At 62.7% G+C, this 57,671-nt stretch carries 47 protein-coding genes and 1 tRNA gene (1 of these 48 cut by a window edge); 27 read left to right on the forward strand and 21 right to left on the reverse strand.

The window, feature by feature from the left end; genetic code table 11:
- Positions 1–12: 12 nt before the first annotated feature.
- From V474_RS22595 to V474_RS22610, 4 genes are all read right to left on the reverse strand, one after another.
- A complete protein-coding gene (locus V474_RS22595; protein WP_059153483.1) occupies positions 13–1,068 on the reverse strand; it encodes a cell wall hydrolase in 1,056 nt (351 codons plus the stop codon).
- Between the two features lie 275 nt (positions 1,069–1,343).
- On the reverse strand, positions 1,344–2,681 hold the full coding sequence (locus tag V474_RS22600; protein ID WP_059153484.1) for an outer membrane beta-barrel protein: 1,338 nt from the start codon (positions 2,679–2,681) through the stop codon (positions 1,344–1,346).
- A 3-nt stretch (positions 2,682–2,684) separates the two neighbouring features.
- Positions 2,685–3,158: a polysaccharide biosynthesis/export family protein gene (locus tag V474_RS22605; protein ID WP_236711405.1), complete on the reverse strand. Its 474-nt coding sequence runs from the start codon at positions 3,156–3,158 to the stop codon at positions 2,685–2,687.
- Positions 3,159–3,704: 546 nt separating this feature from the next.
- Positions 3,705–4,145, reverse strand: coding sequence for a hypothetical protein (locus V474_RS22610; RefSeq protein ID WP_148649523.1), 441 nt, complete (start codon positions 4,143–4,145; stop codon positions 3,705–3,707).
- A gap of 531 nt (positions 4,146–4,676) precedes the next feature.
- Here V474_RS22610 and V474_RS22620 point away from each other — a divergent pair.
- From V474_RS22620 to V474_RS22635, 4 genes are all read left to right on the forward strand, one after another.
- Positions 4,677–5,714, forward strand: coding sequence for a polysaccharide pyruvyl transferase family protein (locus V474_RS22620; RefSeq protein ID WP_148649524.1), 1,038 nt, complete (start codon positions 4,677–4,679; stop codon positions 5,712–5,714).
- A 563-nt stretch (positions 5,715–6,277) separates the two neighbouring features.
- Positions 6,278–7,384: an acyltransferase family protein gene (locus V474_RS22625; protein WP_059153489.1), complete on the forward strand. Its 1,107-nt coding sequence runs from the start codon at positions 6,278–6,280 to the stop codon at positions 7,382–7,384.
- A 113-nt stretch (positions 7,385–7,497) separates the two neighbouring features.
- On the forward strand, positions 7,498–10,173 hold the full coding sequence (locus V474_RS22630; protein WP_236711406.1) for a family 16 glycosylhydrolase: 2,676 nt from the start codon (positions 7,498–7,500) through the stop codon (positions 10,171–10,173).
- 233 nt (positions 10,174–10,406) lie between these two features.
- The gene (locus V474_RS22635) at positions 10,407–11,681 is read left to right on the forward strand and encodes an O-antigen ligase family protein (protein WP_169795127.1); all 1,275 of its coding nucleotides are present in this window, start codon (positions 10,407–10,409) and stop codon (positions 11,679–11,681) included.
- Here V474_RS22635 and V474_RS22640 read toward each other — a convergent pair.
- A complete protein-coding gene (locus V474_RS22640; protein WP_059153492.1) occupies positions 11,673–13,016 on the reverse strand; it encodes an MFS transporter in 1,344 nt (447 codons plus the stop codon). The two genes, V474_RS22635 and V474_RS22640, sit on opposite strands and share 9 nt — an antisense overlap.
- A gap of 154 nt (positions 13,017–13,170) precedes the next feature.
- Positions 13,171–14,133, reverse strand: a complete 963-nt coding sequence (locus V474_RS22645) for a glycoside hydrolase family 16 protein (protein WP_059153493.1) — start codon at positions 14,131–14,133, stop codon at positions 13,171–13,173.
- Positions 14,134–14,236: 103 nt separating this feature from the next.
- On the opposite strand from V474_RS22645, the gene V474_RS22650 reads away from it, so the two are divergent.
- Positions 14,237–15,478 (forward strand): glycosyltransferase family 2 protein, encoded by a 1,242-nt coding sequence (locus V474_RS22650; protein WP_236711407.1) that lies wholly within the window; start codon positions 14,237–14,239, stop codon positions 15,476–15,478.
- Positions 15,479–15,488: 10 nt separating this feature from the next.
- A complete protein-coding gene (locus V474_RS22655) occupies positions 15,489–16,481 on the forward strand; it encodes a glycosyltransferase family 4 protein (RefSeq protein WP_059153495.1) in 993 nt (330 codons plus the stop codon).
- A 42-nt stretch (positions 16,482–16,523) separates the two neighbouring features.
- Here V474_RS22655 and V474_RS22660 read toward each other — a convergent pair whose 3' ends face one another.
- From V474_RS22660 to V474_RS22675, 4 genes are all read right to left on the reverse strand, one after another.
- Complete coding sequence (locus V474_RS22660; protein WP_059153496.1) at positions 16,524–17,987, reverse strand: lipopolysaccharide biosynthesis protein; 1,464 nt, start codon at positions 17,985–17,987, stop codon at positions 16,524–16,526.
- Entirely contained in the window at positions 17,984–19,279 is a 1,296-nt protein-coding gene (locus V474_RS22665; RefSeq protein ID WP_059153497.1) for a glycosyltransferase family 4 protein, read from the reverse strand. The genes V474_RS22660 and V474_RS22665 overlap by 4 nt, the downstream gene beginning before the upstream one ends.
- Positions 19,280–19,400: 121 nt before the next feature.
- On the reverse strand, positions 19,401–20,600 hold the full coding sequence (locus V474_RS22670) for an acyltransferase family protein (protein ID WP_059153498.1): 1,200 nt from the start codon (positions 20,598–20,600) through the stop codon (positions 19,401–19,403).
- Positions 20,590–22,824, reverse strand: coding sequence for a GumC family protein (locus V474_RS22675; RefSeq protein ID WP_082699983.1), 2,235 nt, complete (start codon positions 22,822–22,824; stop codon positions 20,590–20,592). The genes V474_RS22670 and V474_RS22675 overlap by 11 nt, the downstream gene beginning before the upstream one ends.
- Positions 22,825–22,988: 164 nt before the next feature.
- On the opposite strand from V474_RS22675, the gene V474_RS22680 reads away from it, so the two are divergent.
- Together V474_RS22680 and V474_RS22685 are read left to right on the forward strand one after the other, a co-directional pair.
- Positions 22,989–24,188: a glycosyltransferase gene (locus tag V474_RS22680; RefSeq protein ID WP_082699984.1), complete on the forward strand. Its 1,200-nt coding sequence runs from the start codon at positions 22,989–22,991 to the stop codon at positions 24,186–24,188.
- A 37-nt stretch (positions 24,189–24,225) separates the two neighbouring features.
- Positions 24,226–25,323: a glycosyltransferase family 2 protein gene (locus tag V474_RS22685; RefSeq protein ID WP_059153501.1), complete on the forward strand. Its 1,098-nt coding sequence runs from the start codon at positions 24,226–24,228 to the stop codon at positions 25,321–25,323.
- 97 nt (positions 25,324–25,420) lie between these two features.
- On the opposite strand, the gene V474_RS22690 is transcribed toward V474_RS22685, so the two are convergent.
- Together V474_RS22690 and V474_RS22695 are read right to left on the reverse strand one after the other, a co-directional pair.
- On the reverse strand, positions 25,421–26,233 hold the full coding sequence (locus V474_RS22690) for a hypothetical protein (protein ID WP_059153502.1): 813 nt from the start codon (positions 26,231–26,233) through the stop codon (positions 25,421–25,423).
- Entirely contained in the window at positions 26,230–26,727 is a 498-nt protein-coding gene (locus V474_RS22695; RefSeq protein WP_059153503.1) for an RNA polymerase sigma factor, read from the reverse strand. Before V474_RS22695 ends, V474_RS22690 begins: the two co-directional genes overlap by 4 nt.
- Before the next feature lie 83 nt (positions 26,728–26,810).
- Between V474_RS22695 and V474_RS22700 the strand changes: the two genes are divergently transcribed.
- Both V474_RS22700 and V474_RS22705 read left to right on the forward strand, forming a co-directional pair.
- The gene (locus V474_RS22700; protein WP_059153504.1) at positions 26,811–28,052 is read left to right on the forward strand and encodes a S8 family serine peptidase; all 1,242 of its coding nucleotides are present in this window, start codon (positions 26,811–26,813) and stop codon (positions 28,050–28,052) included.
- A 115-nt stretch (positions 28,053–28,167) separates the two neighbouring features.
- On the forward strand, positions 28,168–28,980 hold the full coding sequence (locus V474_RS22705) for a hypothetical protein (protein WP_059153505.1): 813 nt from the start codon (positions 28,168–28,170) through the stop codon (positions 28,978–28,980).
- A 131-nt stretch (positions 28,981–29,111) separates the two neighbouring features.
- Here the strand turns inward: V474_RS22705 and V474_RS22710 are convergent, their stop codons facing one another.
- Together V474_RS22710 and V474_RS22715 are read right to left on the reverse strand one after the other, a co-directional pair.
- On the reverse strand, positions 29,112–29,621 hold the full coding sequence (locus V474_RS22710) for a DNA-deoxyinosine glycosylase (protein ID WP_059153506.1): 510 nt from the start codon (positions 29,619–29,621) through the stop codon (positions 29,112–29,114).
- A 178-nt stretch (positions 29,622–29,799) separates the two neighbouring features.
- Positions 29,800–29,891 (reverse strand) — tRNA-Ser (locus V474_RS22715).
- A 274-nt stretch (positions 29,892–30,165) separates the two neighbouring features.
- Here V474_RS22715 and V474_RS22720 point away from each other — a divergent pair.
- The 3 genes from V474_RS22720 to V474_RS22730 all read left to right on the forward strand — a co-directional run bounded on the left by V474_RS22720 (position 30,166) and on the right by V474_RS22730 (position 32,816).
- Positions 30,166–30,978: a DUF1134 domain-containing protein gene (locus V474_RS22720; RefSeq protein WP_059153507.1), complete on the forward strand. Its 813-nt coding sequence runs from the start codon at positions 30,166–30,168 to the stop codon at positions 30,976–30,978.
- 112 nt (positions 30,979–31,090) lie between these two features.
- Positions 31,091–32,269 carry an amino acid aminotransferase gene (locus tag V474_RS22725; protein WP_059153508.1) on the forward strand — a complete coding sequence of 393 codons (1,179 nt, stop codon included), beginning with the start codon at positions 31,091–31,093 and terminating at the stop codon, positions 32,267–32,269.
- Between the two features lies 1 nt (position 32,270).
- Positions 32,271–32,816 carry a GNAT family N-acetyltransferase gene (locus V474_RS22730; protein WP_059153509.1) on the forward strand — a complete coding sequence of 182 codons (546 nt, stop codon included), beginning with the start codon at positions 32,271–32,273 and terminating at the stop codon, positions 32,814–32,816.
- A gap of 58 nt (positions 32,817–32,874) precedes the next feature.
- Here V474_RS22730 and V474_RS22735 read toward each other — a convergent pair whose 3' ends face one another.
- Positions 32,875–34,635: an acyl-CoA dehydrogenase gene (locus V474_RS22735; RefSeq protein ID WP_059153510.1), complete on the reverse strand. Its 1,761-nt coding sequence runs from the start codon at positions 34,633–34,635 to the stop codon at positions 32,875–32,877.
- An 86-nt stretch (positions 34,636–34,721) separates the two neighbouring features.
- Between V474_RS22735 and V474_RS22740 the strand changes: the two genes are divergently transcribed.
- Positions 34,722–35,285, forward strand: coding sequence for a TetR/AcrR family transcriptional regulator (locus V474_RS22740; protein WP_059153511.1), 564 nt, complete (start codon positions 34,722–34,724; stop codon positions 35,283–35,285).
- A 15-nt stretch (positions 35,286–35,300) separates the two neighbouring features.
- Here the strand turns inward: V474_RS22740 and V474_RS22745 are convergent, their stop codons facing one another.
- The 5 genes from V474_RS22745 to V474_RS22765 form a co-directional block, all read right to left on the reverse strand.
- Positions 35,301–36,155, reverse strand: coding sequence for an acyl-CoA thioesterase (locus tag V474_RS22745; RefSeq protein WP_059153512.1), 855 nt, complete (start codon positions 36,153–36,155; stop codon positions 35,301–35,303).
- Position 36,156: 1 nt separating this feature from the next.
- On the reverse strand, positions 36,157–36,546 hold the full coding sequence (locus V474_RS22750) for a MerR family transcriptional regulator (RefSeq protein ID WP_059153553.1): 390 nt from the start codon (positions 36,544–36,546) through the stop codon (positions 36,157–36,159).
- Between the two features lie 35 nt (positions 36,547–36,581).
- Positions 36,582–38,276 (reverse strand): long-chain-fatty-acid--CoA ligase, encoded by a 1,695-nt coding sequence (locus V474_RS22755; protein ID WP_059153513.1) that lies wholly within the window; start codon positions 38,274–38,276, stop codon positions 36,582–36,584.
- The gene (locus V474_RS22760) at positions 38,276–39,574 is read right to left on the reverse strand and encodes an OmpP1/FadL family transporter (protein ID WP_059153514.1); all 1,299 of its coding nucleotides are present in this window, start codon (positions 39,572–39,574) and stop codon (positions 38,276–38,278) included. The genes V474_RS22755 and V474_RS22760 overlap by 1 nt, the downstream gene beginning before the upstream one ends.
- 68 nt (positions 39,575–39,642) lie before the next feature.
- Entirely contained in the window at positions 39,643–40,092 is a 450-nt protein-coding gene (locus V474_RS22765; RefSeq protein WP_059153515.1) for a DUF2147 domain-containing protein, read from the reverse strand.
- A gap of 224 nt (positions 40,093–40,316) precedes the next feature.
- Here V474_RS22765 and V474_RS22770 point away from each other — a divergent pair, with 224 nt between their 5' ends.
- The 3 genes from V474_RS22770 (at position 40,317) to V474_RS22780 (ending at position 45,676) form a co-directional block, all read left to right on the forward strand.
- A complete protein-coding gene (locus V474_RS22770) occupies positions 40,317–41,453 on the forward strand; it encodes a thiolase family protein (protein ID WP_059153516.1) in 1,137 nt (378 codons plus the stop codon).
- Positions 41,450–43,774: a 3-hydroxyacyl-CoA dehydrogenase/enoyl-CoA hydratase family protein gene (locus tag V474_RS22775; RefSeq protein ID WP_059153517.1), complete on the forward strand. Its 2,325-nt coding sequence runs from the start codon at positions 41,450–41,452 to the stop codon at positions 43,772–43,774. Before V474_RS22770 ends, V474_RS22775 begins: the two co-directional genes overlap by 4 nt.
- A gap of 111 nt (positions 43,775–43,885) precedes the next feature.
- The gene (locus V474_RS22780; RefSeq protein ID WP_059153518.1) at positions 43,886–45,676 is read left to right on the forward strand and encodes an acyl-CoA dehydrogenase C-terminal domain-containing protein; all 1,791 of its coding nucleotides are present in this window, start codon (positions 43,886–43,888) and stop codon (positions 45,674–45,676) included.
- 90 nt (positions 45,677–45,766) lie between these two features.
- On the opposite strand, the gene V474_RS22785 is transcribed toward V474_RS22780, so the two are convergent.
- Positions 45,767–46,819 (reverse strand): Leu/Phe/Val dehydrogenase, encoded by a 1,053-nt coding sequence (locus V474_RS22785; protein WP_059153519.1) that lies wholly within the window; start codon positions 46,817–46,819, stop codon positions 45,767–45,769.
- A gap of 133 nt (positions 46,820–46,952) precedes the next feature.
- Between V474_RS22785 and V474_RS22790 the strand changes: the two genes are divergently transcribed.
- The 10 genes from V474_RS22790 to V474_RS22830 all read left to right on the forward strand — a co-directional run.
- A complete protein-coding gene (locus tag V474_RS22790; protein WP_059153520.1) occupies positions 46,953–47,414 on the forward strand; it encodes an Lrp/AsnC family transcriptional regulator in 462 nt (153 codons plus the stop codon).
- Between the two features lie 77 nt (positions 47,415–47,491).
- Positions 47,492–48,805, forward strand: coding sequence for an MFS transporter (locus tag V474_RS22795; protein ID WP_082699985.1), 1,314 nt, complete (start codon positions 47,492–47,494; stop codon positions 48,803–48,805).
- Positions 48,806–49,003: 198 nt separating this feature from the next.
- The gene (paoA, locus tag V474_RS22800) at positions 49,004–49,642 is read left to right on the forward strand and encodes an aldehyde dehydrogenase iron-sulfur subunit PaoA (RefSeq protein WP_059153522.1); all 639 of its coding nucleotides are present in this window, start codon (positions 49,004–49,006) and stop codon (positions 49,640–49,642) included.
- Complete coding sequence (locus tag V474_RS22805) at positions 49,639–50,589, forward strand: FAD binding domain-containing protein (RefSeq protein WP_059153523.1); 951 nt, start codon at positions 49,639–49,641, stop codon at positions 50,587–50,589. Before paoA ends, V474_RS22805 begins: the two co-directional genes overlap by 4 nt.
- Positions 50,590–50,601: 12 nt before the next feature.
- Positions 50,602–52,797, forward strand: coding sequence for an aldehyde oxidoreductase molybdenum-binding subunit PaoC (paoC, locus tag V474_RS22810; protein WP_059153524.1), 2,196 nt, complete (start codon positions 50,602–50,604; stop codon positions 52,795–52,797).
- Between the two features lie 73 nt (positions 52,798–52,870).
- Complete coding sequence (locus V474_RS22815; RefSeq protein ID WP_059153525.1) at positions 52,871–53,779, forward strand: LysR family transcriptional regulator; 909 nt, start codon at positions 52,871–52,873, stop codon at positions 53,777–53,779.
- A gap of 120 nt (positions 53,780–53,899) precedes the next feature.
- On the forward strand, positions 53,900–55,282 hold the full coding sequence (fumC, locus tag V474_RS22820; RefSeq protein WP_059153526.1) for a class II fumarate hydratase: 1,383 nt from the start codon (positions 53,900–53,902) through the stop codon (positions 55,280–55,282).
- Positions 55,283–55,428: 146 nt separating this feature from the next.
- Complete coding sequence (locus V474_RS25880; RefSeq protein WP_148649527.1) at positions 55,429–55,605, forward strand: AtzG-like protein; 177 nt, start codon at positions 55,429–55,431, stop codon at positions 55,603–55,605.
- Positions 55,602–56,981 carry an AtzE family amidohydrolase gene (locus V474_RS22825; RefSeq protein WP_059153527.1) on the forward strand — a complete coding sequence of 460 codons (1,380 nt, stop codon included), beginning with the start codon at positions 55,602–55,604 and terminating at the stop codon, positions 56,979–56,981. The genes V474_RS25880 and V474_RS22825 overlap by 4 nt, the downstream gene beginning before the upstream one ends.
- A 141-nt stretch (positions 56,982–57,122) precedes the next feature.
- Positions 57,123–57,671 carry the 5' end (the start) of an NCS2 family permease gene (locus tag V474_RS22830; protein ID WP_407938360.1) on the forward strand. Its footprint extends 798 nt past the window's final position, so 549 of the gene's 1,347 nt are visible here — the first part of the coding sequence; the start codon lies at positions 57,123–57,125; its stop codon lies off the right edge, out of view.

Genomic DNA, 57,671 nt, shown 5'->3' on the forward strand with positions numbered 1-57,671 from the left:
TGCCGTCGGACTTCAGGAGGCATGGGAAAAGTCTCCCTTGAAGGTGATCCAGCGGCGGTTTGCGTCCGACAGGCACTGTGCGTCCGACGGGCGATTGAAGCGGGCGCAGTCCCAAAGGACGATCTCGACGCCAGTGCGCTTGTCGGTCACGTAGAGGAAGGCGACAGTGCGGATGACGGGGTTTTGGGGAGAGCCGAAGCCTTGCGAAGTCCGGTCCCACCCGACGACTTTGCAATAGACTTGTCCCGCGCACTTCCCCAGGCCCAGCATCGCCAGCCTGGCGCCGTCACCGCCGGCATCGACGAGAATGAAATGATCGCCTTCGCGCGTGCTGATCGTGTCGATAACGCTGGTGGTCGCCGCAGAGCCCAGCGCGCCTGACGTGCCGTTGACGGTCGCCAATTGCGACGTAACCGGACCGCGATGTGCGGGAGACAGGAAGGCCAGTTTGGGTTCGAAAGGCTCTGTATCGTCAAGCGGAGAGGTGAAAGCGTGCTGGCGCCCCCAACCACCACGCCAGCGAAAGAACAGGTGCGTGTCTACCCGGGCTATCTTGTCGAGCGTGGCGCTCCAGTAGGGATGCACCCAATCGGTGTGATAATGCGTGGCCATGCCGACAGCCGGGTCGGTCTCTCCCGTAAGGAAGGCCAATGCCGTGGCGCGGGCACGCTGCCAAGCGGAGGGCGAGGGTATCCGCGCCAGTGCGCCGTCGCAGGTGAATGTGAACTGGCATCCGGTCGCGCGTTCGGATCCCTGATAGACGACGGCGCAGACTGAGTGGGGATAGGCCGGGTGACGCACCCGGTTCAGGACTACCTGGGCGACGGCCGCCTGCCCTGCGCGGTCACTTCCCGCTTCGTAGAGTACGGCGCTGGCGAGGCAATCCAGAGCGCGGGGAAATTTGGCGCTGTCACGGTTCATGCGAAATGGCAAGGAGCGGTCGGTACCGAGGGCGGCGAAAGGGATCGCCGCGTTAAGCCGGCGGGCGGTCTTGGGATCGACGTCGGCAAAAAACAGCGGTTCGATTTTCGGGGCATCGCCGCCGGTCGGCGCATGGTTGCCGGACAACGCGTGGCTTCGGCGGTCCGGGACCAGCCGCGATGCTGCATTCGGTTGTGCTGGAGATAGAACCCTGGCGAGCAAAAGAGCGGCAAGAAGCACGAGGACCGATGCCAGTATGACCGCAAAAATGAGGCAGCGTGGGCTCACCGAAGCTAACAGCGAAAGCGCGGTCGTCCTGCGCTTTCGCCAGTCCATCATGTTATTGGGAGCCTGCGGAAGTCCGCCTGGAAGGAGGCGGGGCGCCATTGCCGGCCGGCAAAAGTTGAAGGTGGCCTCACCCATCATCGTGCCAACGTGACCGAGAGCAGGCCGTAGAACTGGGAGAAGGGTTCGAACGGCGCGGGGCCGTTTACGAACCGCCTCGCGTAACCCACGTTCACATTTGCCGAAAGCCAGCGGGTGAAGCGTAGGCGCGGCCCGGCCGAGATGTCGAAGCGCCGTGACGAATAGGGTTGCTTGCCATAGTCTTCCAGCGTGAACTTGGTCGCGCCAAGCCAGGACAGGCTGCGCCGCATCTCATATTCCGCTTCGACTTTCACGGTCGTCAGCGTGACGGCGCTCACGAGGTCGTAGGGACTAGTTGTGTTACTCTGTTCGATGCTGCCGCGCACGGCGAGCAGGCGCGAGGGAAAGTACCGCAAGTGTCCCCATATGGCCGGGCCCGCAATGGCGCCGAACGCAGCGTTTTTGAAATCATAGCGGCGGTATCCGAAGCCCACCTGCGCATAGATAAGCTGTGAAATCTCGTAGCGGACGCCCACGGTCCCGCTCCAGTTTTCGGCGTCGCGGTTCACTAGCTGACGTGACGGCGCGTAATTGAAATGGTCGTATTCCACGCCTGCGAAGATCGCAGTGCGGCCGCTGATTTCGTAAGATACGATGCCTTGGGCGCTATACCGCGTGACGTTGCGGAAACGCTGATCGGCGGAAGTTCCCGTACTTCCCGCGAGGTCTTCGTAACGCTGATGCATGCCGAGAACCTGGGCGTCGATCGCGAGCCGGTTGAACTGCTTGCGCCCGGTAAACGAGCCGCCGAGGACTCGGCGCATCAGCGGTTCACCACCGACGAGGTCGTTCTCCACCGTTCCGCGCATGATTGCTTCGCGGCGGTAGCCCAAATTCACCGAAATCGAATTGGGGCCGGTAGTACCGTGGGTGTAAGTGCTTTCCAGGCTATATTCGGTCGAATCCTGGCTGGCCAGCTTCAGGTAGGAGCTTGTGCGCGCCATGGCTTCGACGGAAATATTCTGGAACCGATTTTCCTTGCGCAGCCGCAGACGAGGTTCTGCCTGAAGAACAATGTCCGATTCCTTCACGCTGGTGCGGGTGAACACGTTGTTGTTACCGCGCATGCCGAAAGTAACGGTCGGGAGCACCTGGAAGCCGGCGATATCGTAGCCGATCTGCCTATACTCCGGGATGATCCTGGAGCCGGGCACATCGTTCGGCTCACGGATCAGAGGGCCGATGTTCTGGGCCTCTGCTGCGTGAGACCATGCAGTTGAAAGAGCAATGACCGCGAAGCTGGCGCGCAAGCGCGCGACGCGCAGAGGTGGAAGGCCTGCGATATGGCTAAAGAGCTGGCTAGAGCCAGCGTTATAGAAGGCTATCTTGGGCACAGCCTAGAACTTCCGCTCGAGTACGCGGACGGTGTCGCCAGGCTGAACGGGCGTATTTCCGTCTAGGCGGTAAAGGACTTCTCCGGCGCCTTCCTTGTGGCGGATATAGACGCGCTTTTCATCCGCGCGGTAAGTGAAGCCCGCCGCCTTGGCGACAGCGCTGAACACGGTCAGTCCTTCGACAAAGGGGTATTCTCCCGGAGTGTTGACTTCGCCAAGGATATAGTAAGGGCGGAAGTTCAGCACATCGATCGCGACGCTGGGATTGTCGATGTAGCCCTTACCGAGCGCGGTTGTAAGCCGGTTAGCCAAGTTAGGGGCAGTGATGCCTTTGGCTTGGACTGCGCCGATCAGTGGGAACGCTATGGCGCCGGAACCATCGACGAGATATTCGCCGGTAAGCTTTTCCTCACCGTAGACGGTGATGCGCAGTTTGTCGCCGGCACCCAGTGCGTAGCTGGTATCAGTGCTCGACAAGGCCAGTTCAGGTAGCGATCCACTACTTGCGCAGCCGGATGTTAGGCATCCGGCAATGAACAGAACGGTCAGAAATATCCGCATTTGTCGCCTGTTTTCTGTTCGAACCTGGTGAATGTCTGGTTCGTTAAATGGCTGATGTCTTGCGGCCTAGTTGATATAAGTCAGGGCCTTTTTACAAATAAAGATCCGTTCAATTGCGACCTTAATGCGCGAGGTACGTCCGATAGCGACCGATCTTACGATAATTTTTATGGATATCGGATTTTTATCGCCATAACGTATGGCAAAAGGTCTTTATGACTTTGTTGTTATCGGTTCCGGGCTCAATATTTAGTCATGGTGTGATAGTATCGCATATTTTTTGGAGGCAAATTCTGCGCGCCCGGCAATTTCCGTGCTTTGTAATGGCGATGGTGCCCCTTTTGCGGCACGCGACGCCCTGGATGTTGACGATAAGCCGGAAAGCATCGAAAGAGGGGGCGCTTGAACGCCTCCTCTTTCGTTCGCGGAAGGGCTTAGCCAGCAGGCAGGCCCTTATAAATATCAGTTGTAGAAATTGTAGTCGCCCAGCTTGAGCTGGTTGCCGTTCACCGAACCAACGGCGACGACATAGTCCAGCCCCGTAGTGGTGCTGTGGATGGTATAGTATTGCGCATGAATGTCGCCGCCGGGGCTCGCGCCGTTGTAGCCGTATCCAGTGAACGTGATTGTCGATCCGGCGCCAAATCCGGAGAGATAAAGAAAGTCGTTGTTGCCCGCTTCGTAGACACCAGCGCCGTGGAAATCATAAATGAAGTCCTGTGCCTTTGCCCCGATCGAGGTATTGTTGTTCAGCGCTGGATCGAAGTCCGACAGCTTGAGCACGAATGCGTCGTTGCCTGCGCCACCATAGTAATAGTCGATACCCTTGCCGCCTGCGAGCGCGTCCTTGCCGCCGCTTCCGGCAATTTTGTCGCTACCATCGGTTCCATAGTAAGTTGGCATGTCCATCCTCCTGAGTAAAAACGCAAATACCCCTTTGGGTGCCGAAAATCCTTGGGCCATAAGGTGCTTAAACTACGTAAAAATGCCCAAATATGACGCAAAATAGTTCACGGCACATTCACTATAATTCGAAGTGATTTTCGAACTCAAGTAGTTATGTGAAGGGTAGTTGTTATCCTGGCCGGGTTATTGTCCAATTTGGATGTTTAAGTGATTTATTGCATTTTCCATTATGGTACGTTCATCGGAAGAAGTGCGGCTGGAAGCAGGCGTATTCCCAGCGGTCCGCAATCGCGCGGAAGTCTGGTGCCAGAGGAACGGTTCATAGTGGATGCGAATAGCCTCAATGGCGGCCGTTCAAATGGCTGGCTAATGCCGAATTTTCACGGATCGAGTGGTTGTGGCGTGCCCTATGGTGGCTGAAGTGTTGCACGTGCGCACCACGATGGTGTTCAACTCGCCAATGGTTGAATCTATTTCGGCCCCCCCCCAACATAGCGTGCTTCATCGTTCCCGTTTGGCGGGCGGTAAGTGAAGTTGCTGCATTACGAGCCCGCTGTCCCGAACTTCGGAGATGACCTCAATGGCACCCTCTGGTCTGCTCTGGCGCCTTCGCTGTTCGAGGGAGAGGGCGTAGTCGATGATCGGGGCGAAGCCTTTGTAGGCATTGGAACCATCGTCGGGATTGATCCCGGTCGGCGACGGTGTCTGCATGTATTCTCCAGCGGTGCGGGCTACACAGCCGCCGATGGATGGGCTGGACTGGATGTGCATTATCACTGCGTGCGCGGACCGGTGACGGCGCAGGTGCTGGGATTGTCGGCGGACAGGGCCTTGACTGACGGAGCGATCCTGGCCCCGTTGGTCGACAGGTTTCGGTTTTCGGCGGCGGTTGAGGGTGCCGGAGCCCGTAACATTACGGCTGGTGGGCGCACCGTCGTCGTACCTCATTATGAGACGATCGCCTTTCCCGGCTGGGACCATGCCGTGCGGATGGCCGGCTTCGATCTCGTTGACCCCAGGGGAGCGCCTGAGGTCGTGATTGCCGCATTGGCAAGTGCACGCTTGGTACTTACCGAATCGCTGCACGGCGCGATTTTGGCCGATGCTTACGGCGTGCCGTGGCGGGGGTTTGCAGTTTCGCGCAATTTCTCGACAGCCAAGTGGGCAGACTGGACCGGGTCGTTGGAACTGAATGTAGAGATCGCGTTGGTGCCTCCGCCCGATCCGATGCCTTTGCTGCGTTTCGGTAAACGGGGAGAAGCGTTCGGTACCATGCTCCAACTGGAGCCTGAGGCATCTTTTCGCGAATTTCGCAGTCGTATTGCTCCGCCTGCCCGGATACCTTTCCTGAAAGCGCAAGCCAAACGGGTGCTGGAGGACCTGCCCGCAGCGCGACGGCTGCTTGGGTTCAGTCCCCAGCGCACTGCAAAAGCACTGGCCGAACTGGCGACGTATGAGCCTTACCTGAGTTTGGCGGGCAGGCGCGATAGCTTGCGTGATGCCATGTTGCAGAGACTGGAGGCGTTGGTCCGGCTGCACCAGGGGGCGTTGGCGAGGGTGACCTGATCTACGGCGGTCCCGGTATCGCCCCAAGACCGCAGTTAACCGATTAAACGCAGTTAGGGGTGTATGGGGCCTTTATGCAAAGGCCTCGACATCCCTTCCGACCTACCGCTTCGGTTGCATCACCTCCCGCACGCGTTGGCGCAAAGCCTATTCTGTGGCGAGGGTGGCTTGCCGGCGCAGCCATCAGCGTCTGCCTGTGGGGTGGGATTGCAATGGTCGTCGCAATCTTGTGACGACACCCGTGCTGGTTCGGACCACGCGCGACTGGGCGGATCGGCCGATAGTGTCCTGACCGCCTAATAATCCTGCCTCTCGCTGATCTTGGCGGTGCTGTCTGCGTTGCGCTGTCTTATCCGAATGGAAGGGTGGTTGCATTTCGTGCCATCAGCCGGCCCGACCGAGATGCGATTATCTGTATTTCGGATGTTCTTTTCGTTGTGAGCGCTGCGCGCCTCCCTAGCTTGGGGCCGAACACAGCTTTTGGTCGAAGATGCCGACACCTCGCGCCTTGCCGCATATGTGCAAGCGGGGTCGGATAGCCAAGGTGAGCGCGGGGCTACGTCTTGAGCAGAAATCTGTCCGTCTTTCTCGACCTGCTGCGCCTTTTTGCAGCCTTGTTAGTCTTCGTTGCGCACACCGGTGCGGTTTACAGTCTCGATATGCCTGTTATCGTCGCCCACAGTGCGAAGGAAGGGGTGGCAATCTTCTTCGTGCTTTCTGGCTTTGTCATCGCATTTGTTGCGGAATGCAAAGAGCATGGCTGGCGGTCCTTCGCTCGTGCGCGTGCGATCCGGATGTATTCGGTAGTCCCTGTCGCCATCGTGGTGCTGGTGGCGTGCCATGCGGTTGGCGTGACTGTGAACGCCGCTCTTTACGACGTTGGCGATGTCAGCGATCAGACGCTCCGCAAGACCCTGGGCGGCGCTCTCGTCGGTGAAGCGCCCGGGTGGCAGTCCATCTTCCGTTACCTGACTTTTACCAACGAATTCTGGTTCGATCGTATCGTTGTATCTACGGGTACGCCGTTCTGGTCGCTTGGGTTCGAGATAGCCTATTATGTTACTTTCGCTATCCTGTTCTACGTGCGTGGGGCCCGGCGCTGGCTATTGGCCGCCGTGTGGCTGGTAGCCTGTGGCCCTCGCATCGCAGTGGCATTCGTCTTGTGGCTGGTAGGAGTCGCTGCGTGGAGAGTTGTGCGGCGGTGTCCGCGGATTAGCGTGTTCGCGGGTTGGACTTTGCTATCAGCGTTAGCGCTTGCCATGCTTGTATGGCGTAGATGGGGCGGCGCATTGGCAATTCCGTTATTCGAATGGCCCGCCCCTGCACTGCTGTGTGCGAGCATGGCCTATTACCTGGTGCTGGGGCTGCTGCTGGGGGCGATCATTGTCGTTTTCGCTGCGTGCACATCGGAACGGGCGATCTGGCCGGTCGGAGTGGAACGCTTCGTTCGTTACTGCGCAGGTGCCAGCTTCACTCTCTACATCGCCCATCTCCCGATTCTGGTGCTGATTGCAGCGATCCGGACTGATGGCCTCGGGACGAACTCGGGCGGGTTACTTGCGGGCAGCATTACTATCGGTGCGACGTTCATCCTGGCGGAACTGGGGGAGCGACGTAAATATATTTATGGGCGCGTATTCGCGAAAATGCTCAATTATTGGAAAGGCTAAAGAAGAAATTCATCGATGCAATCGATTAAAGTGCGTTTACCAGAGTCCTTATGTCAGTGTTGTGAATGACAAAGCTATCAATAGCCACGACACAGCGGAGCAATAGCGCTTCGATGGCGGGGTTATTGGTTATGACTTTTTCGTATAAAAACACTTTCGGAAAAATACTTAACAGTTCTTCTTCATCTGTTAAAACATTTCTCGGGACATCTGCTTCTGATGCCATTTGGGGGACGGATAAGGCTGACATCATGCGCGGCTACGGCGGCGGTGACAGCTACTATGGTGGGCAGGGTGACGACACTTACATAATCTCTTCCGAAAAGGACAAGCTGTTCGAGGCGACAGGAGAGGGCATCGATACCGTGCGCTCTTCGGTCTATCATACCTTGGGCGCCAATTTCGAAAACTTGATCCTCGAAGGCAATGGCTCCTGGTATGGCGGCGGCAACGACCTCGACAACGTCATCATTGGCAACGAGTATGCGCAGCAGATCAACGGCGGGGCCGGCAACGACGTACTGGTTGGCGGCGGTGGGGCGGATACCTTTATCATCGTAAAAGGCAACGGCAGCGATGTCATCGTCGACTTCACGACCGGCGTCGATAAGATCCAGCTCAGCGGTTACGGTGTCACCAACTTTTCGCAGCTGCAGTCCGCTGCGAAGCAAGTGGGGGCGGATACTGTACTGCACTTCACCAACGGCGAAGACCTGATCTTGCGCGGCGTGACGGCTACCAGCCTGGTTGCCAAAGACTTTACTTACGAGATCAACCGCGGTGCGTTGACGCTCAACTTCGGCGATGATTTCAACGCCCTTAGCCTTTACTCCAAGGGCGGCACCTGGCGTACCGAATATGGCCATGGCGGGCCGGGTACCATCGCTAGCCACACGCTGAAAACCGAGTCCGAGGTTTATATGGATCCCGATTGGGGAGGCACCGGCGCGAAACCGTTGGGTGTGAACCCCTTCTCCATCAACGACGGTGTGCTGACGATCACAGCTGCCCCGGCGACGGCGGATGTGCTCCCCTTCATCGACGGGCACACGTATACTTCTGGCCTGCTGACGACCAAGTTCACGTTTGCGCAGCAGTATGGCTATTTCGAGATTCGCGCTGCGCTGCCGGCAGGGCAAGGCTTCTGGCCCGCGTTCTGGCTGCTGCCGGCAGACAGCAGCTGGCCGCCCGAACTCGACGTGTTCGAGATGCTCGGCAAGGATCCGAACGTCGTTTACTTGACCACGCATGGCATAGAAAACGGCAAGAACACCATGGATCAGGACCGCGCCGTGCTCGATACCACGAAGTTCCACACATACGGCGTCGACTGGAACGGTGAACGGGTGATCTACTATATCGACGGTGTGGAAGTGGCGCAGCAGGCTACGCCGCCGGCCATGAATAAGGAAATGTACATGCTGGTCAACCTTGCGGTAGGCGGGAATGGCAGCTGGGGTGGCGCCGCCGACGCGACGACAGGCACGGGCGAAATGAAGGTGGACTATGTGCGTGCCTATCGCACGGCCGACACCGTTTCGGCGACGATCAAAGGTACGCATACCGTCTATTCAGCGAATGGGTCCACCTCGGCGCCTGTCGTCACAACGCCGGGAACCTCGAACCCTACTATGCCCGTTGATTCGAATGAAAGTGCATCGGGCGGCGTCGCAACCGGCAAGACTTATGTGGGCACCAGCGGGGACGATACATTCCGTGTCAGCTCGGCGCTCGACAAGATCGTCGAGCAGGTCAATGGCGGTTCAGATTCGGTCGTCTCCAGTGCGAGCTTCACGTTGCCGGACAATGTCGAGAACCTGAGCCTTTCCACCGACGCCGCGCTCAACGGCACCGGCAATGAGCTTGCCAACAGAATGATCGGTACCCAGACGGCGAACGTCCTCAAGGGGCTGGCCGGCAATGACTATCTCGATGGGAACGGGGGTGCGGACACACTTTACGGCGGAATGGGCGACGACACTTACCGGGTCGACAGCACTGCGGTGAAGGTCATCGAAGTGGCGAATGAAGGCACCGATACTGCTATCAGCACGGTTACCTACACCCTCACCGCGAATGTCGAAAATCTGCGCTTGAGCGGCACGGCCAATATCAACGGCACGGGCAATGCCGAAGACAATCGGATTATCGGCAATGCCGGGGTCAACGTCCTGACCGGGCTTGCGGGCAACGACTACCTAGACGGTGCCGGCGGTCTCGACACTCTGGTTGGCGGTAAAGGAGATGATATCTACATCGTCGATCAAGCCGGTGTGCGTGCGATCGAGCAAGCCAACGAGGGCAACGACACGGTCCGCTCATCTGTCAGCTATACGCTGCCCGCCAATGTCGAGATACTACGCCTGTCTGGCAGCGCCGGGCTCAACGGCGCCGGCAATACGCTCGCCAACAAGATCTATGGTAACGACGGCGACAACAAGCTGTTCGGCTGGGCTGGCAACGACTTGATCGACGGCGGAGCTGGCAACGATGTACTGAGCGGTGGCGCGGGCGACGATGCGCTTACCGGTGGAGCAGGCGCGGATACATTCGTTTTCGCTGCGGGCTATGGCAAGGATACGGCGACCGACTTCCAGCACGGCGTCGACAAGCTGGTGCTGGTTGGCGTGAAGACGAGCGCGGTTTCGATCAGCCACACGGCGACATCGACCGTGGTATCGATCGGTACCGAGAAGATCACCCTCACGGGTGATGCGCAGTTCGCCATGTCCGACATCAGCTTCCTCAGCACGGCGGACTACGGCAACACAATCGGACTGATGGCCTGAAACATACTCCAGAATGAAACAATCTTCCTGGCGGTGTGGTCGACCGTGCTGCCGGGGCCTTGTATCGAAGCTGCAACGCCATGTGTGTTGCAGCTTCGGGGGCTTTCAGGGCAGATGCTTTCTAACAGTGAGGCAATTCACGACATTCGGCCGATGGGTCCGAGCGGATTACTGATCTTGGCCGTCGGTTTCGCGATCACCAACCCCTCTGCGCCGCGATGGGCTTTATCGCAATGACAACCGCGCTCGCTGTGCCGCAGGCTCCTCGCAGCAGCCTTGTCGCCCTTCTTACCAACCGGAGCTTGCAGGATGGGGCCTTCGCCGCATTGATGGTGATCGCCCGTATTCCGTCCAGTGTCGGTATGCCAGGAGCCTTCGTTTTCCTGCTCCTGACCGGTATTTATGTTGCGATCCGGCTTGAACAGACCTGTGATGCCTTGCGGCGGTGTTGGTTTTTACTGGTGTTTCCGGCGTTTGCACTGTTGTCGGCGGTATGGGCGATCTACCCGGAAGTGACCTTACGTTATGCCTTGCAGATGACCCTTACGGCCTTGGCCGGGCTGCTGCTATCGCAAGCCGCTCAGCCAAGAGCGGTGCTGACAGGACTGTTCGTTGCCTATGCCGGGTATACCGTCGCTTCCCTAACGGCCGGCAACATCCACCCGGATGGCATGGGAGGCGCCCTTGCTCTCTACGGCCTGGGGGGGGAAGCCAAGAACTATTTCGCGGACACTGCCGGTACGGCTGTCTTGTTGTCGCTGATAATGCTTGTGACCGGCATTGAGCGGGACTCACCGGTGCTTGCCGTGTTTAGCGGCGGTATGTCTGCGATCTGCGTTTTGACGACGGTGCGTGCGCATTCTGCCGGGGCAGTGGCATCCCTGGCGCTTGCCGCCGCGCTGTTGACGGCGTTGCTGGTGCTGCGAACGCGTTCACCGGCCCTCAAGCTGGCCTTTGCCGCCACGGTCGTGGGCACCTTTGCGCTTTGCCTTCTATTCTTCCAGCCTCTTATGGCGATGGTACAGGAACTGTCTGCCAAGGATTCTGGGCTGACCGGCCGCGGCTACCTCTGGTATCGGGCGGAGTTCATCATCGCCCAAAGGCCTTGGCTGGGAATGGGCTATTTCGGCTTCTGGCATCCAGCGAATCCTGACGCGATCGGTTTGTGGCGGTATTTCGACGTGCATCAGGAAGGCACCGGCTTTTCGTTTCATAACAGCTATATACAGACTATGGTGGAGACCGGTTACATCGGCCTCGCCATCATGCTTGGGGGCTGGATCGCTGGCATTATCGCGTTGCTGCGCCGTTTTGTCCTGACGCCTTCGCTCGCCACCTGTTTCTGGCTGAGCTACATGGCGATGGAACTGAGCAAGTCGCCGGTGGAACCGATCCGCCCGGCTGCCCTGGTCGCGCCAACCATCATGCTGTTCGCGGCCTTGGGGTTCGGCTGGTTTCCTGTGGGCAAAGCAGGGACCGCGCGAACCCCGCAACCCGGGTCAGGCTGAACCTTTGACCAGCCGCCGTTCGTCCTCGCGGTCGATGGCGAGCAGCGACACGCCCTTGCTCTCGGTCATGATGATGGCGGAGATCAGGCTGATCGCCCCGGCGCCGAGGATGTAGAACGCAATCGGCAGCCAGTCGTCGTATTGCCGCAGCAGAGCGGTGCCGATCAGCGGTGCCCACGACCCGGCGAAGATCGCGGTGACTTGATAGCCGAGCGAGACACCTGAATAGCGCATACGGGTTGGGAACATCTCGGCCATGATTGCTGGTTGCGCAGCATACATCAGGGCATGTACGATCATGCCAAGGAAGATCGCGCCAAGGATAGTCAGCAGACTACCGGTGCCGAACATCGGGAAGGCAACGAAGGGCCAAACCATGGTCAGCGCCGCGCCGAGAATATAAATCGGCTTGCGTCCGATCCGGTCGGCTGCTGCGCCGAACACCGGGATGACCATCACATGCACGATATGCGCGCAGAACAAAAGCGTCAGGATACTGGTGGTGTTGACGCCGATATGCGCCAGGTACGTGATCGAGAACGTGACAACCATGTAGTAGAGGATGTTCTCGCCCACGCGCAGACCCATCGCGGTGAAGACGCCGCGCGGGTAGCGGCGGAACACTTCAACAAGACCATAACCGCCATCTGCGCGCTCTTCCGCTTCGGCCTTGGCGGCTTCGAAGATCGGCGAATCAGTCACCTGCGTACGGATGTAATAGCCGATGCCCACGATCACTGCGGAGAGCCAGAAGCCGATCCGCCAGCCCCAGGCAAGAAACTGCGCGTCGGATAAAGTAGCGGAAAGCACCAATAGCACGATCGTCGCCAGCAGGTTGCCCAAAGGTACGCCAGCTTGCGGGAAACTGCCCCAGAACGCGCGGCTGCGGTTCGGGCTGTGCTCTGCAACGAGCAGGACGGCACCGCCCCACTCACCGCCCAGCGCAAACCCTTGCACGAATCGCAGCGTCACCAGGAGCACCGGCGCCCAGTAGCCGATACCGCCGAAGGTCGGCAGGCAGCCCATGAGGAAGGTGGACAGGCCGATCAGCATGAGGCTGAACTGGAGCAGCGATTTGCGCCCAACCTTGTCACCGACGTGTCCGAACACGATGCCGCCAAGCGGGCGGGCGATGAAACCCACCGCGTAAGTTGCGAAAGCCGCGATCACGCCATCGAGGTCATTTCCGGTCGCCGGAAAAAACAGTTTGCCGAAGATCAGGGTGGCGGCGGTCCCGTAGAGGAAGAATTCGTACCACTCTACGATGGTGCCGGCCATTGATGCGCCTACCACCTTGCGTAGGTAGGGCAGGTCGGCCGTGTGCTCGTGATTCATTGCTTTCCCATCCGGTTCCCTTGCCGCGCTGCTTCGGCCCCTGTGACGGTTCCGATTTAGCTGCTGGCGCGTAGGATATGTTGCAGCGCATTCGGGCGGACTCAAGTCGCTAGAATGATAGGATCGCATTCGAACCGGTCCGATGCCGCTTTGCCTACATGTCAGGATGCGGCCAGGCTGTGATCCGGCGCACTTCGTAGCGCCCGGGAAAGCGCGTCGATTTGTCCGGGTATCCGCCCCAAGCGCCACCAATAGCAAGATTGGCAATCATATAAGCCTTCTGCGTAGTGAGCACGCGCGGCGTCGGCACCTTGGCCACAGGCTTGCGATCCACGAACCAGATCAGTTCCGATGGCCCCCACAGCAACCCGTACCGGTGGAAAGCTGCGGAAGCATCGAAATTCAACCGCACACGTGTGGTCTTCTTACCTTTGCCGGCGATCACGGTACAGTAGATAGTGCGCGGATCGCCCAGGCCCTCCATGATGTCGATCTCGCCGGTATCGGGCCAAGTGCCTTTCAATGGCATGAGCCAGAACGCTGGCCACATCCCTTTGCCGGCGGGTAGTCTGGCCTCGATCTCGAAGTACCCATACTTCTGTGCGAAGCTGAACTTGGTGGTGATCGCGCCGCCGTAATACGGTTTGTTCCAAGTCATTGCGCGCAGGTGCTGCGGCGTTCGCTGCGCGAGGATCGTAAGCTGGCCGCGTTCGAAGAGGAAAGGATCGAGCCCAAGCGGCACCCTGCCCAAAGGCGAAGGCGTCATTCCCATGAAGCTGGCATCGGAGGCGAAGCTACCCGACGACATCTGGCGGTTGGAAACCGAATGCGGCCCGCCGTACCCATAGACTGTGCGCCAGCGATGGGGCCTTTTGGGACGTTGTTGATCGGTGCCGCTATCAAACATGTTGAATTGCTCGTCGAAGGAAGGCGTACCTAGCCGGGCTTGCGTGAGATTATTGACGAAGGTGCTGGGCGGTAGGCGGCCAGCCTGATCTGCTCTCGCCGCTGGCTTGCCCGCAACCCGCGGCGGGCTGAACCACAGTAGCGTAAATAGCGAACAGGCAGCCAGTGCCATCTGGCTTCGCATTTTTACGGCTTCGGATTTGCGGGGCATGGCCTTCCTGTAGGGTGCTGGCCCTCCATGATCTGAACGGCGATCTATGACCTGGATGCGGGCAAGGTGGCGAACTTTAGTGCGGTGCGCCCGTCTTGATTGGGTGCAGTATGATCTTACTGCAATGCAGCATTGTCGGCCGGGCTTTTGGCTCCGGAATGGATGTCGTTGCCGTTCGTTGCAGGTATGGCTTCGTCTACTGTCGGGCAGGTCGTTCTTCAGCAGCGAACGCCTGTTTCCATTCCATTGCCCCGTTCGTGGAGGCCGCAATGACTGTCCCGGCGATGATCAAGTTTGGCTCGTGATGACGGCTGCCCCTCTGGTGTCGATACTAATGGTTGCGCGCAATGCTGCGCTGTTCATTGATGCGGCGATTGTTTCCGCCCGCGAACAGTCGCTGACCGATATAGAGATCGTTGTCGTCGATGACGGGTCCAGCGATTGCACTGCCCAACACGTTCGTGCCCATGTGGCCACAGACAGCCGTGTGCGCCTGCTGGAAGGCCCGCGAAGAGGGCTAAGCGCGGTGCGAAACACTAGCCTGAAGGCAGCCCGGGGGCACTTCGCGGCGATCCTCGACAGTGACGATATCCTGCATCCACGCCACCTCGAATGGCTGATGGCCGGCAGGGTTCGGGGCGGCGCTGAAATATTGGCCACCAACATGGTTGAGTTTCAGGAGGAAGGCAGCCGGCTGACGACCCGGATTTTCGCGGAAGGTCCGCTGTGGAACGATGCGCGGCCGATCGAGGCGGAAGAATACGTCGAGCGCGGGATGATCGGCGGCAAGGGTGCGTTGCCTGGCTATCTCAAACCCTTGTTCGACCTGTCGTTTCTGCGGGCTAACGGAGTGGGCTATGATGAACGGCTGCGCATCGGCGAAGATTTCGACCTAGTATTGCGTGCGATGTTGGCGGGAGCTCGGTATCTCTATTTGCCGGAGCCGACCTATTACTATCGCAGGCATGTGGCCTCTACATCGCACCGCCTGTCGCGCGCCGATCTGGAAGGGCTGCTGCGCGCGGCACAGGCCTATCCATGCGAGACAGATGGCACTCTCGCCGCGAAGGTGCAGGCTCGCCGCGAAAACCTCGAAGGGGCATTGCTCCATCTCGACACCATTGCCGCAATCAAGGACGGGAAGTTGATCCGAGCCTTGCGGCTGACGGCTGGGCACCCCGACGCCCGGCGCCTGACGCTGTCCAGCCTTTACGAGGCTACGGCCAAGCGCATCGGCCTTTTTCGGCCCGTGCGGCAGGCTGTCCCGCCGGCTCATGGCGAACCGCTGGCGGAGCGCCTGCGCTCAATTACGCAGGGTCTCCAGTCCGCCGTTCTCAATCCTTGATGGAGCTGCCATGCGCCCGCTGATCTTCCTGTTTCCGCATGACCGCATGAATGTCGGCGGCAATTCTGCGCAAGTCCGTTTCGTGGAGGCATGTTGCCGGTTCACCGCTGCCAGCGTGGCTTTTTACGGCGGCCGGATAGCCGATCGCCCCCATCTGGATGATTATTTGGCGCATCATACGAAGGGAGAATCGTCACCGATCTTCGTCATCCACTGGGGCCCGGATATCGCGATGCTGCTTAAAAGGCTGAAGGGCCGCGACGTGGTTTACATCGCGCATAGCACCGGGTGGGGGATGGCGCTTTCATCCGAAGTCCCCATCCTCTGCGTTAGCCGTCATACGATGGCCTATTGGGGGCGCTATGCGCCTAACTCCTATATCGCCCATGTACCTAATGTGGTTGAGATCAATGATTCCGACACAGCTCAACCACGCGATATCGATGTCTTGGTGCAGGTGCGGAAATCCTCGCGCTATCTGCTGGACCGGTTAGTCCCGGCGCTGCAGGAGCAGTGCCGCGTTACCGTGCTGGATGGTTGGGTAGACGATTTGTCCGCGTGGTTTCGCCGTTCGAGTGTCTACCTTTACGATTCGCTCGAACACTGGGCTGACGTCGGCGCCACCGAGGGGTTCGGATTACCGCCCCTGGAGGCGATGGGGCAGGGATGCGTGGTCTTTTCAAGCGTGAACGATGCGCTGGCCGATTACCTCGATCCAGGTTTCAATTGCCGTAAGATTCGCGTTCATTCGCTGCAATGGGATGTCGCGGAAGTCCTGCGCGCAGTGGAGGAGCGGGCACCTGCCCCGCCGCATGCGCCGTGGTTCGCGGGTTACTCCCCGGATATGGTGGCATCCCGGCTGGAAACGGTATTTGGTGACCTTGAACGCTTTTTTGATCTCACGGCGGATATTGATCCCAACATAGACGACTTGTGGGCGCCACGCCGGCCCACGCCATTGCAGAGAGCTAAGCGCGCTGTTCGGGTGCTGACGGGAAGTTGACTCGCAGCTTGGGAGAACGGCCTAAGCGCAAGGCGCTGTTGGTTATCCTGCGGGTGCGGATCGTACTTTCCGCGTCGCCATCATGTCGCGCAATTGCCGAATGATTGTGCGGTCTTGCCAGAAGTAGCTCGCGAAATATACGAAGGCACCCAGCGGCAGCCATATCATGACGATAGCTATAGGCGGAAGCCCGCCATGGCAGGCTTTGACACCAAGAATGACCACCAGCGCCATTAGTACGGAACTGGTCATAGCCGGTCGCAAGCTCGCCAGCACATCAACAAATCGGATGTGGGCATATTTACGTAACAGGTGGCAGCCGTAAGGCAGGATCAGGTATCCCCGTGCCACGCCCGTTACCAGCATCGCCTGCCAGCCCCAGCGATGGACGGCGACCGCAGCAGCTAAGCCCAGCACGATCTGCGTGGAGGTCCACGATAGTACCGTGCGTGACTGTCCCATTGCGATCATGGCCGCGATAATCAGGTTGTTCATCTGCGATGCGACGACGGCACAGGCGAAGATGCGAATGGCATCCGCGACCGGTTCCCACCCGTCTCCGAACACGATTGCGACGATCTCTCCCGCCATTGCAAGGGTGCCCAGGAATGCGGGAAACATGATGAAAGCGGAAAGGCGGCTGAGCCGCAGATACGTGTCCTTCAATGTGTCCAGATCATGTGCGCTGCGCGTAAGGATCGGCATCGCGATCTGCTGAAAGGGCATATAGGTGATCTGGTTGAGTACTTCCACGATGCGGGATCCCGCACGAATGAAAGCCACCGCGACGGGCCCCACCAATGCCCCGGAGATTACTTCCGCGCTGCGGATATTGATCTGGTTAAGGGTGCCAGAAATGCCGATGTAGGCCCCGAACCGGAGCATTTCCGCGCAGGATCGCCGCTGAAAACGCAGGCGTGGCAGCCAAGGCAGACTGGCCCAGGCAGTTAGTGCGATTGCCAGCGCTGCCGCGATGCGTTGTCCAACTAGCGCCCATACGCCGTAGCCGGCAAAAGCCAGCGGAAGCCCCACAGCGGCTCCCGCCAGCGACGCGGCGATGTTGCGCATGGCGATTGACCGGAATTTGAGATCGCGCGTAAGCCGGGCGGTGTGGATGGCGCCAAGCGGGGTGATGGCGAAGATCGCGGCCAGGGCCGTGACTATCGGTGTCAGGTCGGGTAGGCCCAACAGGTACGCGACCAACGGCGCAGCCGCGATGGCGGCGCCGCAGAATAGTAGCCCGCAGATCAGGTTGGTCCAGAACGCGGTGTCGGCGTCTTCCTCGGTCAAGGTGGGGCGCTGCACGACCGCCTCGTTGATGCCAGCGTTGCTTACTACCAGCAGCAGGTCGATCACAAGCGCCGCCAAGGCGACGAGCCCGAAAGCTGAAGCACCAAGCAACCGTGCCAGAATGGCGAAAGTGAGAAGCGACAGCGCCTGCGTACCAAGGCTGGAGGCGGTGGACCATATAAGGGGCGATGCGATGGCCGGGGGCGTTGTGGTCACCCGCGCTGCACCGCTTTGAGCAGATGCGCGGCGTGAGGACGGTTTTCCTCAAGCCAGGCGGTGAATTCCGCGTGACATGCCTGGGGCGAGAAATGCGCCCGCGCGGCGCCGAGTGCGGCCGTCGCCAGCGCTAGCCGGCGACCGTCATCGGCCAGAGCGATGATCGCCGCGGCGAAGTCTCCTGCCGAATCGGCATGGACCACCGCGCCGCTACATTCGCGCTCCACCCCTTGCAGAGTGACGCTGGTGGCGACGATGGCCTTGCCCTGCGCCAGTGCCTCTACCAGCTTGATTTTTAGCCCGGACCCGAACGTCAGCGGCGACACGACTACGCCCGCGCGGGTATAGAAAGATCCGAGATCTTCGACCATTCCATGGAAGATTACACCGTCCGGTCCGCCGCGTGGAAAACCCACGGCGACCGTGCCGGCGACGTCAAGCATGCAATCGGGCGAGTTCTGGCGAACCAGCGGCCAGACTTCCCTGAACATCCATTCGAGTCCGACGACGTTCGGTGCTGTGTTGCTGCCTACAAACAACAGTCGGTGCCCGTCGCCGGGTAGGGGGCGGGAAGTCGGGTGCGCGGCCATAGGGGCGAGGATGGGCCGGGATGCCGGTACATACTGTTTCAGGAAGTGTGCTTCGCTGGACTGTATGGCGATCACCGCGTCGGCCTGCGATAGCAGCGCGATCTCTTTCTCGCGGTCAAGATTGGCAACGGAATCACGCCCACTTGCTTGCCCGGCCCGGCTATGGAACAAATCGTGCATGACGATTGCGGATGGGCGGTCTGGCAGCAGCGCAAGGACTTCGGCCTGGAACGCATAGTCCGCGACGACGATGTCGGTCGCCCCGGCCGCGCATCGGCGTACGAAGGTGCGGTCGGCGTCCGTCCAGGGCATGGCGATCGCGTAGGGCCGGGGCCGGTCGGAGAGCCAGCCGCCTCGCAGTCCCGATCGCTGCGCCAATCGCGATACGACAGCGCGCAGTGCGTCCAGCCCGACGCGCGGATCGCGGGCCACAACCCAGTTTCCGATACGCCACACCCCGCGTATGGCGTGGCTTTCGAACACTTGCATTTCAGGGCGTAGGCGCATGAACGGCCAGCGCCCCATGAGATCGGGCGAGGGTTGCAGCAGATGGGGCGTAAATCCCGCACGGCGCACTGCGCCCGCTAAGTCTAGCAGGTAAGCGCTGCTGCCGTTATTCTTCCCGGTGATGCGCTGGCGGCTGACGAACAGGACATGGCCCTTAGTGCGCCCGAAAGCAGTGTCGCTGGATGCATGGAGCATGACTGATCCGTGATTTGGAGCAAGAATTTGCTCGGGCGGGATGGTCGCCGTCCATCGCTGCAGCAATGGAGACAGGGGCGGGCCGGGTAAGATGTGTGAGGGAACGTGCCCTCGGCGCGCTTCATGTGCCACGAGAGTGGTGCTGCGGAAGGGTGGGAGGTGGCTTCGCGAGCAAGGGGGAGATCTGCGCGCTAAGCCAGCGCCGCAGCGCAGGGTCCACCACTGCACCGATCAGCCATGCGGCGGCCACTGCGCTGCAGGCAGTCACGATCAGTAGCATTGCGAAACTGGGAGGGGTCAGGCCTAGTGACCTGAAGCCGAGCGTTAAGCCGGTTTCGACGACGTGCTTGATTGGGACATGGACCGCGTAAAGCGGATAGGAGATCATGCCCAGCCACTTCGCCGCACTTTCCTGACGACTCGTGGGTTGAGTCACGCTGGTAAGCATGACCAGTGCCGGAGAGAGCAACAGGACAAAGAGAAGATCGTAGCCACCGCGAGACGCGCCGTTGAGTTGGGGTGCGAGCAGCAGCAGACATGCCAGCATCAGCCAGGGCATCGGCAACCGGGGAACGCGGGGCATCCAACGTCGTCGGCTACGATGTAGCAGGAGGCCCAATGCAAAGGAGAAAGTGATGCGGGCCAGTGCGACGGGCCAATCGTCCAGAACAACGCCTTTATCGAGATTGCCGACTAGAACTATGGATGCCGTCAGCCCCGCGAGTCCGGCAAAGCAGATAGCCGTCAGTGCCCGATCTGTCCGTTTGGCGGTTTCCGCTTCGCCCAACTCGCTAGCATGCTTGCGGATACCAAATGCATATACGGCATTGGCTGCAAGTTCGTAGAACAGCGACCAGGCAGGTGGATTGAACAGGAATATGCCCCACGACACCAAGACATTTGGTAGCATCAGCAGGTTCGCCGGGAGCGAAGTGGCGATCGCGAAAAGTCCCGGTGCACTCTCGAGCCCGACCAAGCGCTGTGAGAGCGCAAAGGCGAACCCTGCCAGAGTGCCAATTGCAATCACCGGCTGCAGCCGCAGGAAGCGCGCGATCATGAAGGCGGACCATGACAGCGATGCCCGCAACTTCTTTTCATATGCATGGGAAATGACGAAGCCGCTGAGGACGAAGAACAAATCCACTGCAAGATAGCCGCTGTCGAAAGCGTGCCAGGTGCTGGCTGAGCCATCTGGCATTTTGAGATGGCGCAAGTGATAAAACAATACCGCAAAGGCGGCGGCTCCGCGAAGCGCGTCGAGTGCGAGGTAGCGGTGCAGGGTGCCGCCAAACTCTGGGGAAGGCAGACCGTCAGTCTGCATAGTAGCCCTTGAATTTCTTGTAATAGCCGAAGGCATCGGTCAGCCCGGCGCTGGCGTGTTCCTTGATATTCACGAGGCTGAGGGCAACGCCGCCGACTTTGCTGCCGTTGTGCGAAAGCAAATCGAGCGCCGTTCGCACGGCTTTGAGCGGTGTTGCTCGCCATCGCGCGACAACCAGCGTTGTATCGGAAAGACGCGAGACGATCCGGGTTTCCGCCACCCCCAATACAGGCGCGGAATCGATGATGACGATGTCGAAGTGGGCTCGCAGTACTGCCAGCAGCGCTCCCACTGCTTCTTCGGTGATCACGTCGTTCGGGCCTGACTGGCCTAGCGTGGTGAGAATTTGCAAGTCGGTACGCTCGTCGACGATCAGGGCTTCTTCGAGCGGAAGCGAGCCGTCAAGCACCCGAAACAGCCCCTCACGCTCTCGCTCGGGGGCAAGCGCATTGGATGTCGAGTGATGACGCACGTCGGCGTCGACGAGCACGACCTTATGCTTGCCCATTGCCAAAGTACGTGCCAGGCACATCGATATGGTTGACTTACCTTCGCGGGGTAAGGGAGAGGTTATGGTGACGACCGCCGCACCTCGCTCGCTGCCGGAATGGCCGATCCCGAGGTAAGTGGCCAGGTTGCGCAGGCTTTCGGTGAACAGCGACATGCTGCGTATCGTTACGTAATCCTGCGGGGTCATATCCTTCGCTTTCGAGCGTGTCGCGGAAGCGAGAGTCGGGATTGCACCGGCATAGACTGCACCGAGCCCGCCTTCGATATCGGCGCGGGTTGCCACGGTGTCCTCGACGTATTCGGCCATGCCGGTAGCCAACCCTGCGACGAGAAGTGCAGCGACAAATCCGGCCAAGGCACCTACGAGGTAGTTCGGCGAGGACGGGCCGCCGGGGGGGCGGGCCAGCGTGGCAATGCTAGCATCCGCGTTGGGCAGTTCTCCGGCCTGTGCTGTTTCCTTAGCGCGGGTGAGGTAGGCGCTGTAAATCGCACGACTGGCTTCCGCCCGGCGCTCCAGTTCCAGCCGACCCACTTGTGCCGACCCGTTCTGCACCAGCGAACCTTTCGCCTGCGCACGGCTGTCTAGAAGCGAGGCAAGGCGGGATTCGGCGATCTGCACATCGGCCCGCAGGCCCGATACGATGCGTCCCAGTTCAGCGCCCAGTTGTGCGCGCACATCCGCCAATTCATCGCGGGCTTGCACGACGTCCGGGTGCAGAGCCCCGTAGCGGGCGTCGAGTTGTGCGAGCCGGGCGCTTGCCTGTGCTTCTTGTTGGCGCAGTTGCCGGATAGTGTCTGATGCCAAAGCGGAACCGATGTCGGCGCCGCCGCCGCCGCGCGCTATCTGTGCTTGTGCTGCGCCCAGTTTTCCGCGCTGCTCGGCAAGCTGGGCCTGCGCGTCGGCGATTTGGCGGTTGAGCTCGGAAACTTCCTGCTCGGCCATGGTTGCGCCTTCCGCGCTCATCAGGTTATTGCGGATCATGTATTGCTGCAATGTTGCATCGTCAGCCACTGCATGTTTGCGAAGGGCTGCTGCCTGGCTTTCGACATAATGGGCCGACTGCGCGTTGCGCGCCTGCTTTTTGGCGGAATCGAGACCGATGTAGCGGCGGGCAAGTGCATTAGCGATACGTGCCGCCAGATCCGGGTCCTCTGAAGAAGCCGTGATTTCGACAAGATACGTCACGCCTACGCGCCGCACGTAGCTGTGGGTGAGGAGCCTGCCGGCGGCTTGGCGCTCGGCCGGGTTGATGGTGGCGATTTGCTCCCTATCGCCTGTGCTGCCGTGGCCGTCCGTACCGGTAGCAAGGGGGGGAGTCAGCTTCGCAGATGGGCTTTTGCTATCGCCCCCGAATTCGGGGACCCGATCCAGCCTTAGGCTGCGTACCACGTCGAGCGTCAACGTGGGCGATCGGATGATCTGCACGGCAGTGTCGATCAGGTTGTCGTCCGCGGGGGCGACGAAACCCCGATCATTCACTTTAACCGGCTGCGCTTCGCGCGGTTCGAGGAGGAGCGCGCTTGTCGCCGTATAGGTGCGTGGGAGCATGGCTATCGCCAGCGCCGCGGCCGCCAGCGTGGCAAGGAATGCAATCGCAAAAATCCAACGGCGCCGAAAGAACAGAGCACCGATTTCTGATGGGTCTGGCAGTAAACGCTTCGAGGCGACGACAGATATTTCGTCCGCTGTAGCGTCATGAGTCCTGTTACTCAAGACGTTCCTCCAAATAGGATCTTATACGTATTGAAGAGGTATTCGGTAGATGACTAAGCACTTCGCCAATTAAGCGTTGCAGGCGTCCTAGGTACAATGCCGATGCACCTCGACGTTGGGAACAGAAGTTCACTCCGTTTGTGAGCGAGTTTGGGGGTTTTCAGATGGAAACGGATCAAAGTGGCGCGGCGTCGCTCGCTTATCTGGTGCATGATCTTGACGATGCTGCAGTTCGCCGCCGCGTGGACTTGCTTGCGGGAGAGGGATTTGTGGTGGGTCTGGGCGGTTTTCGTAGGTATGCCGAAGATATGAGAGGGCCGAGCGCGGCGCTTCGGAACAGCAGTTCCAGGCAGACGGCTTTGGGGCACGGCGTTCTGGATTTTGGGCGCACCATGGATGCCCGGCTCGGCCAACGTCTGGTGGCGGTGGCTAAACGTATGCTGTCGCCTGGCGCGATGCGTGATCTGTGCGGTAGTGCGCCGGTAATCGTTGCCCGCAACCTAGAGATGCTGGCGCTGGCCTGGCGGGTACGTCTGCCGCAGCAGAGATTGGTTTACGAATGTCTTGACATCCACCGGCTGATGCTGGGGACGGGCGGCAAGTCATGGGTGATGCGCTGGATCGAACGGCGGTTGCTGGCGCGGACAGACCTTGTCATCGTCAGTTCGCCTGCATTCGCGCGCGATTACTTCGCGACGCGGCAGGGCCGACGCGAAAAAGTGTTGCTGGTTGAGAACAAGGTGCCGGTCGAACGGCGCGCGGTTTTCGCGACGGAACGGCATGTTGGCTATGGCGCGGTGTGGACGATCGGTTGGTTCGGAATGCTGCGATGCCGCAAGACACTGGAGCAGTTGGGGAGACTTGCTGCATCGTCGAACGGCCGGATCAAGGTTTTGATCGCCGGTATCGCCAGTCCAGCTGAATTCCCGGACTTTCCTGCGCAGGTCGCTGCGTTTCCCGGGCTGCGCTATTCAGGACCCTTCTGCCAGGACGACATTGGGAGCCTCTACGGCGTGGTCGATTTCGTCTGGGCTATCGATTACTTTGAGGAAGGGCTTAATTCGGATTGGCTGTTGCCAAACCGGCTTTACGAAGGGCTTGCAAACGGGGTTCCTCCGATCGCGCTCAATGGGGTGGAGACTGGGCGCTGGTTGCAGCGACACGGCGTGGGCCTGCTGGTCGACGATCCCGTGGCCGAGCTTCCGGACCGGCTGGCCGAATTGATGCCATCCGGGCATGACCGGATGCGCGAGGCGATAGCGGCCTTGCCTGAACATACGGTATACCAAACTTCGACTGAGCGGCGCGAGATCGTGGCCGCCATCACCGGGCATGCCCGGAACGAGGCACGGTCCGGTGTCTGAGGCTTTCTCCATATCCGGGGTATCGCGCGGACCTGAAATGGGGACTGCCCTTGGAAAGAGCCGCAACAGTGACGTGTTGATCGTGGTGCCCTGCCTCAATGAGGCAGCGCACCTACCGGCTTTGCTTGCGGGCTTGCTGGGCAATGCGCACGGCGCTTTGGTGGTCGTGGCCGATGGCGGCAGTGTGGATGCCAGCCGCGAGATCGTATCCACTCTAGGCCGCAAATATGCCAATCTGGTGCTTCTGGAAAACCCTCAGCGGACACAAAGCGCAGCGGTGAATTTGGCCGTGCGACGCTTTGGAGCAGGACGCAGTTGGTTACTGCGTATAGATGCTCACGCCCATTATCCTGACGGGTTTCTGGATAACTTGCGACTAGCTGCCGGAAGCATGAGGGCCAGTTCCGTCGTCGTACCGATGGTCACGAGCGGGACCGCCTGCTTCCAGAAGGCGGCGGCGGCGGCGCAGAATTCCGTGCTGGGTACCGGCGGTGCGCCGCATCGTCACATTGGGCGCGGGCAGTGGGTCGATCACGGGCATCACGCCTTGTTCGACCTGACGTTGTTCATGGCTGTGGGTGGTTATGACGAGGGTTTCGCTGCCAACGAAGACTCAGAACTTGACCGTAGGCTGATTGCAGCGGGTGGGCGTATCTGGCTTGAACCGCAGGCGGCGATCACTTACTTTCCGCGAAGCACGATGGGGGCATTGTTCCGGCAATATCGCAAGTATGGCATTGGCCGTGCGCGTAATCTAAAGCGGCACCCCGTGCCGGTGAAGCTGCGCCAGATGTTACCACTGGCAGTGGTGCCCTCGATTCTGATGGCGTTGATCGGGCTTGCACTGGCGCCGCTTCGGGTCGAGGCGCTGGTCTTCGCGTTCCCCATGCTCTGCTGGATGGTCGGCGCGCTGGTGGCAGGCGCGATATTGGGCTGGCGCGCGCGTTCGTTTTGCGGCGCGGGGTCCGGTGTCGCAGCGGTGACAATGCATGCCGGATGGTCGCTCGGCTTCATCGAGGAGACGCTAAGCAGGCAGCAATTGCCGGCTCCACCACAGCCGCTTCGGTTCGAAAGCGTGGCTCCGCCTGAAATGCCCGGTGCGCGCTGGGTCTCCGCAGAAGCTTCGATCGCCTAGCGCCGGCGCATTTCAGTCAGGTATGACGGAGCGCACAAGAAATCGCGGGCAGAAAAATCGATGCTGGCCTTCCATTCGTTGCAATGCCGGCAACCGATCACCTGCCCCAGCCATCAACTCGCGCCGCGCGTTCCTGTGCGGCGTTCAGGGGGGCGCCCACCGCCATGTTCTGGGCTGCTGTCATCAGCTCGCTCACGGGTGATCCGGCTTGCCGGTATTCGCTGCTCTCGCTCTTGCCGCTGGCGACCGTGCGTTCGAGCGTCCACTCACCGTTGAACTTACAGGCGATGCCGGACGTCGCACCGGCTTCGTAGACGCGGCAATAGTTGCCGTTTTCGCGTCGGAAGCTGGACAGGATGCGCAACGCATCCGGCTCGTCGGATGCAAGCTGTGTGTCCAGACCGCGCGCAAGCGAACCCGAAGCCACCAGCGCTCCGTTCCGTTCGGTTACCGCGCTGCTGCCCAAGAACTGCGGGGCAAGCATCAGGCCCAACACCAGGGAGGCGGCGATCGCGGCCCCGATGCCCCAGCGGCGGGGCACAGTCTGTTGCGCGGGCTTTGCAGCCTTGGATTCTGCTTTGCGGCGGGCGCGGGCTGCGGCGAAGTCCAGGACACGCGCTGGCTGCGTTTTAGCTTGCGGAGGTGTTTGCGCGGGGGGAGGAGTATCGATCATGTCCTGTTCCATGTCCTCCGCTGCGGCTGCAGCGATCATGAGCGACAGGCTTTCAGGCACCGGTTCGCTCGCCACAGGATCGAGATGACCGCGCAGCCGGGCGCGTAGCTGGCGTTCGCGCTCGATCCTTGATGCCAGCACCGGGTCGGCCGCGACAGCGACCTCTACGCGGGCAGCGTCGGCGCCGGACAACTCACCGTCAGCAAAGGCTATGAGTTCTTCGTTGGTGACGGTCACGCAGTCTCTCCCAGTTCGCGCATCAGCGCCTCGCGGCCGCGGCCCAGACGCGAGGTCAGGGTGCCTTGCGGCACGCCGATGATCTCGGCTGCTTCCTTGTACGAAAAACCCTCGACCAGCACGAGCACTACCGCTTCGCGCTGTTCCTCGGGCAGTCGGGCGAGGGCGCGGCCGATATTGCCTAGTTCCACCAGATTTTCCGTATCGCGGTCACCGGCCATGCCCACAGTCTCACCTTCATCTTCATGGGCAAAAGTCTGCGAACGCCGCGTCCTGGCCCGTACCTCGTCGATCCACTGGTTACGCATGATCCTGTAAACCCAAGCATCGAGCCGCGTGCCTTCCTGCCATTGCTGGCGGGACTTGAGCGCGCGCTCCACGGTTTGCTGGCACAAGTCGTCGGCGTCGGCCGCATCATGGGTGAGGCCGCGCGCGAACCGCCGCAGGCGCGGCAGCAGGGCTGTCAGCTCTTCACAGAAGCGGTTGTTGCTCATCGATTTCTCTTGCCTGGGGATGAAACGGATGAACAGCTGCGTTTCATCCTTGAGTGCTACGAAATTTCCCGGCGGACAAGCTGATGCAACGACATGCTCTTCTATTTCTCGTCCTGACGGCGGCGCTGGTGGCGGCGCCGTCACAGGCGCAATTGGGCGGCGCGATCGAGCCTCTGGGTAATGCGGTGGGCCGCGTGGGCGATGCAGTGCGCGATATCGCCGAGCCGGCTCTGGAGCCGCTGGGCGAGGCGGTCGGCGGCGTACGCGATCTCGCACGCAAAAGGGTGCAGCGGCTGTCGCGTCTGGTTTCCGACCATGGCGACCGGGTGGAATGGGACGAACAACGCCGGCCCGCCGTGCGCGGCGAGGCACTGCTGCTCGATCCCGATCCTTCAGCGCTGGAAGTAGTGCGTGGGCAGGGTTACGCTGTTATCGAGCAAGGAACGCTTGACGGACTGGATGTGTCCTATGCGCGGCTGGGTGTGCCGTCGGGGGTCGCGTTGGGCAAGGCGGTGGAGGCTTTGCGCAAGGCGCTGCCGGGTCGTGAAGTTACGGCGGATCAGCTTCATTTTCCCTCTGGCAAGAGCGCTAAGAACGAGGCGGGCAAGGCATCGTCCGAGGCGCTGCCGCGGGGCGGTACGGTGGGAGTGATCGACGGCGGCATCGCTGTGTCGGATGCCGGGGGGCGGCGCTTGGTCTCCCAGCATGCCTTTGCATCGGGGACGAAGGCCAGTGACCACGCCAGCGCCATCGCCTCGCTGCTGACCGGGGCGGGGACGGCGCGGATTTATGGCGCGGATGTGTATGGCAGCGATCCGGCGGGAGGTAATGCTCTGGCTATCGCCAAGGCCTTGGGCTGGATGCAGGGGCAGGGTGTTCCGGTGGTCTCGATCAGTCTGGTAGGGCCTTCGAATCCGCTACTGGCGCGGGCGGTTGCAGCGGCGCAAGGCAAGGGGATGGTCATCGTCGCCGCAGTGGGTAACGACGGTGCCGCCGCACCGCCAGCCTATCCAGCCTCTTACCCGGGCGTAGTTGCGGTGACCGGTGTGGATGGAGCAGGCCGTGTACTCATCGAGGCGGGCCGCGCTACGCACCTCGATTACGCCGCGCCGGGGGCCGACATGTCCGCACTGGTGCCGGGCCGGGGCCGGGTGTCCTTGCGCGGGACCTCCTATGCTGCCCCTCTTGCTGCCTCCCGCATTGCCGCGCGGCTGGCGGCGGGTAACGGCGCACAGGGGCTCAATTCCGTCGATGCGGAGGCACTGAAGGGGAGGCGGCGGACCGGGCGCGGGGTGCTCTGCAATATCTGTCGCTCGGGACTTTAGAGAAAAAATCGCATCCACCACGGATGAAAGTGAAAGGCCCACCCGTTCCTTCCTCCAGAGCCCCCGAGGCAGGACATCTGCGCCGGGATTGACACACAAAGGAAGGAGCATACCCATGAACAAGCTCAACCTCGGAACGGCGCTTACCGCTCTTGGTGCAACCTTCGCTCTCTTCGCCATGCCTGGTGTAGCCAATGCGCAGTTGCTGGGCGGCGGCCTGGGCGGCTCGCTCGGCGGCGGCGTTGGCAGTTCGCTGGGTGGCGCTATGGGCAGCGTCGGCAGTTCGATCGATGGCGCCGCCAGCGGTACCGGGGACATCAGTGCCTCGCGCGCAGGCCGCACCGCTTCCTCACGTGCCAATAGCATCGGGAGAGCCAGCAAGTCGGTGAAGGCCCCGCAGGTGTCCGCCCCCGACCCTTCGACTACGCCTGGCGCGCTCGAAGGCACCCGCTCGGAAGCTGGCGGCCTCGTGGGCTCTACGCGTTCGGTGGCGAGCAATGCCGCCAAGGGCCCGAATTCGGCGAGTGGCAGCGCTTCCGGCTCGGGCACGGCAATGAGTTCGCTGACAGGTCCGAAGGCCAACGGCTCGGCTTCGGGTTCCGGCGCGGGTAGCCTGACAAGCGGTGCGCCGACTTTGCCGGTCGACGCGGCGGACACTGCCTCGCAGCTTGACGGCACTGCGACCGGCGCGGCCAATGCTGCTCGTTCGGCCGCTACCGAAAAGGCGCAGGGCGTTGGTAGTAAGGTGCGCGATACGGCGAACAGCGCATCGGACAGTTCGGCCACCGGTTCCGGCAATGCTTCGGCCACGGCAACGGCCGGCACGCGAAGCGCCACTGCCGCGGGATCGGGCAGCGGTGCGGCTTCGAAGAACGGCGCAAGCGGGTCGTTCAATCTGGGCGTGAGCGGCGGCAGCACCGAGCAGTAATCACCTTGAACTGATCCGCCGCGGTACCATGCCCCCCACCGACTGCGCGGCGGGGCAGCGCGCCCGGGAGACCCACTCTCTCTCTCGGGCGCGTTTTTGCGCGGTCAGGGTCAGGGAAAAGCTTCCCGGCTTTAGGCCAGATAGCGTTCAATTTCCCGCCATGCCGCCAGCTTCGCTTCGCGCGGCATGCTTGCATACGCAGCGCTGGAGGAAGGCAGGTCGATCAAGTTCCAGGCGCCATCGGCTCCAGCCAGCTGACGTCTGCCGGCTTTCGCAGCCGTACCGCCGTTGAAGCCGATGGCGCGCAGCCGTGGTAAACTTTGTGCGAATGCCTCAAGGTTGCGCAGCGTGGCGCTGCGTATGGCTGTGTCGAGGCTTCCCGTCCGCTGCGCCTTAGCTATGACGTCCCAGAGCCCGACGCCGCGCGTTTTGAGTTCCTCCAGTCGCTGGGCGTAGGGCAGGCGGGGCAAGTCCGCTTCACCAAGCACTTCGCCGATGAGCCACCAGAATGCATTGGTCGGGTGAGCATAATATTCCCCCGCCGCCAGCGAGCGCTCGCCCGGCAGGCTACCAAGCAGGAGCAAGCGCGTATTGCCGTCGACACTAGGCGGAAACGCGGATTTCAAGATCGGCTTTGGCATGATGCTCGCGGCTTTGCTGATCGCCCTACATGATGCGCCGGGGCCAAACACTCGGAGCTTGCTTGTGCTTCCTCGGTACGTGCCCGATATCGCACCCGAATGGTCGTCAGCCCACCGTCATTTAATTGTAAGGCTGGCGATGTCTCAGGATCACCTGAAACATCTTGCACCGGCAGCATGGCGGAGACGGAGAGATTCGAACTCTCGGTGCCCCCTTAAGGGCACGACGGTTTAGCAAACCGCTGGTTTCAGCCACTCACCCACGTCTCCGAGTGCGGCTCAGGCGGGCCCTATAGCGAGACGTATGAGGGGCGGCAAGAGGCGATCAGTGAACAAATGTCGATTTCCCAAAAAGCCCCGGAAACCGGCGTTTGTCGATTCAGCCTGTCGCAAAACGGACTCAAGTCGTCGCCCGTTCATTGCGAGGTCAGGCGCGGTGGATTCTTGTGGGATGGCACCATTTTGGCCGCGCACGGGGCGCGGGGTGGGGAATCGCCGGCGACAGGCCGGCAACGCAGGGCAGTACGCCACGGAAGGGTCTCTCATGACGAACCGCAAGAATATCATCGAAGCGGGCGCAAAGGCCGAACGTCGCCGACCGGTCGTTGCTCCGCTCATCGCCGCAGTTTCGGCGCTGCTTGCGGTGGTCACGCCGTTGGCGCCTGCCATGGCGCAAGTCACGACTGTCGATCCTGATGCTGCGATCGATGCCGACATCAACCGGGGCACCACTTACTCGGCGGCCCCGCAGGCGGCGCCTGGTAACGGCACACCGATTGAGGCTCCTGCTAACGACTGGAACGGCCAGCCGGTGCCGGCCACGCCCGTGCCTTCGCCCACCACCCCGCCTGCCGTGGTGGCGGGGGACAGCACTTCAACTTACCGCGAAGACGATCTGATTGGCGCCGCAGAGGGTGTGTTTGGCAAGGGGGCGAAGGGTCTTGCCGATGTCATCCGCGATCTGCTGGCCAAGCAGGGCGAACCCAACGCCTATATTGTAGGGCGCGAGGCGGGCGGCGCCATTGCCGTGGGTCTGCGCTACGGTTCGGGCACGATGCACCACAAGGTCGAAGGTGAGCGTCCTGTCTACTGGACCGGCCCATCGATCGGCTTCGATGCCGGCGCCAATGCCGGCAGCGCATTCGTGCTGGTCTATAACCTTTACGACACGCAAGACCTCTACCACCGCTTTGGCGCGGGTGAGGGGCAGGCCTATCTGATCGGCGGATTTACCGTCAGCTACCTGCGGCGCGGGAACACCGTGCTGATCCCGGTACGCGCCGGTGCAGGCCTGCGACTGGGCGCGAACATAGGTTATATGAAGTTCTCCGAAAAGCAGCGCTGGCTGCCGTTCTGACGAGGTTTTACGCTCGGCCAGTCATGGCCGGGCGTAATCTTGTTGCGCTCCACAAGACTTTACGCACTCGGGTGTTGCGCTGCCCGGCCAGCGGGGTTAATGGCCGCCCGCCATGCTCAATGACCTCAAGCAACAGCCCGCCGACGCGCTCCTCGCGCTGATCAAGCTCCACAACTCGGACCCGCGTGCCGACAAGATCGACCTCGGTGTCGGCGTGTACCGCACGGGGCAGGGCGATACGCCCGTGTTCGGCGCGATCAAGGCCGCCGAAGCGAAGCTCGTCGCCGAGCAGGACTCCAAGGCCTACCTTGGCCCTGAGGGTGACATGGGCTTTGTAGAGGCGCTTATGCCCTACATCTTCGGCAAGCAGGACCCCGCAATGGGCGGCCGCATCGAAGGTATGCAGACGCCCGGCGGCACCGGCTCGCTGCGCCTCGCGCTCGCGATGGTGAAGCGTGCGGGTTACAACCGCGTGATCGTCGGCAAGCCCAGCTGGCCCAACCACAACCAGATCTGCGCCGACCTCGGCCTTGAAGTATTCGAATTCAACCACGCCGCCGCTGACGGCTCGACTGATATGGATGCCCTGCGCGGCGCGCTTGGCCAGGCGCAGGCCGGCGACGCCATCCTGCTGCACGGGTGCTGTCACAACCCGACCGGCATCGACTATACCAATGCCGAATGGGACGAGATCGCCGGTCTGATCCTGGACAGCAAGGTGCTGCCGATCCTCGACCTGGCCTATCAGGGCTTGGGCCAGGGCATGGAGGAGGACGCCTACGGTGTTCGCCGTGTGCTCGCCGCCGTGCCGGAAGCACTGGTGTGCTATTCGTGCGACAAGAATTTCGGTCTCTACCGTGACCGCGTCGGCGCGCTCTATGCGATGGTTGCCGATCCAGCGGACCTGACTCGCGTGATGTCCAACGGCCACGCACTGGCTCGTGCCAACTGGTCGCAGCCGCCAGATCACGGCGCTGCCGCAGTGCGCCTCGTCCTGGCGGACGAAGCCCTGACCGCGCAGTGGCTCGATGAGGTTGCCGAGATGTGCGAGCGCATGCGTCAGGTCCGCGCGACCCTGGCTGCGGCCGGCAAGACGGGCGGTGTCGACCTGACGCCGATCGGCAGCCAGAACGGTATGTTCTCGATCATCCCGTTCACGCCCGAGCAGGTGCAGGAAATGCGTTCTAAGCACGGCGTCTATTTCGCCGCTTCGGGCCGCATCGCCGTGGCTGGCCTCACCGCCGCCAACATCGACAAGTTCATTGCCGCCGTCGCGGACGTGACAGCCTGACATGAACCGTCAGCCGGTTCTCGAAGGGAGCCGGCTGACGCTCCGGCCCCTCCTCCCAGAGGATTGGGAGGCCTTGTTCGCGCTCGCTTCCGATCCCGCGATCTGGGTCGTACACCCCGCGCATGACCGCTGGCAGGAGCCGGTGTTCCGCGTGTTCTTCGACGAAGCCATAGCCTCCGGCGGGGCTTTTGCGATCATCGACAACGCCAGCGGCGAGATCGCCGGCTCGACCCGTTACGGCGCGGCCGAGGCAGAAGCGCCCGGTGAGATTGAGATCGGTTGGTCTTTCCTGGCCCGCAAGTATTGGGGCAGGGGCCATAACGCCGAATTCAAGCGCCTGATGCTCGCCCATGCGCTGGAGCATTTCGACCGGGTGATCTTCCAGGTCGGCGCCGATAACGTAGTCTCACGAAGGGCCATGGCCAATATCGGCGGCATTCTAACCGACCGCACCCGCAGCTACGAACGCGGCGGGGCCATGGTCGAGCACGTGATCTTCGAGATCACCCGCGAGAGTTTCGCGAAGGGCCCGCTGGCGTTATCCTGAACCCGGGCCCGGTTCTTCTCTGTCGCTGCGCGGCAGGGAGGAAAGGCCTGTATTCCCTTCAGAACAGTTCCTCGTCCAGCGCCATGACCGGCTCCGGGCCGGCTGCGATGCGGGCCGCGTGCAGGGCGGTGCGAGGGAGCATGTAGGTGGCATAGTAGCGGGCCATCGCGGCATAGGCCTGCGGCGTGCGGGTTGCGCCCAGCGCCGGGGAGGCAGCCAGAATTCGCAGCCACATCCAGCCCAGCGAAACCAGCGCGAAAAGGTTGAGGTATTCTGTCGCGGCCGCGCCCAGCCGGTCTGTGTCGCCTGCCGCTGCGGCGATGGTCTCGCTCGCGGTTTCGAGCAGGGCCAGCGCGTCGCGCATCTGCGCGGCAAGAGGATCGGTGAGCGCCGGGTCGGCCTTGGCAAGGTCTGCGGCGATCATGTCCAGATAAGAGCGCAAGGGCGCGCCGCCCTCCATCGTCACCTTGCGCGAGACGAGGTCCATGGCCTGAACGCCGTTGGTCCCTTCGTAGATCTGGGTGATGCGCGCGTCGCGCACGAACTGCTCCATCCCGGCCTCGTGGATGTAGCCGTGACCGCCGAAGACCTGCTGGGCCAGCACCGTTGTCTCGAAGCCGAAGTCGGTGAAGGCGGCCTTGATGACCGGAGTGAGCAGCGCGACGTCGGCATGGGCGGCCGCGCTGACCACCGGATCGGGGTGGCGCTCGGCCACGTCCATGCGGATCGCGGTCCAGGCCGCCAGCGCGCGGGCCGGTTCGACAAAGGCGCGGCCTGCGAGCAGCATCTTGCGCACGTCGGCATGAGCTATGATCGGCACCGGACCGCTGCCGTCGGCGCCGCGTCCCTGCAGGCGCTCGCGGGCGTAAGTGACGGCAGCCTGGGTTGCGGCATCAGCAAGGCCAAGGCCCTGGATGCCGACGAACAGGCGCTCGGCGTTCATCATCGTGAACATCGCGTTGAGCCCGCGTCCAGCCTCGCCGACCAGCCAGCCGGTGGCGCCGTCGTAGTTCATCACGCACGTCGGCTGGGCGTGGATGCCCATCTTATGCTCCAGTGCGCCCACCGACATCGCGTTACGTTCGGTCCAGTCTCTGGCGTCTCCCGGCAGGAGCTTGGGAACGAGGAACAGGCTGATCCCCTTCACGCCTGCAGGCGCATCGGGCAGGCGGGCAAGAACGAGGTGGACGACGTTGTTGCCGAAGTCCTGATCGCCCGAGGAGATGAATATCTTGGTTCCGATGATGGAGTAGCTGCCGTCGTCGCGCGGGTCGGCGCGGGTGCGCAGCAGGCCCAGGTCAGTGCCTGCCGAAGCCTCGGTCAGGGCCATGGCGCCGCACCATTCGCCGGTGACCAGCTTTTCGAGATAGGTCGCCTTGAGTTCGTCGGAACCGTGCGCGGCCAATGCCTCGGCTGCGCCGCGCGTCAGGCCGGGGAACAGCCCGAACGACAGGTTCGCTGCCGAGACCATCTCGTCGAGCATGATTTGAACCGTGCGGGGCAAGCCCTGGCCGCCGAATGCGGGATCGCCGGCAAGACCGGACCAACCTGCTGCGACGAATTCGGCGTAAGCCTCGGCAAAACCGGGGGGCGTGATGACCTTGCCGTCGACCAGCTTCGATCCGGCCGCATCGCCGGGCAGGTTGAGCGGGGCAAGACGATCGGCGCACATGCGCCCGGCCACCGTCAGTACTTCGGCGGCGAGGTCGGCGCTGGCGTCTTCGAATCCGGGGAGCTGCGCCATCTGGGCATCGAAGTCGAGGACGTCCTCAAGCAGGAACCGCATTGTCGCGACGGGGGGCTGGTACGTTGCGGGCATGGTTCTCTTCCGGTCTTCGGCTGCTTGCGCTGGATGGCAGTTTCATTGTACCAAACGATCGTTACAATCAAGAGCGAGAGCAAAGTTTGGCTGCCAAAGTCCTGACCCTGCGCGAAGAGGAAGTGCTGAACGCCGCCGCTGCGCTGTTTGGCGCACGGGGATTCGCCGCGACAAGCATTCGTGACATCGGCGAGCGTGTGGGGCTGCTGGGCGGTTCGCTCTATCACTACATCAAGAGCAAGGACGCACTGTTCATCCGCATCCATGACCGTGCCTTGCAAGCGGCAGAGGATCGGATCTGCGCGGCGATCGCGGGGGTGCAGGATCCTTCGCAGGCTCTGGCGACAGCGTGCCGGGTGCTCCTGGAAATCCAGCTCGACCCGGCCTCATTGACGATGCCTTTGATGAATGATTTTCGCGCTGTACCCGAAAGTGTGCGGGTGCAGCTCGTGGAACGGCGCGATGCCTTCGAGCAAGTGTTTGCCGATCTGGTGGAGGCTGCGCCCATGCCGGCAGGCGTCGACCGCGTGGTCTATCGCATCCTGCTGCTGACCACGCTCAATACCGCGAGCACATGGTACAGGCCGGGGCGCCTCAGCCTGGAAGAGGTCGCAAAGCAGATCCTGCGGGTCTATTCGATTGAGGGGTAGCGGGGCGTTATCGCGTTATTTGCTCTTGCGCTCAACCACCCGGCACAGGCCTTCTTGCGCTACGCTGGCGACCAGCTTGCCTGCGCGGTCGTAGATCGAACCGCGCGCAAAGCCTCTCGCGTGACCGGCCCAGGGGCTATCCATTGCGTAGAGTAGCCAGTCGTCCACCTGCGGGGTCGAATGGAACCACATCGCATGGTCGAGGCTAGCCACCTGCAAGCTGGACGCGAAGAAATGGGGTTTGTGAGGCAGCACCGCCGTGCCGACGAGCGCGAAGTCACTGGCATACGCCAGGACAGTGCGGTTCAAGGCATCACCCGCCTGTATGGGCGCTGCGAGGCGGAACCACAGGAACTGGCGCGGTGTACCGGAACTTTCGCTTGCAGGTGGGCCGGGCCGGATCTCGAAGGCGGCAAGGCGGTCGAGCATGACCTGCGGAAATTTCTGGCCGGTGGCAGAAAGGGCGGAGGCGAAATCGGGGCACTGCTCTGGCCCGGGCACCTTTGGCATCTCGGCGGCATGGGCGAAGCCTTCCTCCCGGCGGTGGAAGGAGGCGGCCAGGTTGAGGATCGGCTTGCCGCCCTGCATGGCGACGACGCGTCGGTTGGCGAAGCTGCCGCCGTCCAGATCGCGCAAGGTCCGGTAGACGATGGGGCGTGTGGTATCGCCTGGGCGCAGGAAATAGGCGTGCAGCGAGTGGGCCTGCCGTTCCTCGCCCACGCTGCCCACGGCAGCTGCGAGCGCCTGCGCGACCACCTGCCCGCCGAACACGCGGCCCGGCCCTTCCGCGGCGGGGGCGCCCCGGTAGAGGTCGGTGTCGATCTCCTCGACCTCGAGCAGATTGCGCAGTTCGGCGACGGCTTCACTCATGCTAGGCTTCCTCCACCGGCTTGACTGGCGTGCCCGCCAACCAGGCCTGCGCCTGCCGGTCGATCGAGATCAATTCTTCCAGCGTCTGCTCGATCGCTAGCGTCTGTTTGCGCAAGTCGGCAATGCGGTCGCCCACCCGGGTGCGCAGGGCGCGGACCTGTTCGTGGTGCTCCGGGTCGACATCGTAGAGGTCGAGGAATTCCTTGATCTCGCGGATCGAGAAGCCCAACCGCTTGCCGCGCAGTATCAGCTGCATTCGCCCGATCTCACGCCGCGAATAGATGCGCGTGGTGCCCACCCGTTGCGGCGAAATCAGGCCCTTGTCCTCATAGAACCGCAAGGTCCGCATGGTGACGCCAAGCTGCGTGGCCGCATCCTGGATGCCGATCATCTCGGCAGGATCGGCGGCCGGGGCAGGAGACAGGCTCAAGCAGACTGCCCGCCGCTGCGCCGGGCGGTTTCCTCGGCAGCGAGGTCCTTCTTCGACAGCTTGCCGATCATCGTTTTCGGCAGCGATTCGCGAAACTCGACTGATGATGGAATCTCGATCTTGTTCAGCCGCTCGCGCAGGAAGGCGAGCAATGTTTCTTCGTCCAAGATATCCCCCGGATGCAATGCCACGAACGCCTTGGGGGACTGTCCCCTGTAGGCATCCGGCACGCCGATCACCGCCGCCTCCCAGACCATCGGATGCTCATAGAGCGCCTCTTCGATGATCCGGGGATAGACGTTGTAGCCCCCGCACAGGATCACGTCCTTGATCCTGTCGACAAGGAACAGATAGCCGTCCTTATCGAGATAGCCAATGTCTCCCGTGCGCAGGGCGCCGTAGATGAAGGTCTTTTCGCTTTCCTCGGGGCGGTTCCAGTAGCCTTTCATGACTTGTGGGCCGCGGGCGCAGACCTCGCCCTTCTCGCCGGGGAGGCAAGTGCGGGTGGGATCGTTCGGGTCGCGGATTTCCAGCTGGGTGCCGGGGAAGGCGGGGCCGCAGGAGTTGTCCTTGACCAATCCTTCCAGCGGGTTGCAGGCGATGATCGGGCTTGCCTCGGACAGGCCGTAGCCTTCCACCACGTTGACGCCGGTCTTCGCTTCGAACTCGCGGCGCACTTCGAGAGGCAGGGGGGCGCCGCCCGAAATGCATACGCGCACGTTGTCGAACTCGCCGTGGAGTTGCTGGCCATTGAGCGCGGTGTAGAGCGTGGGCACCCCAAAGAACTGCGTAGGCCTGGTGCGCTTGGCGGTGGCGAGGAAGGATTTCATCTCGAAACGCGGAAGCAGGACCATCTCGGCGGCAGTGTCGACCGAATAGTTCAGCACCGTGGTCAGCGCGAAGACGTGGAACAGCGGCAGGACGCCGAGCGTGCGCTCCTGCTTGTCGGGCATATGGCCGACATGCGCGATCATCTGGGCGGAGTTGGCGGCAAGGTTGGCATGGCTGAGCATCGCCCCCTTCGGCACGCCGGTGGTGCCGCCGGTATATTGCAGCACGGCAAGATCGTTCGGGGAGCGCTCCACCGGATCGGGCGCAGCATCGCGGGCGATGAGGTTTTCGAACCGGGCGTAGCGCAGGTCGTGCGGCTCGTGGGCTATGTCGGCGCGCTTGAACAGCAGGAAGGCGCGGCGCTTGAAGGCGGGCAGCACGTTGGCGAAGGGGCAGACGACGACGCGCTTGAGGCAGGTCTTGCCGACCAGAGGCTCCAGCTTGGGCAGGCATAGCGCAAGGTCGGTGGCGATCATCACCTCGCAGCCGGAATCCTCGACCTGATGGGCCATCTCGCGCTCGGTGTAGAGCGGGTTGAAGTTCACCACTACCGCGCCGATCCGCAGGACCGCGAAGTAGCAGATCACATAGTAAGGCGTATTGGGCAGGCACAGCCCGACCCGCGTGCCCTTGACCACGCCAAGGTCCTGCAGTCCGCGAGCGGCGCGCCGGGAAAGCGCGCCGATCTCGGCATAAGTCCACTTTCGGCCCATGAAGTCGATCGCCGGCCAGGTGCCGTGGGCGTCTACGGCATGGTCGAGCAGGTCGGTCAGCAGACGCGGCGCGATCGGCGGCATCTCGTCCGCATGTTGGGTGGGGACGGCGGGAGCGACCCCGCCGATCGTCGCCGCGTCATTCATCAGAAGGCCATCCTTGCACCGAGGGAGAATACGAGCGCCGAAGCATTCTCGAGCGTGCCGTTGGTGATCACCGGGGTCTGCACCGGGGTGCCGGCATAGGCGGCCGTTATGCGGTCGATGCTGGCATCCTTGAAGGTGATGTAGGAAGCCGCCGCGTCGATGGTGAACGCCTTGCTCATGGCGTAGCTGGTGCCTGCGGAGAAGTTCCAGCGGTTGCTGTCAGGCACGCGCGCATCGCGGTTGCCGTTCTGGGTGGGAGTCTGGCCGCGCTGGAAGCCGGTGCGCACGGTCCACTGCGGCGTCACATCGTAATCCAGGCCCATCGCCCAGGTCCAGGTGTTGCGATAGTTCTCTGGGATCGCGGTGTTGAGCGGGGCGCCCACGTCGATCGTATCAAATTCGCTCCAGCCCATGCGCACGATCTGGCCGTTGAAGGTCAGCTTGGGGCTGAGCTGCGCACGCACGCCGGCAATCGCCTGCCAGGGCGTGCTGAACTGGGCCTTGGCATCAATGACGGCATTCTGTCCGGCAAGCGGTCCCTGCAGGCCCTCAATGGTCACGGTGCCGTCCAGCTTGTGCTTGATCGCGGATTTGTAGGCGAAGCCCAGGGTTACCGGGCCTTCGTGAATCTGCACACCGGCGGACCAGCCCACATCCCAGCCCTTGCCCTTCAGATTCTGGTGCCCGTCCGGCAGCAGCGGTGAGAGGTTGGGCAGGTAGTTGCCAAGAGAGGCATCGACATGTTCGATATTGGCAGCGGCGCCCACGCGCAGCCAGTCGGTCACCGCTACGGCGACGCTGGGCTGGATGTCGAACGTGCGCAGCTTGGTCTTGTCGGCGGAATAACGCGCCCAGCTGTCCGCATCGTAGTTGGTGGTGAACGAATACGGTGCGGTTACCGCGAGGCCAACCGCCACCTTGCCGAAGCCGTAAGCCACAGCGCCCGAAGGCAGGATGCCGTTGTCGATCGGGTTCTTCGCACGCGGATCGCCGCCTACCGAGGCCGCGGGCTGGCCCGGGCGCACGATCACGGTGCCGTTGTCGACCACGTCGCCGCGCGGGCGGATAAAGCTGGCACGCACGGAGGCTTCGCCGCCCTGTAGGTCGGCGATCGAGGCGGGGTTCCACCACAGCGAGTCAACGCCGGTATCGGCGGCCTCGCCCGAGAACGCACGGCCCTGTCCGCGCACGGACTGCTCCTGAAGGTAGAACGCCTGCGCATGGGCAGCCCCGGCATAGGCAAAGGCGATCAGACTGGTCGCGCTGGCCAGCAGGATGCGGCCGGACTTGGTATTCATGAGGTACTCTCCCAGTGGTGCCGGCCTTGCTCTGGCAATGACCGCGCTATCGGTAACGAAGCGGACCTTTACTTGATCCGGTTCCATGTCTGCGTCTTGCAAAGCGGCCAGACGATGCAGCCCTTCAGTTTGAGACTGTCGGGGCCGGCGGGGGTAATCGTCGCTTTGTAGGTGCCGCCGTCCTCGGGGTTGTAGATCGAGCCGCCGGTCCACGCGCCGCCGTCCAGCTTGAAGCCGCCGACGATCTGCAAGCCCTTGAGCTTGCGGTCCCGCTTGGCGGTGTCCTTGTTGTTGACGTCCTTCAGCTCGGAGTTGGTCTTGATGTGATCCGACGAAATCAGCTTACCGCAGATCGAGCCGCCGCAGCGGGCGATCTCGACGACGCCGTTCTTCGAAGGGGTGCGCCAGGTTCCCAGCACCGAACTCGCATCTGCGGCCAGGGCGGGAACCGAAACGCAGGTTATGGCAATAGGGGCGGCGGCAACCAATGCCAGTGCCAAGGGTTTCATCACGTGCATTTGAGCGACCTCTCCATCTCTCTACCCGTGTTCGCTTATGTGCCTGGATCCGCCCCTTTTCATGAAGGTGGCTGTTCGATCCCGACCGGAACAAGAATCGGTCTAACCCAAAATTTGCTTGACGTATAGGGAAAGAATTGCACCTTTAGGGAAGACGTTCACGAGGAACGAGGATCGTAACGGATTCGGTATCAACCGAGCCGGTCCGCCCATGGAGAGAATGCATGCAAAGCGTCGTGATCGCGGGATACGCCCGCTCGCCGTTTCACCTTGCCGGCAAGGGCGCACTTGCCCGCGTCCGTCCTGATGACCTCGCCGCACAGGTGATTCGCGGGCTGATCGGCAAGACCGGCGTTGAGCCTGCCGATATCGAGGACATCATCGTCGGCTGCGCTTTTCCGGAAGGCGAGCAGGGCCTCAACGTGGCGCGCCTGATCGGCCTGCTGGCGGACCTGCCGATCTCGGTGGGCGGAATGACGGTGAACCGGTTCTGCGGCTCGTCGATGAGCGCGATCCATATCGCTATGGGCCAGATCGCCATTGGCGCGGGCGAAGTGTTCGTCTGCGCCGGTGTCGAATCGATGAGCCGGGTGCCGATGATGGGCTTCAACCCGCTGCCCAATCCCGCGCTGGCAAAGAAAAGCGCTGCGTACATGGGCATGGGCGAGACGGCTGAGAATGTCGCCGCCAAGTACCAGATTTCGCGCGGCGATCAGGAAGCGCTCGCGGTGGAGAGCCAGAACAAGGCCACCGCCGCCCGTACCGAGGGCCGTCTGAGCGACGAGATCGTGCCGATCGAAACCAAGGCCGGAACGGTAAGCGAGGACGGCACCATCCGCCCCGAAACCACCGCAGAAGGCCTTGCCGGGCTGAAGCCTGCGTTCGATGCGCAGGGCTCGGTCACGGCGGGCACGTCCTCGCCGCTTACCGACGGCGCCAGCGCCGTCCTAGTCACGACCGAGGATTATGCCCGGGCCCATGGGCTGCCGATCCTTGCCCGTATCAAGTCGGTCGCGATCTCCGGCTGCGCGCCCGAGACGATGGGGCTTGGCCCGATCCTTTCCAGCCAGAAGGCGCTGGAGCGGGCCGGGATTTCCGCCGCCGATCTCGATGTGGTGGAACTGAACGAGGCTTTCGCCAGCCAGGCATTAGCCTGCATCAAGGACCTTGGGCTGGACCGCGCCAAGGTGAACATCGACGGGGGCGCCATCGCCATCGGTCACCCGCTGGGCGCGACCGGCGCGCGGATCGTCGGCAAGGCGGCCTCGCTGCTCAAGCGTGAGGGCGGCAAGTACGCGCTCGCCAGCCAGTGCATCGGCGGCGGGCAGGGCATCGCCACCGTTCTGGAGGCCGTGGAATGAGCGACACGATCAGGAAAGTCTGCGTCATCGGGGCCGGCACCATGGGCGCCGGGATCGCCGCGCAGGTAGCCAATGCGGGCGTGCCGGTGCTGCTGCTGGATATCGTCCCCAAGGATGCCGGGAACCGTAATGCCATTGCCGAGGGTGCGGTGGCCAAGATGCTCAAGACCGAACCCGCCCCGTTCATGAGCAAGTCGGCAGCGAAGCTGGTCGAAACCGGCAATATCGAGGACCACCTTGAAAAGATTGCCGAATGCGATTGGGTGATCGAAGCCGTCATCGAACGGCTCGACATCAAGCAGGGTCTTTACGCGCGGATCGAGGCCGTGAAGCGGGACGGGACGGCGGTGTCGTCCAACACCTCGACGATCCCGCTTGCCCAGTTGGTAGAGGGCCGTTCGGCGGCGTTTCAGCGCGATTTCCTCATCACCCATTTCTTCAATCCGCCGCGTTACATGCGCCTGCTGGAGATCGTCACCGGGCCTGCGACCGACACCGCCATCGCCGCGAAAGTCGAGCGTTTCTCGGATGCGGCGCTGGGCAAGACAGTGGTTCGCGCCAATGATACGCCGGGCTTCATCGCCAACCGTATCGGCACTTACTGGATTCAGCTGGGCCTCAACGCAGCGTTCGACATGGGGCTTACCGTAGAGTTGGCTGATGCCATCGCCGGCAAGCCGATGGGCGTGCCCAAGACCGGGATCTTCGGCCTCGTCGACCTCGTCGGCATTGATCTGATGCCGCATCTGCAGGCCAGCCTGACCTCGACTTTGCCCAAGGACGACCCGTACCACGCCATCGCCCGAACCATGCCGCTGATCGAAAAGATGATCGGCGAGGGCTACACCGGCCGCAAGGGTAAGGGCGGTTTCTACCGTCTCAACAAGGAGATGGGCCGCCGCAAGGAGACCATCGACCTGGCGAGCGGCGAGTACCGTGAAACGATCCGCGCCTTCGGTCCCTCAGGCGCGGCGGGCAAGGGCGACCTTCGCGCGCTGGTCGAAACCAAGGGCAAGATCGGCGACTATGCCTGGGCTGTGCTGGGCGGGACGCTGGCCTATGCGGCTGCCCTCGTGCCTTCGGCCGCGGGCGACGTGGTGGCCATCGATGATGCGATGAAGCTGGGCTACAACTGGAAGGCCGGCCCCTTTGAGATGATCGACAAGCTGGGCGCCGCCTGGCTGGCTCAGCGACTTGAATCCGAAGGAAAACCCGTTCCCGAAATCCTGAAGATCGCAGGGGACCGGACATTCTACAGGGTGGAAGACGGCAAGCGGCAGTACCTCGACCTTGACGGCACCTACCGCGACATCAAGCGCCCCGAAGGCGTCCTGAAGCTGTCCGACATCAAGCTGGCGTCCAAGCCGCTGCTCAGGAACGGTTCCGCCGCACTTTGGGACGTGGGTGACGGTGTTGTCGCTCTCGAATTCACCGGCAAGATGAACGCGCTCGACGGCGATGTCATGAAGCTGATTGTCGAGGCGATCCCGCTGGTGAAAGCAAAGTACAAGGCGCTTGTCGTATATAACGATGCCGACAGTTTCTCGGCCGGAGCCAATCTAGGCCTCGCCCTTTTCGCGGTGAACATCGCCGCATGGGGCGAGATCGAGAAGCTGATCGCGGGCGGCCAGATGGCCTACAAGGGCCTCAAATACGCGCCGTTTCCGGTGGTCGGCGCGCCGGCGGGCCTCGCCGTGGGCGGCGGGTGTGAAATCCTGCTCCACTGCGATGCGGTGCAGGCCCATGCGGAGCTGTACATGGGCCTCGTCGAATGCGGCGTCGGCCTGATCCCCGGCTGGGGCGGCAATGGCGAGATGCTGGACCGCTGGCAGAAGAACAAGGGTATGCCCAAGGGCCCTATGCCGGCCGTCGCCAAGGTGTTCGAGACGGTCTCCACCGCCTCGGTCTCGCGCTCGGCGGCGCAGGCGAAGGAACTGCTGTTCCTGCGTGCCGACGACGGGGTTACGATGAACCGTGACCGCCTGCTCTACGACGCCAAGCAGAAGGCGCTTTCGCTGGTCGAAGGGTATGCCGCGCCCGAGGCTCCGACTTTCCGCCTGCCGGGGGAAAGCGGCCGGACCGCGCTGGGCATGGCGGCCGAAGGCTTCCACAAGCAGGGCAAGGCGACCGACTATGACATGGTTGTCTCGGCTGCGCTGGCCGGGGTGCTTTCGGGCGGCGAGGCGGACCTTGTCGACACCGTCAGCGAAGCCGAACTGCTCAAGCTGGAGCGCGAGACCTTCATGCGGCTGGTGCGTGAACCGCGCTCGATCGTCCGGGTCGAGCATATGCTCGAAACCGGCAAGCCGCTGCGTAATTGATGTTTGGCGGCGCGTGATCCGGCCACCTTATCCGTCATTCCCGCTGCCTCGGGGGTGACGGAGATCAAGCTGGTTTGAGATTGCCGCACCGACCCCGAGGAGAGTGACAAAATGCAGGTCTACGAAGCGCCCTTGCGCGACATGCGGTTCGTGATCCACGAACTCCACCAGAACGACGGCTTCGGTAACATCGAGGCCTTGTCCGAGTTCACCCCCGACCTTGTCGACGCGGTGCTGGAAGAAGCGGCCAAGGTGGCGACCGAGGTCCTGCTGCCCCTCAACCGCTCCGGCGACATCGAGGGTTGTACCCTTGAAAACGGCGTCGTGCGCACCCCCAAGGGCTTCAAGGAAGCCTACGAGATGTTCCGCGAAGGCGGCTGGTGCGCGCTCGCATCGGACCCCGAATGGGGCGGACAGGGCCTGCCCGAAACGGTCAACAAGATGACCGAGGAGATGATCTGTTCGGCCAACCTTTCGTTCAGCCTCTATCCGGGGCTGACTCACGGCGCGACCACCGCGATCGAGGGCTATGCCAGCGACGAACTGAAAGCGTTCTATCTGCCCAAGATGGTCTCGGGCGACTGGTCCGGCACGATGTGCCTGACCGAGCCGCATTGCGGCACCGATCTTGGCATGCTGCGCACCAAGGCCGTCCCGCAGGATGACGACAGCTACAAGCTCAGCGGGTCCAAGATATTCATCTCGGCGGGTGAGCATGACCTGACCGAAAACATCGTCCACCTCGTCCTCGCGCGGCTTCCCGATGCACCTGAGGGCGTGAAGGGCATCAGCCTGTTCATCGTGCCCAAGTACCTGCCGAAAGACGATGGCACCCCCGGTCCGTCCAACGGCGTGTCGGTGGCGGCGATCGAGCACAAGATGGGCCTCAAGGCCTCGGCCACCTGCCAGCTCAACTTCGACGATTCCACCGGGTGGCTGGTCGGCAAGCCCCATAAGGGCATGGAGGCCATGTTCACGATGATGAACACCGAGCGCGTCTCGGTGGGTGTGCAGGGGCTGGGCGTGGGCGAGGCGGCCTATCAGTCGGCCGTGTGGTATGCGAAGGACCGTCTTCAGGGCCGGTCGCTTTCAGGCGTGAAGAATCCCAAGGGACCGGCCGATCCGATCATCGTCCACCCGGACGTGCGCCGGATGCTGATGACGATGCGGGCTTATAACGAAGGCTGCCGCGCGCTGGGTGGCTGGGTCAGCCGCGCGCTCGATGCCGAGCGGTACTCCACTGACCCCGAAGTGAAACAGCGCGCCGCCGACTTCATCGCGTTGATGACGCCGGTGGTGAAGGCGCTGTTCACCGACCTGGGCTATGAGAACGCCAATCTGGCGGTTCAGGTCTACGGCGGCCATGGCTACATCGCCGAGACCGGCGTGGAGCAGTACGTGCGCGATGGCCGCATCGCCATGATCTATGAAGGCACCAACGGCATCCAGGCGCTCGACCTTGTCGGCCGCAAGCTGCCCGCGCACATGGGCCGCAACTTGCGCAGCTTCTTCCACCCGGTCTCGCAGTTCATAGAGGCGAACAAGGGCGACGAGCAGTTCAAGCCGATGATCGAGGCGCTGGAAAAGGCCTTCGGGGCGCTCCAGCTCTCCACCGCGACGATTGCACAGAAGGGTATGAAAGACCCCGAGGAAGCCGGCGCGGCGGCGACCGATTACCTGCGCCTGACGGGGCTGGTGGCGATGGCGTTCTGCTTTGCGCAAAGCGCGCTGATCGCGCGCGACCGACTGGCGGGCGGAACCGACGAGGCCGGGTTCTACAAGGCCAAGCTGACGACCGCACAGTTCTACTTCGATCGCATCCTGCCGCAGGCGACGACTGCGTTCCTGGCGATCAAATCGGGCAAGGCGTCGATGATGGCGCTGGACGCGGAAGCGTTTTGATCGGGCGGGGTGGATAACCACCCCGCTGCGACCGGGCAGCCAACTGCCAAGGCCCACCCCTCCCCCAACGGGAGGGGTGGGCCTTCAGCATTAGGCCAGTTCCTTCTCCGAGCACTTCATCAGCCCTTCGGCCATGCGGTCAGCAACCACAGGGGGAGGCAAGGCATCGCTGGCCGCCGCTTCGAGGATTTCGCGGGTGCGCGGGCCGATCTCCAGCACGCGGGCGCGCACCTGGTCGGCGCTTTCGCTCAGATATTCGGCGGCGACGTTTATGATGCCGCCCGCGTTGACCACGTAATCCGGCGCGTAGGAGATACCGCGCGCCATCAGCGCCTGCGCCACCTGCGGTGAGGCAAGCTGATTGTTGGCCGCGCCGCACACCACCCCTGTGCGCAGGGCAGCCACGGTCGCGTCGTCCAGGGCGCCGCCCAGCGCACAAGGCGCGAAGACCTGCGCCTCGACGTCGGCAACTGCGTCGATCGGGACGATGTGCGCGCCGGTTTCCTCGGCAAGGCGGGCGCAGCGCAAGGGATCGATATCGGCGATGACAAGCCGGGCGCCTTCCGCCGCGAGCAGGCGGGCGAGGCCGGCGCCGACATTACCCACGCCCAGCACTGACACGGTCACGCCCGAGAGCGAACTGCCGAAGCGGAAGGCCACGGCCTCTTTCATTGCTTCGAACACGCCCAGCGCCGTCCAAGGCGAAGGGTCGCCGCCTGCAAGGCCCGGCAGTGCGGTGCGCCCGGCGACGTGGGTGGTCTGTCGTGCGACGCATTCCATGTCGGAGACGCCGGTGCCGACGTCCTCGGCAGTGACATAGCGGCCGTTCAGCTTTTCGACCGCGCGGCCGAAGGCTTCGAACAGGGCGCGGCGGTCGAACTCGCCTGCGGGGCGGCGCAGTACCGCCTTGCCGCCGCCGAAGGGAAGGCGGGCCATGGCGTTCTTGTAGCTCATACCCTCGGCAAGGCGGAAGGCATCCGCCATGGCTTCTTCCGAATCGGGGTAGGACCAGAGGCGGCAGCCGCCCGCAGCGGGGCCGCGCGCCGTCGAGTGGATCGCGATCACACCGTCGAGGCCAGCCTTCTCGTCGAACAGGCGAACATATTCCATCGGTGGCATCATGCGGTGGGTCTGGGCAACCATGCGTAGGTTCCTGAATGAGCTTGGATAAGACCCCTGTTATGCCAAGTTTACGTTGCGAATTCTGACCTCATTTCGGGTCCCTGGGACAAAATCTAACAAGACCTGTTCGGCATTGGCATGCTATGGGGTTAAAATGACCGTTCTTGATGCCTACGAGAGAAAAATTCTCCGAGAGTTACAGCGCGACGCGAGTCAGACCACGGCGCAGATCGCGGAGCGCGTGGGCCTGTCCTCCTCGCCCTGCTGGCGACGGATCGACCGGCTGGAGCGCGAGGGTTTCATCCAGCGCCGCGTCGCCATTGTCGATCGGCACAAGGTTGGCCTGAATGCCCACGTCTTTGTGCAAGTGAAGCTCAACGCTCATGGCCGCGCCAACCTCGACGAGTTCGCCGCCAAAATTCGCGAATTTCCGGAGGTGCTGGACTGTTATGTGCTGCTCGGTTCGGTGGATTTCATGATCCGCGTGGTGGCCGAAGATATCAGCGCGTACGAGCGCTTCTTCTTCGAGAAGCTGTCGCAGCTTCCCGGGGTGCAGGAAATCACCTCGACGGTGGCATTGTCCGAGATCAAGGCGACCACAGCATTGCCGATTTGAGAAGGCCCCCCTGACGCAACAGTTGTGATTGGCCGATGGCTCCCCCATAACGCCCGGTAACAGCTAGCCGGGGGAACATGATGGCTGAAAGTCCGACGATCGATGTCGTCCCCGTCGAGGCCATGCTCACTGATGCGATGCGCCTGCGCGCCATCTTTGCAGGGTCGGCGGGCAATCTGATCGAATGGTATGACTTCTACGTCTATGCCTTCACCGCACTTTATTTTTCGTCCGAGTTCTTCCCCGAAAGCGACAGGCTGGTGCAGCTCATGGCCACCAGCGGCATCTTCGCGATAGGCTTTTTGATGCGGCCGTTCGGCGGATGGTTCTTTGGCCGCTACGCCGACCGCAAGGGGCGGCAGGCGGCCATGGTGGTCTCGGTTCTGATGATGGGCGCGGGCGCACTGCTGATCGCCATGCTGCCCACTTATGCCCAGATCGGCGCCGCCGCGCCCGCGCTGTTGTTGGTTGGCCGAATGTTGCAGGGCTTTTCCACCGGCGGGCAATATGGCACCGCCGCCACCTATCTGAGCGAGATCGCCGGACCCAGGCGGCGCGGTTTCTGGTCGTCGTTCCAGTACGTAACGCTGATCGGCGGACAGCTTTGTGCAACGCTGGTGATCCTGCTGCTCCAGCAATTGCTGGGCGACGACGGCATGAAGGCGTGGGGCTGGCGAATCGCCTTCGTGATCGGCGCCGGGGCTGCGGGGTGCATTATCCTGCTGCGTGACCACATGCATGAAACTGCCAGCAGCGCCGACCGCGAGGGCGAGCAGGCCGGCAGCATCGTGGAATTGTTCCGCCATTCCACCCGCGCGTTCCTGATCGTGGCGGCGCTGACGGCGGGCGGCAGCCTTATGTTCTACACCTTCACCACGTATATGCAGAAGTTCCTGGTGCTGACCGTGGGCATGTCGAAAGAGACTGCCACGCTGCTGATGACGGCGGTATTGATCGTGTTCATGGTGCAACAGCCGCTGATGGGGCTTCTTTCCGACCGGATCGGACGGCGCACCAACATCATCATCTTCGCCGGCCTTGGCGCGGTTTGCATCGTGCCGCTATTCAGCGCGCTGGCTACCACTGAAAGTCCGGTCATCGCCTTCCTGTTGATTACGGCAGGGCTGACGATCTGCAGTTTCTACACCTCGGTCAGTGGGCTGTTCAAGGCGGAGCTCTTCCCCGTCCATGTTCGCGCGCTGGGCGTAGGGCTGGCTTACGGCGTTGCCAATGCGCTGTTTGGCGGCACGGCGGAGAATGTTGCCTTTGGTTTCAAGCAGGCAGGGATCGAGCACGGGTTCTATTGGTACGTCTCGGCGTTCTGCGTGGTGTCGCTGGTGGCCGCGCTGATGTTGCCCGATACGCGTCGGGACAATCCGCTCGATCGATGAACTATATTCGTTGATGCATAGAACTGTGCGTGGTGATGAGCATTGTTCAACGCGGCGTGCAATTCTCCTGCCATGGCAAGCCGCAACCAAAGGGCGCACAATGGGTTGAAGGGCACATAGGAGGCCGCGCTCTGGGCAAGCAGGGCGCAGTCGGTAGCGGCGCGCCGCGACCGCGTGTCTCGATAAAGGAACATCACCATGACGCAAGGATGCGGAGCCATTTCCAGGCGCGACGTTCTCAAGACAAGCGCGGCCGGTGCCGCCATCGCAGGATCCCTTGGGACCGGCAGCGTCGCCATGGCGCAGGCGGAGCCTAACGCGCCGCCTACCGCCGCCGTGCGTATGAAGGTCAACGGCAAGCAGACTTCGCTGACGCTGGACACGCGCACCACGTTGCTGGATGCCCTGCGCGAGCATCTGAAGCTGACCGGCACCAAGAAGGGTTGCGATCATGGCCAGTGCGGGGCCTGCACCGTCATCGTCAACGGCCGACGCATCAATTCGTGCCTGACGCTGGCAGTGATGCACGAAGGCGACGAGGTGACCACGATCGAGGGCCTCGGCACCGTCGGCGACCTGCACCCGATGCAAGCCGCTTTCGTCGAGCATGACGGTTTCCAGTGCGGCTACTGCACGCCGGGCCAGATCTGCTCGGCCGTCGCGGTGCTGGAGGAAATCCGTGCGGGCATCCCTAGCCACGTCACCGAAGATATCGGCGCGGCGCCCGGCATGACCACGCTTGAAATGCGCGAACGGATGAGCGGCAATATCTGTCGCTGCGGTGCCTATTCGAACATCGCCGAAGCCATGGCCCAGGTCGCAGGGGTGAAAGCATGAGGCCCTTTACTTACGAGCGCGCCACCAGCGCGCAGGACGCCGCCGCCAAGGCCGCAGCCATGCCCGGCGCCCGTTTCATCGCCGGCGGCACCAATCTGCTCGACCTGATGAAACTGGAGATTGAAACTCCGGGCCATCTGATCGACGTCAACGGTCTGGGCATGGACCAGATCGTGGAGACGCCGGAGGGCGGCCTGCGCATAGGCGCGCTGGTGCGAAACACCGATCTTGCCGCCGACAAGCGTGTCCGCAAGGATTACGGTGTGCTCACCCGGGCATTGGTCGCGGGTGCCTCCGGTCAGCTGCGCAACAAGGCGACGACGGCGGGCAACCTGCTGCAACGCACGCGCTGCCCTTATTTCTATGACGTCAACATGCCTTGTAACAAGCGCAAGCCCGGTTCGGGCTGCGGGGCGATCGGCGGCTTTTCCCGCCAGCTTGGCGTCATCGGCACCAGCGAGGCCTGCATCGCCACGCATCCCAGCGACATGGCGGTGGCGATGCGCGTGCTGGATGCCAGCGTCGAGACGATGCGGCCCGACGGCACCACCCGCGCCATCCCCATCGCCGAGTTTCACAAGCTGCCCGGCCAGACCCCGCAGACAGAGACCGCGCTGGAGCAGGGCGAACTGATCATCTCGGTCGCCTTGCCAAAACCGACCGGCGGCACCCACATCTACCGCAAGGTGCGCGACCGTGCGTCCTATGCCTTCGCGCTGGTATCGGTGGCGGCGGTGATCGGCCGGGACGGGAAGGGCGCCGTCGCGCTGGGCGGTGTCGCGCCGAAACCGTGGCGGGTCCAAGAAGCCGACGCGCTGCTGCCAAAGGGCGCGCAGGCCGTCTCCGACCGCCTCTTTGCCGAGGCGACCCCGCGGGAAGACAACGCCTTCAAGATCATGCTGGCGAAGCGTACCATCGCTTCCGTCATCGCTGAGGCCAAGGGCTAAGGAACCGGACGCATGAAGTTCGATACACCCGCAGGGACCAACCCGATCGACCGCATGACCGTGGTCGGCAAGCCCACGCCGCGCATCGACGGCCCGCTCAAAGTCAGCGGCGCCGCGCCTTACGCTTATGAGCACCACGACGTTCCAGGGAAACCCGCCTACGGTTATGTGCTGGGAGCGGCGGTGGCCAAGGGCACGATCCGCTCCATCGACACTGCCCGCGCGCAGCGTGCGCCGGGCGTGTTGGCGGTGGTCACCTATCGTAACGCCGGCAAGCTGGGCAAAGGGCAGATGAACACCGCGAAGCTGCTCGCGGGGCCGGACGTCCAGCATTATCACCAGGCGGTGGCCGTAGTCGTCGCCGAGACATTCGAGCAGGCGCGCTCCGCCGCCGCCATGATCGACGTCGATTATGCGCGCACCGATGGGGCCTTCGACCTCCTCGCTGCCAAGGACGGCGCCAAGGAGCAGGGCGGCAATGATGCGCCGACTGCGGTGGGCGATTTCCAGGGCGCTTTCGCATCCTCCCCGGTGCAGCTCGACCAGAACTATACTACCCCGGACCAGAGCCACGCGATGATGGAGCCGATGGCCACCATCGCCGCATGGGAGGGGGAGAAGCTGACTGTCTGGACATCGAACCAGATGGTGAACTGGAGCCTGAAGGATCTGGCCGCCACGCTGCAGATGCCGGTGGAAAACGTGCGCCTGATCTCGCCCTATATCGGCGGCGGTTTCGGGGGGAAGCTGTTCCTGCGCTCGGACGCTTTGATGGCCTCGCTTGGCGCACGGGCGGCGAAGCGCCCCGTCAAGGTGGCGTTGCAGCGCCCGCTCATGGCCAACAATGCAACCCATCGACCCTCCACGATCCAGCGCATTCGCCTTGGCTGCGGCAGGGATGGCAAGATCGCCGCGATCGGCCATGAAAGCTGGTCGGGCGATCTGGAAGGCGGCGGCCTTGAAGTGGCGGTCCAGCAGACCAAGTTGCTCTACGCCGGCGCCAACCGCATGACGGCAATGCGCCTTGCCGTACTTGACCTGCCCGAAGGCAACGCCATGCGCGCGCCGGGCGAGGCACCTGGCCTGATGGCGCTGGAAATCGCCATGGACGAAATGGCCGAGAAGCTGGGCATGGACCCGGTCGCCTTCCGCGTGCTCAACGATACGCAGGTCGATCCCGAAAAGCCTGATCGTGCGTTCTCCCAGCGCAACCTCGTGCGCTGCCTTCAGGACGGTGCGACGCGTTTCGGCTGGAGCCGCCGCAAGGGGCCAGGCCAGGTGCGCGACGGGCGCTGGCTGGTAGGCATGGGCGTGGCGGCGGCATTCCGCAACAACCTCAACATGAAGTCGGGCGCGCGGGTGCGGCTGGACGGGCAGGGCACCGTCACCGTCGAGACCGACATGACCGATATCGGCACCGGTACTTACACCATCATGGCGCAGACCGCGGCAGAGATGCTGGGCGTGCCGCTGGCCAAGGTGGTGGTGAAGCTGGGCGACAGTTCGTTCCCGGTTTCGGCAGGATCGGGCGGACAGTGGGGCGCGAACAGTTCCACCGCCGGGCTTTATGCCGCCTGTGTCAAACTGCGCGAAGCTATCGTTGAGAAACTGGGCTTCGGTCCCGGCGAGGCTGTGTTCGAAGGCGGGCAGGTCCATGTCGGCAACCGCTCGGCGGACATCGCCCGGGCCGCAAAGTCGGGTGAAATCGTCGCCGAGGATTCGATCGAGTTCGGCGATCTTGACAAGAAGTTCCAGCAGTCCACCTTCGGCGCGCACTTCGTCGAAGCGGCGGTCGATCGCTACACCGGCGAGGCACGGGTGCGCCGGATGCTGGCGGTCTGCGCGGCGGGCCGCATCCTCAATCCCACGGCGGCGCGCAGCCAGGTGATCGGCGCGATGACCATGGGTGTAGGCGGCGCGCTGATGGAGGAACTGGCGGTAGACAAGCGTTTCGGCTTCTTCGTCAACCATGACCTGGCGGGCTACGAAGTGCCTGTCCACGCCGATATCCCGCACCAGGAAGTGATCTTCATCGACGAGGCGGACGACAAGGTCTCGCCGATGAAGGCTAAGGGCGTGGGCGAACTGGGCCTTTGCGGTGTCGGTGCGGCGGTCGCGAACGCGGTCTACAATGCCACCGGCGTGCGGGTGCGCGATTATCCGATCACGCTCGACAAATACCTCGACCGGCTCGGCGAAGTGGCCTGATCGTATCTGACGCGCTAAAGAGCCAAGGGCCGCCATCCGGCGGCCCTTTTCATAGTACCGGGACAATCCGCAGATGCCGTTCAGGCGCGCCGACCTTGCCGACCTCAGTTACTTCCTCGCCATTGCCCGGCACCGCAATTTTCGCAAGGCAGCCACCGAACTGGGGGTAAGCGCTTCGGCGCTCAGCCATTCGCTGCGCGGGTTGGAAGAGCGGCTGAAGGTGCGGCTGGTGAACCGCACCAACCGCTCGGTCACGCTGACGGCGGCGGGTGAGGATCTGGAGCAGTCGATCCGCGATCCCTTCGCCGCGATCCACGACGCCGAGGACCGGCTCAACTTCCACCGCAATGCGCCGACCGGCCGCGTGCGTATCAACGTGCCGGACGATGCGGCGACTCAGCTTCTGGCGCCGATCCTGCCCGAATTCGTCGCGCGCTATCCCGACGTCGAACTCGACATCTGCGTCGACAACGCGATGATCGACGTGACGCAGGAGGGCTTCGATGCCGGTATCCGTTTCGGCGGCACCGTGCCTGAGGACATGATTGCCCAGCGCCTCTCGGCCGATTTCAACTGGGTCATCGCCGGCTCGCCCGCCTACTTCGAAAGCAGGGACGAGCCGCAGCACCCCGAGGACCTGATGCACCATCAATGCATTCGCATCCGCCTGGGCAATGCCCGCATGTACAAGTGGGAGTTCGAACGCGGCGACGAGGCCTTCGAACTCGATGTGCCTGGCGGCGTGACCGTCAACAACGGCGGCGCCAGCCGCGCGATGGCCCTGCGCGGGCTGGGCCTGATCTACATTGCGGAGGAGGGCATAGCCGACCTCGTAGCGTTGGGGCGCCTGCGCGTGGTGCTGGCGGATTGGGCCTCGCCGGGGCCGGGGTATTTCATCTACTATTCGAGTCGCAGACAGGTGCCTCGCGGCTTGCGGCTGCTGGTCGATCTCATCCGCGAATTGAGGCCACTGGGACTGTAGCGCGCGGAAAGAACCGCTTGCCGGATCATTCCGACATTCATGCGATTAAGTCGCATTAGCCATGGAAATGTCCGAGCCTACAGCTATCTAGAAGGTCAGACCCTTCAGGAGGCCAGAGCCATGGATACCCGCCGCGAGTCCGACAGCATCGGTGAAATTGACGTCCCCGCATCGGCGTACTGGGGCGCGCAGACGCAGCGCAGCATCGAGAATTTCCCTTTCGGCCCCTCCGAGCGGATGCCCATTGCGATCGTCCACGCCATGGCGCTGGTGAAGCAGGCGGCGGCTCGGGTGAATCGCAAGCATGGGCTGGACGCAAAGCTGGCCGATGCGATCGAGGCGGCTGCGGCCGAAGTGGTGACAGGCAAGCTTGACGACCAGTTTCCGCTGGTGATCTGGCAGACGGGCAGCGGCACGCAGACCAACATGAACCTCAACGAGGTGATCGCCGGCCGCGCCAACGAGATGCTGGCGGGGACGCGCGGCGGCAAGTCGCCTGTCCATCCCAACGATCACGTAAATATGGGACAGTCCTCCAACGACAGCTTCCCCACCGCGCTGCACGTCGCCGCGGCGCGGGCTGTCACGGACACCTTGTACCCCGCGCTCGATACGCTGTTCGGGGTGCTCGATGCCAAGGCGAAGGCCTGGGCGGACATCGTCAAGATCGGCCGCACCCACCTGCAGGATGCAACCCCGGTAACGCTGGGTCAGGAATTTTCCGGTTACGCGCATCAGGTTTACCGCAGCCGCAAGCGTATCGAGCCTGCCGTCTCTCACGGCATGACCGCGCTGGCGCAGGGCGGCACGGCGGTAGGCACGGGCCTCAATTCCTCGCCAGGTTTCGACGAGGATTTTGCTGCTGAAATGTCGCTGCTCACCGGCCTTGCGTTTCGCCCGGCGGAGAACAAGTTCGAGGCGCTGGCCTCCAACGATCCGCTGGTGCACCTTTCCTCCACCCTGGCGACGCTGGCGGTTGCGCTGACCAAGATCGCCAACGACATCCGCTGGCTGGGGTCCGGCCCGCGCTCAGGCCTTGGCGAACTTGATCTGCCGGCGAACGAGCCCGGTAGTTCGATCATGCCGGGCAAGGTCAACCCGACCCAGTGCGAGATGCTGACGATGGTGTCCGCGCAGGTCATCGGCAACCATCAGGCGGCCACTATCGGCGGCCTGCAGGGCGCGTTTGAGCTGAACGTGTTCAAGCCGTTGATCGGGGCGGCGGTGATGCGTTCCATCGACCTGCTCTCGGTTGGCATGGTCAGCTTCGCGCAGCGCTGCGTCGAGGGTATCGAACCCAACCGCCCGCGTATCGCCGAACTGCTCGACCGTTCGCTGATGCTGGTGACGGCGCTCGCGCCCGAGATCGGCTATGACAACGCCGCCAAGATCGCCAAGCACGCCCATGCCAAGGGGCAGACCCTCAAGGAGGCGGCGCTGGAGTTGGGCCTTGTGGACGAGGCGACCTTCGACCGGGTGGTGCGCCCCGAAACGATGATCTGACGCCTTGTCCATTCTTTTGTGCGCAAGAGGTGCTCTAATTTTTGCAACGATCCGTTCCGATCATTGCGTTTGATCGATAGGGGGTGAGCAGGCAGGAAAGAAGCGTTACACCGCTTTTTCCTGCCGCGCCTACCGATCGTGAGACCATGGCCGAAACCCCCGCTGCGCCCACACGTGCCGCAGTCGCCCTGAGCGCTGCGGATATTGCCGCTGCCGCCGCCGCGCGCGGCCTGCCGATCCTGCCTGAGTGCGAGGCAGGCGTAGCTGCAAATCTTGCGTTGTTGGCGCGCCATGCCCGCACGATGAGGGGCCAGGCGGCATGATGCCCATCCGAGAAATCGCCGCTGCCGTGCGCGAAGGGCGGTTAAGTGCCCGCGTTATCGTCGAGCAGGCCCTTGCCGCGCTGGTGGAGGCGGACCGCACGCTGATCGCCGTGACCCGCATTCTTCACGACCGCGCCCGCGCCGAGGCGGATGCGGTAGACGCGATGGTCGCCGCCGGGGGAGATCTTGGACCGCTCGCGGGGGTGCCTTACGGCGTGAAGGATCTGTTCGACCTGGCCGGACTGCCCACCACTGCCGGGTCCACGCTCTACGCAGACGCCGCGCCTGCCGCCGCCGATGCCGAGGCCGTCGTGCGCCTCAAGGCCGCTGGCGCGATCGTGGTGGCGACGCTGAACATGGACGAATTTGCCTACGGCTTCGCGACTATCAATGCCGCTTACGGCACCACCCGCAATCCCCACGATCCCGCCCGCCTTGCCGGTGGTTCCTCAGGCGGATCGGCGGCGGTGGTCGCCGCGGGGCTACTGCCTTTCTCGCTCGGGTCCGATACCAACGGTTCGGTGCGCGTGCCCGCCAGCCTGACCGGCATCTACGGCCTCAAGCCCACCAACGGCGACCTGCCGCTGGGCGGCGTATTCCCGTTTGCCAAGAGTTTCGACGATGTCGGCCCCTTCGCCCGTTCGGTGGAGGACATGGCGCTGGTCTGGAACGTGCTGACCGGCCGAAGTGCCGGAACGCCGGACCGCGCGATGCGGGTCGCCCGCCTCGGCGGCCGCTTCCGGGACAACGCCGACCCCGATCAGCTTGCCGTCATCGATGCCATCGCGCCCGATGCTCCGCTGATCGAACTCCCTGAAATCGCCCGTGCGCGCTCGGCCGCGTTCCTCATCACCGCTTACGAGGGCGGAGCGCTCCACCGCGAGGCGCTGGCCGAAGACGCCATGGCCTTCGACCCGCAGGTGCGCGACCGGCTTCTTGCGGGCGCATTGCTGCCCGATGCTCTCTATGCAGAGGCCCAGGCCTTCCGCACCGCCTACCGAGCCCGGATCGAAGCACTGGTTGCGGATTATGACGTGCTGCTGGCTCCCGCGACGCCCACCACCGCGCCGCTGGTGGAAGACCCGCGCATCCTGATCGACGGCGCGCTCAGCCCGGCGCGCGCGGATCTTGGCATTCATACCCAGCCGATCAGCTTCACCGGATTGCCGTCGCTGGCGGTTCCGCTCTACCGTCCGGGCAAGTTGCCCATCGGCCTCCAGCTGATCGGCGGGCCGGGGCGCGAGGTGGACCTTTTTGCCTTCGCCGCCGGACTGGAGGAGCGGGGCGTTACAGGTTTCAGCGCCCCGCCGATGGACATACAAGGCGTCGTCATTCCCGCGCAGGCATCAGCAGGGTCCGCGTGTTCGCGGGGATGACGAAGGAAAGACGGCAATCGCGCTTCGGCCCGGACAAGGCGAACGTGAACAAATATCGAAGCTGCGGGGGCGGCAGGTTTCAGGCATTTTCACCGCTCAGCGCGGTGTTGGGGGCATAGCGTGACGCAGACACAGACCATGATGGATACCCCCAAGGCCGCGCCTTCGGGCAAGCTGGACCGCTATTTTTCGCTCACTGCGCGCGGCACCAATGCGCGTACCGAGGTACTGGCGGGGATGACCACCTTCCTGACCATGGCCTACATCGTGCTGGTCAACCCGGCGATCCTGGGCAGCGCCGGGATGCCGGTCGCTTCAGTGGCGGCGGCGACCTGTTTCGCGGCGGCCTTCGCCTCGATCCTGATGGGCTTCGTCGCCAATGTGCCGCTGGCGCTGGCGCCGGGCATGGGCCTGAATGCCTACTTCAGCTTCACCGTCGTCCAGCAGATGGGCGTGCCCTGGCCGGTGGCGCTGGGCTGCGTGTTTCTTTCGGGCATCGCCTTCCTGGTGCTGACCCTGACCGGCGTGCGCCAACTCATCGTCTCGGCCATTCCGCAGTACCTCTTCGCAGCGGTGGCGGGTGGTATCGGCCTGTTCATCGGCTTTATCGGCCTCAAAGGCGCGGGCATCGTGGTCGCCAATCCGGCGACGTTCGTGGCGCTGGGGGACCTGAAAAGTCCCGGCGCGGCT

Source organism: Novosphingobium barchaimii LL02, assembly GCF_001046635.1.
In the GTDB taxonomy this organism is placed as follows: domain Bacteria; phylum Pseudomonadota; class Alphaproteobacteria; order Sphingomonadales; family Sphingomonadaceae; genus Novosphingobium; species Novosphingobium barchaimii.

What these genes read in the sequence shown, in the direction of transcription:
- V474_RS22610 (WP_148649523.1), bottom strand. Translation starts at nt 4,145, where the DNA reads ATGCCAACTTACTATGGAACCGATGGTAGCGACAAAATTGCCGGAAGC.
- V474_RS22630 (WP_236711406.1), top strand. Translation starts at nt 7,498, where the DNA reads ATGGCGGGGTTATTGGTTATGACTTTTTCGTATAAAAACACTTTCGGA.
- V474_RS22635 (WP_169795127.1), top strand. Translation starts at nt 10,407, where the DNA reads ATGACAACCGCGCTCGCTGTGCCGCAGGCTCCTCGCAGCAGCCTTGTC.
- V474_RS22640 (WP_059153492.1), bottom strand. Translation starts at nt 13,016, where the DNA reads ATGAATCACGAGCACACGGCCGACCTGCCCTACCTACGCAAGGTGGTA.
- V474_RS22645 (WP_059153493.1), bottom strand. Translation starts at nt 14,133, where the DNA reads ATGCCCCGCAAATCCGAAGCCGTAAAAATGCGAAGCCAGATGGCACTG.
- V474_RS22655 (WP_059153495.1), top strand. Translation starts at nt 15,489, where the DNA reads ATGCGCCCGCTGATCTTCCTGTTTCCGCATGACCGCATGAATGTCGGC.
- V474_RS22665 (WP_059153497.1), bottom strand. Translation starts at nt 19,279, where the DNA reads ATGCTCCATGCATCCAGCGACACTGCTTTCGGGCGCACTAAGGGCCAT.
- V474_RS22670 (WP_059153498.1), bottom strand. Translation starts at nt 20,600, where the DNA reads ATGCAGACTGACGGTCTGCCTTCCCCAGAGTTTGGCGGCACCCTGCAC.
- V474_RS22680 (WP_082699984.1), top strand. Translation starts at nt 22,989, where the DNA reads ATGGAAACGGATCAAAGTGGCGCGGCGTCGCTCGCTTATCTGGTGCAT.
- V474_RS22685 (WP_059153501.1), top strand. Translation starts at nt 24,226, where the DNA reads ATGGGGACTGCCCTTGGAAAGAGCCGCAACAGTGACGTGTTGATCGTG.
- V474_RS22695 (WP_059153503.1), bottom strand. Translation starts at nt 26,727, where the DNA reads ATGAGCAACAACCGCTTCTGTGAAGAGCTGACAGCCCTGCTGCCGCGC.
- V474_RS22700 (WP_059153504.1), top strand. Translation starts at nt 26,811, where the DNA reads ATGCAACGACATGCTCTTCTATTTCTCGTCCTGACGGCGGCGCTGGTG.
- V474_RS22705 (WP_059153505.1), top strand. Translation starts at nt 28,168, where the DNA reads ATGAACAAGCTCAACCTCGGAACGGCGCTTACCGCTCTTGGTGCAACC.
- V474_RS22710 (WP_059153506.1), bottom strand. Translation starts at nt 29,621, where the DNA reads ATGCCAAAGCCGATCTTGAAATCCGCGTTTCCGCCTAGTGTCGACGGC.
- V474_RS22720 (WP_059153507.1), top strand. Translation starts at nt 30,166, where the DNA reads ATGACGAACCGCAAGAATATCATCGAAGCGGGCGCAAAGGCCGAACGT.
- V474_RS22725 (WP_059153508.1), top strand. Translation starts at nt 31,091, where the DNA reads ATGCTCAATGACCTCAAGCAACAGCCCGCCGACGCGCTCCTCGCGCTG.
- V474_RS22730 (WP_059153509.1), top strand. Translation starts at nt 32,271, where the DNA reads ATGAACCGTCAGCCGGTTCTCGAAGGGAGCCGGCTGACGCTCCGGCCC.
- V474_RS22735 (WP_059153510.1), bottom strand. Translation starts at nt 34,635, where the DNA reads ATGCCCGCAACGTACCAGCCCCCCGTCGCGACAATGCGGTTCCTGCTT.
- V474_RS22745 (WP_059153512.1), bottom strand. Translation starts at nt 36,155, where the DNA reads ATGAGTGAAGCCGTCGCCGAACTGCGCAATCTGCTCGAGGTCGAGGAG.
- V474_RS22750 (WP_059153553.1), bottom strand. Translation starts at nt 36,546, where the DNA reads ATGATCGGCATCCAGGATGCGGCCACGCAGCTTGGCGTCACCATGCGG.
- V474_RS22755 (WP_059153513.1), bottom strand. Translation starts at nt 38,276, where the DNA reads ATGAATGACGCGGCGACGATCGGCGGGGTCGCTCCCGCCGTCCCCACC.
- V474_RS22760 (WP_059153514.1), bottom strand. Translation starts at nt 39,574, where the DNA reads ATGAATACCAAGTCCGGCCGCATCCTGCTGGCCAGCGCGACCAGTCTG.
- V474_RS22765 (WP_059153515.1), bottom strand. Translation starts at nt 40,092, where the DNA reads ATGCACGTGATGAAACCCTTGGCACTGGCATTGGTTGCCGCCGCCCCT.
- V474_RS22770 (WP_059153516.1), top strand. Translation starts at nt 40,317, where the DNA reads ATGCAAAGCGTCGTGATCGCGGGATACGCCCGCTCGCCGTTTCACCTT.
- V474_RS22775 (WP_059153517.1), top strand. Translation starts at nt 41,450, where the DNA reads ATGAGCGACACGATCAGGAAAGTCTGCGTCATCGGGGCCGGCACCATG.
- V474_RS22780 (WP_059153518.1), top strand. Translation starts at nt 43,886, where the DNA reads ATGCAGGTCTACGAAGCGCCCTTGCGCGACATGCGGTTCGTGATCCAC.
- V474_RS22785 (WP_059153519.1), bottom strand. Translation starts at nt 46,819, where the DNA reads ATGGTTGCCCAGACCCACCGCATGATGCCACCGATGGAATATGTTCGC.
- V474_RS22790 (WP_059153520.1), top strand. Translation starts at nt 46,953, where the DNA reads ATGACCGTTCTTGATGCCTACGAGAGAAAAATTCTCCGAGAGTTACAG.
- V474_RS22795 (WP_082699985.1), top strand. Translation starts at nt 47,492, where the DNA reads ATGATGGCTGAAAGTCCGACGATCGATGTCGTCCCCGTCGAGGCCATG.
- paoA (WP_059153522.1), top strand. Translation starts at nt 49,004, where the DNA reads ATGACGCAAGGATGCGGAGCCATTTCCAGGCGCGACGTTCTCAAGACA.
- V474_RS22805 (WP_059153523.1), top strand. Translation starts at nt 49,639, where the DNA reads ATGAGGCCCTTTACTTACGAGCGCGCCACCAGCGCGCAGGACGCCGCC.
- paoC (WP_059153524.1), top strand. Translation starts at nt 50,602, where the DNA reads ATGAAGTTCGATACACCCGCAGGGACCAACCCGATCGACCGCATGACC.
- V474_RS22815 (WP_059153525.1), top strand. Translation starts at nt 52,871, where the DNA reads ATGCCGTTCAGGCGCGCCGACCTTGCCGACCTCAGTTACTTCCTCGCC.
- fumC (WP_059153526.1), top strand. Translation starts at nt 53,900, where the DNA reads ATGGATACCCGCCGCGAGTCCGACAGCATCGGTGAAATTGACGTCCCC.
- V474_RS25880 (WP_148649527.1), top strand. Translation starts at nt 55,429, where the DNA reads ATGGCCGAAACCCCCGCTGCGCCCACACGTGCCGCAGTCGCCCTGAGC.
- V474_RS22825 (WP_059153527.1), top strand. Translation starts at nt 55,602, where the DNA reads ATGATGCCCATCCGAGAAATCGCCGCTGCCGTGCGCGAAGGGCGGTTA.